The 57,153-nt window shown below is 59.7% G+C and carries 40 protein-coding genes and 1 pseudogene; 19 read left to right on the top strand and 22 right to left on the bottom strand.

Going from position 1 to position 57,153, the window contains the following annotated elements:
- The first annotated feature begins 252 nt into the window (after positions 1-252).
- On the top strand, positions 253-873 hold the full coding sequence (locus FHL16_RS29000; RefSeq protein WP_077750020.1) for an isochorismatase family cysteine hydrolase: 621 nt from the start codon (positions 253-255) through the stop codon (positions 871-873).
- 6 nt (positions 874-879) lie between these two features.
- On the opposite strand, the gene FHL16_RS28995 is transcribed toward FHL16_RS29000, so the two are convergent.
- The 3 genes from FHL16_RS28995 to FHL16_RS28985 all read right to left on the bottom strand — a co-directional run bounded on the left by FHL16_RS28995 (position 880) and on the right by FHL16_RS28985 (position 2,737).
- Positions 880-1,599, bottom strand: a complete 720-nt coding sequence (locus tag FHL16_RS28995; RefSeq protein ID WP_077750019.1) for an anti-sigma factor — start codon at positions 1,597-1,599, stop codon at positions 880-882.
- Entirely contained in the window at positions 1,596-2,123 is a 528-nt protein-coding gene (locus tag FHL16_RS28990; protein ID WP_010458612.1) for a sigma-70 family RNA polymerase sigma factor, read from the bottom strand. Before FHL16_RS28990 ends, FHL16_RS28995 begins: the two co-directional genes overlap by 4 nt.
- A gap of 92 nt (positions 2,124-2,215) precedes the next feature.
- Complete coding sequence (locus tag FHL16_RS28985) at positions 2,216-2,737, bottom strand: DUF3455 domain-containing protein (protein WP_010458614.1); 522 nt, start codon at positions 2,735-2,737, stop codon at positions 2,216-2,218.
- Positions 2,738-2,896: 159 nt separating this feature from the next.
- On the opposite strand from FHL16_RS28985, the gene FHL16_RS28980 reads away from it, so the two are divergent.
- Positions 2,897-3,520, top strand: a complete 624-nt coding sequence (locus FHL16_RS28980) for a glutathione S-transferase (RefSeq protein ID WP_010458616.1) — start codon at positions 2,897-2,899, stop codon at positions 3,518-3,520.
- Between the two features lie 130 nt (positions 3,521-3,650).
- Here the strand turns inward: FHL16_RS28980 and FHL16_RS28975 are convergent, their stop codons facing one another.
- Positions 3,651-4,091 (bottom strand): CBS domain-containing protein, encoded by a 441-nt coding sequence (locus FHL16_RS28975; RefSeq protein ID WP_007944798.1) that lies wholly within the window; start codon positions 4,089-4,091, stop codon positions 3,651-3,653.
- Positions 4,092-4,424: 333 nt separating this feature from the next.
- Between FHL16_RS28975 and FHL16_RS28970 the strand changes: the two genes are divergently transcribed.
- Positions 4,425-6,785, top strand: coding sequence for a DNA polymerase II (locus tag FHL16_RS28970; protein ID WP_177346261.1), 2,361 nt, complete (start codon positions 4,425-4,427; stop codon positions 6,783-6,785).
- Here the strand turns inward: FHL16_RS28970 and FHL16_RS28965 are convergent.
- The 3 genes from FHL16_RS28965 to FHL16_RS28955 all read right to left on the bottom strand — a co-directional run bounded on the left by FHL16_RS28965 (position 6,750) and on the right by FHL16_RS28955 (position 9,333).
- Entirely contained in the window at positions 6,750-7,220 is a 471-nt protein-coding gene (locus FHL16_RS28965) for a DUF1810 domain-containing protein (RefSeq protein ID WP_010458619.1), read from the bottom strand. The two genes, FHL16_RS28970 and FHL16_RS28965, sit on opposite strands and share 36 nt — an antisense overlap.
- Positions 7,221-7,250: 30 nt before the next feature.
- Positions 7,251-8,072 (bottom strand): aldo/keto reductase, encoded by an 822-nt coding sequence (locus tag FHL16_RS28960; protein WP_077750016.1) that lies wholly within the window; start codon positions 8,070-8,072, stop codon positions 7,251-7,253.
- Between the two features lie 112 nt (positions 8,073-8,184).
- On the bottom strand, positions 8,185-9,333 hold the full coding sequence (locus tag FHL16_RS28955; protein ID WP_077750015.1) for an aldose epimerase family protein: 1,149 nt from the start codon (positions 9,331-9,333) through the stop codon (positions 8,185-8,187).
- 250 nt (positions 9,334-9,583) lie between these two features.
- Between FHL16_RS28955 and FHL16_RS28950 the strand changes: the two genes are divergently transcribed.
- Complete coding sequence (locus FHL16_RS28950) at positions 9,584-10,333, top strand: hypothetical protein (protein ID WP_077750013.1); 750 nt, start codon at positions 9,584-9,586, stop codon at positions 10,331-10,333.
- Between the two features lie 255 nt (positions 10,334-10,588).
- The gene (locus FHL16_RS28945) at positions 10,589-11,374 is read left to right on the top strand and encodes a sulfite exporter TauE/SafE family protein (protein ID WP_010458623.1); all 786 of its coding nucleotides are present in this window, start codon (positions 10,589-10,591) and stop codon (positions 11,372-11,374) included.
- 181 nt (positions 11,375-11,555) lie between these two features.
- Here FHL16_RS28945 and FHL16_RS28940 read toward each other — a convergent pair whose 3' ends face one another.
- The 3 genes from FHL16_RS28940 to FHL16_RS28930 are packed head-to-tail and all read right to left on the bottom strand — an operon-like array spanning position 11,556 to position 15,969.
- The gene (locus FHL16_RS28940) at positions 11,556-12,884 is read right to left on the bottom strand and encodes a TolC family outer membrane protein (RefSeq protein ID WP_077750012.1); all 1,329 of its coding nucleotides are present in this window, start codon (positions 12,882-12,884) and stop codon (positions 11,556-11,558) included.
- 1 nt (position 12,885) lies between these two features.
- The gene (locus tag FHL16_RS28935) at positions 12,886-14,226 is read right to left on the bottom strand and encodes an HlyD family type I secretion periplasmic adaptor subunit (protein WP_077750010.1); all 1,341 of its coding nucleotides are present in this window, start codon (positions 14,224-14,226) and stop codon (positions 12,886-12,888) included.
- A 6-nt stretch (positions 14,227-14,232) separates the two neighbouring features.
- Positions 14,233-15,969 (bottom strand): type I secretion system permease/ATPase, encoded by a 1,737-nt coding sequence (locus FHL16_RS28930; protein ID WP_010458626.1) that lies wholly within the window; start codon positions 15,967-15,969, stop codon positions 14,233-14,235.
- A 694-nt stretch (positions 15,970-16,663) separates the two neighbouring features.
- Between FHL16_RS28930 and FHL16_RS28925 the strand changes: the two genes are divergently transcribed.
- From FHL16_RS28925 to FHL16_RS28890, 7 genes and pseudogenes are all read left to right on the top strand, one after another.
- On the top strand, positions 16,664-27,649 hold the full coding sequence (locus tag FHL16_RS28925) for a peroxidase family protein (RefSeq protein WP_077750007.1): 10,986 nt from the start codon (positions 16,664-16,666) through the stop codon (positions 27,647-27,649).
- 214 nt (positions 27,650-27,863) lie between these two features.
- The gene (locus FHL16_RS34150; RefSeq protein ID WP_158080554.1) at positions 27,864-28,268 is read left to right on the top strand and encodes a hypothetical protein; all 405 of its coding nucleotides are present in this window, start codon (positions 27,864-27,866) and stop codon (positions 28,266-28,268) included.
- Positions 28,269-28,354: 86 nt separating this feature from the next.
- Positions 28,355-28,514 (top strand): annotated as a pseudogene (locus tag FHL16_RS34580) (two-component sensor histidine kinase); the annotation flags it as partial.
- 182 nt (positions 28,515-28,696) lie between these two features.
- On the top strand, positions 28,697-31,504 hold the full coding sequence (locus FHL16_RS28905) for a multicopper oxidase domain-containing protein (protein ID WP_077750004.1): 2,808 nt from the start codon (positions 28,697-28,699) through the stop codon (positions 31,502-31,504).
- Positions 31,505-31,521: 17 nt separating this feature from the next.
- Positions 31,522-32,532, top strand: a complete 1,011-nt coding sequence (locus tag FHL16_RS28900; RefSeq protein ID WP_138739092.1) for an SCO family protein — start codon at positions 31,522-31,524, stop codon at positions 32,530-32,532.
- 93 nt (positions 32,533-32,625) lie between these two features.
- Positions 32,626-34,122 (top strand): ATP-binding protein, encoded by a 1,497-nt coding sequence (locus FHL16_RS28895; protein WP_077750001.1) that lies wholly within the window; start codon positions 32,626-32,628, stop codon positions 34,120-34,122.
- A gap of 191 nt (positions 34,123-34,313) precedes the next feature.
- Positions 34,314-34,877, top strand: coding sequence for a DUF4174 domain-containing protein (locus FHL16_RS28890; RefSeq protein WP_077750000.1), 564 nt, complete (start codon positions 34,314-34,316; stop codon positions 34,875-34,877).
- Between the two features lie 177 nt (positions 34,878-35,054).
- Here the strand turns inward: FHL16_RS28890 and FHL16_RS28885 are convergent, their stop codons facing one another.
- The 3 genes from FHL16_RS28885 to FHL16_RS28875 all read right to left on the bottom strand — a co-directional run bounded on the left by FHL16_RS28885 (position 35,055) and on the right by FHL16_RS28875 (position 41,582).
- The gene (locus FHL16_RS28885) at positions 35,055-37,283 is read right to left on the bottom strand and encodes an autotransporter outer membrane beta-barrel domain-containing protein (RefSeq protein ID WP_077749999.1); all 2,229 of its coding nucleotides are present in this window, start codon (positions 37,281-37,283) and stop codon (positions 35,055-35,057) included.
- 96 nt (positions 37,284-37,379) lie between these two features.
- Positions 37,380-40,955 carry an ATP-binding protein gene (locus FHL16_RS28880; RefSeq protein WP_077749998.1) on the bottom strand — a complete coding sequence of 1,192 codons (3,576 nt, stop codon included), beginning with the start codon at positions 40,953-40,955 and terminating at the stop codon, positions 37,380-37,382.
- A gap of 3 nt (positions 40,956-40,958) precedes the next feature.
- Complete coding sequence (locus tag FHL16_RS28875) at positions 40,959-41,582, bottom strand: response regulator transcription factor (RefSeq protein ID WP_077749996.1); 624 nt, start codon at positions 41,580-41,582, stop codon at positions 40,959-40,961.
- 414 nt (positions 41,583-41,996) lie between these two features.
- On the opposite strand from FHL16_RS28875, the gene FHL16_RS28870 reads away from it, so the two are divergent.
- Entirely contained in the window at positions 41,997-42,374 is a 378-nt protein-coding gene (locus FHL16_RS28870; protein WP_077749995.1) for a DUF6124 family protein, read from the top strand.
- 78 nt (positions 42,375-42,452) lie between these two features.
- On the opposite strand, the gene ampC is transcribed toward FHL16_RS28870, so the two are convergent.
- Entirely contained in the window at positions 42,453-43,619 is a 1,167-nt protein-coding gene (ampC, locus tag FHL16_RS28865) for a class C beta-lactamase (RefSeq protein WP_077749994.1), read from the bottom strand.
- A 160-nt stretch (positions 43,620-43,779) separates the two neighbouring features.
- On the opposite strand from ampC, the gene FHL16_RS28860 reads away from it, so the two are divergent.
- The gene (locus tag FHL16_RS28860) at positions 43,780-44,658 is read left to right on the top strand and encodes a LysR family transcriptional regulator (RefSeq protein ID WP_010458644.1); all 879 of its coding nucleotides are present in this window, start codon (positions 43,780-43,782) and stop codon (positions 44,656-44,658) included.
- 130 nt (positions 44,659-44,788) lie between these two features.
- On the opposite strand, the gene gudD is transcribed toward FHL16_RS28860, so the two are convergent.
- Entirely contained in the window at positions 44,789-46,132 is a 1,344-nt protein-coding gene (gene gudD / locus FHL16_RS28855; RefSeq protein ID WP_010458646.1) for a glucarate dehydratase, read from the bottom strand.
- Between the two features lie 24 nt (positions 46,133-46,156).
- Complete coding sequence (locus FHL16_RS28850; protein ID WP_077749993.1) at positions 46,157-47,503, bottom strand: MFS transporter; 1,347 nt, start codon at positions 47,501-47,503, stop codon at positions 46,157-46,159.
- A gap of 281 nt (positions 47,504-47,784) precedes the next feature.
- Between FHL16_RS28850 and FHL16_RS28845 the strand changes: the two genes are divergently transcribed.
- Positions 47,785-48,498: a FadR/GntR family transcriptional regulator gene (locus FHL16_RS28845; RefSeq protein ID WP_077749992.1), complete on the top strand. Its 714-nt coding sequence runs from the start codon at positions 47,785-47,787 to the stop codon at positions 48,496-48,498.
- 92 nt (positions 48,499-48,590) lie between these two features.
- Positions 48,591-48,821: a hypothetical protein gene (locus tag FHL16_RS28840; RefSeq protein WP_010458652.1), complete on the top strand. Its 231-nt coding sequence runs from the start codon at positions 48,591-48,593 to the stop codon at positions 48,819-48,821.
- A gap of 31 nt (positions 48,822-48,852) precedes the next feature.
- Here the strand turns inward: FHL16_RS28840 and FHL16_RS28835 are convergent, their stop codons facing one another.
- Together FHL16_RS28835 and FHL16_RS28830 are read right to left on the bottom strand one after the other, a co-directional pair.
- The gene (locus FHL16_RS28835) at positions 48,853-50,286 is read right to left on the bottom strand and encodes a hypothetical protein (protein WP_138739091.1); all 1,434 of its coding nucleotides are present in this window, start codon (positions 50,284-50,286) and stop codon (positions 48,853-48,855) included.
- 86 nt (positions 50,287-50,372) lie between these two features.
- Positions 50,373-51,278, bottom strand: coding sequence for a DMT family transporter (locus FHL16_RS28830; protein WP_077749989.1), 906 nt, complete (start codon positions 51,276-51,278; stop codon positions 50,373-50,375).
- A gap of 96 nt (positions 51,279-51,374) precedes the next feature.
- On the opposite strand from FHL16_RS28830, the gene FHL16_RS28825 reads away from it, so the two are divergent.
- Positions 51,375-52,238 (top strand): LysR substrate-binding domain-containing protein, encoded by an 864-nt coding sequence (locus FHL16_RS28825; RefSeq protein WP_077749988.1) that lies wholly within the window; start codon positions 51,375-51,377, stop codon positions 52,236-52,238.
- Positions 52,239-52,271: 33 nt separating this feature from the next.
- Here FHL16_RS28825 and trhP read toward each other — a convergent pair whose 3' ends face one another.
- The gene (trhP, locus tag FHL16_RS28820) at positions 52,272-53,594 is read right to left on the bottom strand and encodes a prephenate-dependent tRNA uridine(34) hydroxylase TrhP (protein WP_010458660.1); all 1,323 of its coding nucleotides are present in this window, start codon (positions 53,592-53,594) and stop codon (positions 52,272-52,274) included.
- A gap of 164 nt (positions 53,595-53,758) precedes the next feature.
- On the opposite strand from trhP, the gene FHL16_RS28815 reads away from it, so the two are divergent.
- Positions 53,759-54,820: an AI-2E family transporter gene (locus FHL16_RS28815; protein ID WP_077749986.1), complete on the top strand. Its 1,062-nt coding sequence runs from the start codon at positions 53,759-53,761 to the stop codon at positions 54,818-54,820.
- Here the strand turns inward: FHL16_RS28815 and FHL16_RS28810 are convergent.
- From FHL16_RS28810 to FHL16_RS28800, 3 genes are all read right to left on the bottom strand, one after another.
- Complete coding sequence (locus FHL16_RS28810; RefSeq protein WP_010458664.1) at positions 54,817-54,999, bottom strand: hypothetical protein; 183 nt, start codon at positions 54,997-54,999, stop codon at positions 54,817-54,819. The genes FHL16_RS28815 and FHL16_RS28810 overlap by 4 nt on opposite strands.
- A gap of 100 nt (positions 55,000-55,099) precedes the next feature.
- Positions 55,100-55,294, bottom strand: coding sequence for a hypothetical protein (locus FHL16_RS28805; protein WP_003179723.1), 195 nt, complete (start codon positions 55,292-55,294; stop codon positions 55,100-55,102).
- A gap of 235 nt (positions 55,295-55,529) precedes the next feature.
- Positions 55,530-55,895 carry a hypothetical protein gene (locus FHL16_RS28800; protein WP_010458670.1) on the bottom strand — a complete coding sequence of 122 codons (366 nt, stop codon included), beginning with the start codon at positions 55,893-55,895 and terminating at the stop codon, positions 55,530-55,532.
- Positions 55,896-56,140: 245 nt separating this feature from the next.
- On the opposite strand from FHL16_RS28800, the gene FHL16_RS28795 reads away from it, so the two are divergent.
- The gene (locus FHL16_RS28795) at positions 56,141-56,959 is read left to right on the top strand and encodes a shikimate 5-dehydrogenase (protein ID WP_010458672.1); all 819 of its coding nucleotides are present in this window, start codon (positions 56,141-56,143) and stop codon (positions 56,957-56,959) included.
- Positions 56,960-57,153: the final 194 nt, after the last annotated feature.

Here is a 57,153-nt window from a genome sequence, read left to right as displayed (position 1 = left end):
GATGCTGAGAAGGATTTGGCGTTTCATGATGGTGTGCTCCGGGGTGTAGTTGTTTGGTATGGAGGCGATGTTACGCCGCGGATTTTTTATGAGAACTTCATTGAGGTGATGGTGAACATCGACGGCATTGATAGGTGACACGTTCCCCCTCACGCGGGCGTGATGGTTCAGTCGTCGGATGGCGGCGGCGGGGTCGATCGGCGCTTCTACACTGGATAGCTGGCGCGTGCCTTTACCTTCGAGGAGTCGATCATGAGTGCCAGTTCCCATGCTCCCGAGCACACCGGCCTGCTGCTGGTGGATCCTTACAACGACTTCCTCAGCGAAGGCGGCAAACTGCATGGCCGCGCTCAACCGGTGGCTGACAGCGTCGGTACGCTGGCCAACCTGAAAACCGTGGTGGCGGCTGTTCGCAAGGCCGGCATCCAGGTTTTCTATGTTCCGCATCACCGCGCCGAGCCCGATGAACTGGCGCGCTGGAAACACCCCAGTCCCTATCAACAAGGCGCCAGCCGTGCGCAAGTATTTGCCGCCGGAACCTGGGGCGGGGAATGGCACCCGGATTTCCAGCCACAGGCCGGTGACGTGATCGTCAAGGAACACTGGGGCGGCAGTGGTTTTGCCAACACCGATCTGGACTATCTGCTCAAACAGCACGGGATCAACAAGGTTGTGGTGGTGGGGATGCTCGCCAATACGTGCATCGAAAGCACCGCCAGGTTCGCCGCCGAACTGGGCTATCACGTCACGCTGGTGCGCGACGCCACGGCCGCGTTCAGTGCCGAGGCCATGCACGCCGCGCATGAGATCAATGGACCGACGTATGCCCACTCGATTGTCACGACGGCGGAGTTGATCGCGGCGCTCGGTTGATCGCGCTCAGATGACTTTCACTGCCCGACCGATGAATTGAATCGGCCCGGTCGGCTTGCCGATCGGTGAGCCCTGCGGATTTTCCAGGGTCAGCTCGAACAGTTGATTGGGTTGCAGTGGCGGCAATTTGTCGAGCGGAATCGATAGGGTCTGTCCCGGTTTGACCAAGCCCAGAGACACCGGTCCTTGCCAGTCATCGGCCTTGGTCCAGAACTCGAGCGCCTTGTCGGCCGGGACCTCAATGACACCCAGCGGAATCAGCTGGATTTCCCTCGGGTTGCTGGCCTGGATCACCCAGCCAGGTGCCTTGTCCTGAGGACCGACCAACACCACCAGGTAGGTAGGCTTGACGGTGGTTTGCGTCAGCATCAATGCGCCGAGCAGCAACGTGGCCGCCAGCCCTGCACCGGCGAGCCCGCGCCAGAGCGGCAACAGATTCCACCAGGATAAAGACTGAGCCGCGATGAGCGACGGTGGCCGTGTCACCTTGTTCACGCTGCGCTCGATACGCTGCCAAAGGTAGGGTGACGGCGGGTGAGGTTCTGCCAGATCGGTCAGGCCGAGCAGGCGACGCTCCCAGGCGTCCACGGCGGCCCGCAAATCAGGTTCGTCGCGCAGGCGCTGTCGGACCTGGGTGCGAAGCTCTGCGGACAGGGTGCCCAACACATATTCGCTGGCCAGTTCGTCGAGTTCTTCCGGGGTTTCATTCGTCGGTTTGCTGATCATCCCATGCACTCCCGCAGTGCCGTCAGGCTCCGCTTGATCCAGGCTTTGACGGTGCCCAGCGGGGTGCCGAGTTTGTGTGAGATTTCAGTATGAGAATATCCGTCGACGTAGGCATGCAGGATACAGGCGCGCCTTGCAGGCTCCAGTTGTTCCAGGCACTGATGAATGCGCCCGGAATGAGCCTGGGCATCGAAGGTTGCCGTGTCGTCCACCCCATCGAAATCACCTTGAATCTCGCGGCTGTTGTCACGGATGAAATTCAGGGCCAGATGTCGCGTCAAACTGAATATCCAGCCCCGCGCCGATCCTCGCGCCGGGTCGAACTGCGCGGCGCCATTCCATATCTTGATGAAGGCATCGTGGACGATGTCTTCCGCCAGCGCAGTGTCACGCACCAGGCGTTTGGCAACGCCCAGCAGGCGCGGACTCTCCTGCACATACAAATCACGCAGGGCCTGACGCTCACCGCGAGCGCAGGCGGCGATATGGGCTTCGTAATCGAAAAGAGTTTCGGGTAAGGACACTGAGTTCAGCCGTCAATAATGGGCAGCAGCCCCGGGCCATCGGACCGGGGCCAATGCTGAGCAGCGTAGACCAATTTCCCGCAGGCCTGGTTTCAGTTGGCCGCCCAAAAAATGTAATCCGCCTGGTACTTCACTATTTCTTGCTTGCCCTTGTTGGCCGCCGAGCATTCAGCGCTCGGAGCCACGCCACCTTTGAGGGCGACGCGCTGGATGTAGCTGACGCCGGTCATTGCGCCTTTTCCTTCGGCCGGGTTGGCCTTGACCAATTGATAGGGCAGGTTGCCCGGACTCGAAGGCGCGACAGCCAGTTGAGTGCCGGTGACTTTCGAGCCGTCTTTCGCCTGCCAGGTGGCGGGCGGTCCGAAATAGGTGCCGACCTGTTTGCCGCTGCGATCATTGAGTACCGCTTTGGGGCCGACAAAGAACCATTCGGTCTGGCCGGCGGCATTGACCTTGTCACGGCATTCGTAAGTGATCTCGCCGACACCGGTGGTTTCCAGGGCGACCTTGTGCCCGTCCGGGACCTTGATACTGTCGGGCAGACCTGACTGGGCGTAGGCCATTGGGCCCGCGACGAACAAACCGGCAAGGCAAATCAGCTGTTTGGCATTCATGAATAGCGCTCCGTAAATGAGTAATCTGCTCGGCAGCCTCAGGGGCTGCTACTGGTACTACCCATCGGAAAGCGATTTGGATGCAGTGGCATAAAAAGAAATTTTCCAGCATGGTCAGTATCAGATGCTACAAAGAGACACTCTTGAAGGGGGGTGCTTATGTACCAGCTCTACGGACACCAGAATTCCGGCGCCGCCGCGATAGAGGCCGCCCTCGAACTCTGTGAAATCCCTTATCGTTTTATCGACGTCGAGTCGTCTGCGGAGGCTGCCAAAGCCCTGGAGAAACTCAACCCGCTCAAGCAGATTCCCACCTTGCAATTGCCCGACGGCAGCGTCCTCACCGAAAGCGCGGCGATCCTGATACATCTGGGGCTCGCGTTTCCCGAGTCAAACCTGCTGTCGAACACGCCCGCCGAGCGTGATCAAGCGATCCGGGGCCTGGTGTACATCGTCAGCAATTGCTATGCGGCCATCGGCATCATCGATTACCCCGAGCGCTGGCTGATCGAGCCGAATCAATCGGCCATGGAAAACCTCATGGCCGGCGCCCGTCGACGGTTGCACTGGAGTTGGGAGGTGTTTGCCGATCAGTTCTCGGGCGAGTTGTACCTGGACGACGAGACGCCTGGGGCGCTGGATGTGCTGGCGGCGGTGGTGACGCGATGGGCGGGCAGTCGTGAGCATCTGCGCAATGCCCGACCCGGTTTTTATGCGTGGCTGACGCGAATCGACCGCCACCCGACGCTGGCACCGGTTTTCGCCCGGCATTGGCCAACCTGAAAAATCACGTAAATCAAATGTAGGAGCGAGCCTGCTCGCGATGGCGGTGGATCAGTCAATACAAGTGTCGACTGACACACCGCCTTCGCGAGCAGGCTCGCTCCCACAGGGAAACTGCGTAATTTCAGAGTCACTCGCCGCGAATGTACTGCTCCAACTGGCGAATCAATTCAGCCTGTTCGGCGATGGCTTCCTTGACCAGGTCGCCGATCGACAGCAAGCCGATCAACTTGCCGTTTTCCACCACAGGCAGGTGGCGCAGGCGTCTGTCGGACATGATGCCCAGGCAGGTATCAACGGTTTGATGGGTGTCCACGGTGATCACCGGCGACACCATGATGTCGCGAACCGGCGTGCCCACCGAAGAACGGCCATGCAGCACCAGTTTGCGCGCGTAGTCCCGCTCGCTGATGATCCCCAGCACTTCGTCATTCTCCACCACCAACAAGGCGCCGACGTTTTTTTCGGCCATCTTCATCAGGGCTTCGAGCACCATGTGATCGGGTTTGATCTGGTGCACTTCCTGATTTTTCTGATCTTTCAACTTGAGCAGTTGGGCGACGGTTTTCATGATGGCTTCTCAGGTGTTGTCGTTGTTATTGAAGAATCGTAGACCCAGGCGCCGAGGGCAAGGCGGAAAGCGGCAGAAAACGCGCAAAAAACGTCATTCGACGGATTTTCTTCGGTTAACCGGAAGTTTTTCGCTGATCCATGGGCTGAACTCAGCCCCCTGTGGGAGTGAGCCTGCTCGCGATAGCGCAGGGTCGGCCAATACAAGCGGTGACGGATGCACCGCCATCGCGAGCAGGCTCGCTCCCAAAGGGGTTGCATTCAGCTCAGAGAGGGCTATCCCCCGCGATGACGCGTAGAATTGCCGCTTGAATCAAATCTTGAGGTTGCAGTGGTGGATTTACAGCAGGGCTTCGTCCTGACCCGGCATTGGCGCGACACCCCGGCCGGTACGCAAGTCGAGTTCTGGCTGGCGACCGACGCCGGTCCCCAACGTATCCGTCTGCCACATCAACCGTCGGTGGCATTTATCCCGGCGGCCCGGCGCGAGCAAGCCGAGGCTGTTTTGCGCGGCGAAAAAAATGTCGAGCTCAAGCCATTGGCCCTTCAGGATTTCGAGCACCGCCCGGTGCTCGGCCTGTATTGCCAGCAACATGGTCAGTTGATGCGCCTGGAAACCGCGCTGCGCAAAGCCGGCGTCGAGATGTTCGAAGCTGACGTGCGCCCGCCGGAACGCTACATGATGGAGCGTTTCATCACCGCGCCGGTCCTTTTTGGTGGCACGCCAGGGTCCGAAGGCCTGCTGCTCGACGCGCAGATGAAACCCGCTCCCGACTACCGGCCCAACCTCAGGCTGGTGTCCCTGGACATCGAAACCACGGCTCAGGGCGAGTTGTATTCCATTGCCCTGGAAGGCTGCGGCGAGCGCCAGGTCTACATGCTTGGTCCGCCCAATGGCGATGACAGCGCGGTGGATTTCCAACTCGACTACTGCGACTCCCGAACCGTCCTGCTGAAAAAGCTCAACGAATGGTTCGCCCGCCATGACCCCGACGCGATCATTGGCTGGAACGTCGTGCAGTTCGACCTGCGCGTGCTGCACCAGCACGCCCGTCAGCTGGGTGTACCGCTGAAACTGGGGCGCGGCGGCGAAGAAATGCAATGGCGCGAGCACGGCAGCCGCAACCATTACTTCGCCTCCGCCGCCGGCCGGTTGATCATCGACGGCATCGAATCCCTGCGCTCGGCGACCTGGAGCTTCCCCTCGTTCAGCCTGGAAAACGTCGCGCAAACCCTGCTCGGCGAGGGCAAGGCGATCAGTACGCCGTACCAGCGCATGGACGAAATCAACCGCATGTTCGCCGAGGACAAGCCGGCACTCGCCACGTACAACCTCAAGGACTGCGAGCTGGTGACGCGGATTTTCGCCAAGACCGAGCTGCTGACCTTCCTCCTGGAACGGGCCAGCGTTACTGGTTTGCCGGCGGACCGCAGTGGCGGTTCGGTGGCGGCGTTCACCCACCTGTACATGCCGCTGATGCACCGACAGGGTTTCGTGGCGCCGAATCTGGGCAACAAGCCCGCGCAGGCCAGCCCCGGCGGTTTTGTCATGGATTCGCAGCCGGGCTTGTACGAGTCGGTGCTGGTACTCGACTACAAAAGCCTCTATCCGTCGATTATCCGCACTTTCCTGATTGATCCGGTCGGGCTGATCGAAGGCTTGCAGCATCCCGAAGACAGCGAGTCCGTGCCGGGTTTTCGCGGTGCGCGTTTTTCCAGGACCCGGCATTGCCTGCCGGCGATCGTCGCGCGGGTAGCCGAAGGCCGCGAGACCGCCAAGCGCGAGCACAACGCGCCGTTGTCGCAAGCGCTGAAGATCATCATGAACGCCTTCTATGGAGTGCTCGGTTCCAGCGGCTGTCGCTTCTTCGATACGCGTCTGGCGTCGTCCATCACCTTGCGCGGCCATGAGATCATGCTGCGCACCCGGCAGCTGATCGAAGCCCAGGGGCACACGGTGATTTACGGCGACACCGACTCGACGTTCGTCTGGCTGCGTCGTGCCCACGGCCAGGAAGAGGCCGCGCAGATCGGCCGCGCGCTGGTGGACCACGTCAACCAGTGGTGGCGCGAGCATGTGCAACAGGAATACGGGCTGGAAAGCGCTCTGGAATTGCAGTTCGAGACCCACTACAAACGCTTTCTGATGCCGACGATTCGCGGCGCCGAGGAGGGCAGCAAGAAGCGTTACGCCGGGCTGGTCACCCGCGCCGATGGCACTGACGAAATGGTCTACAAGGGCCTGGAAACCGTGCGCACCGACTGGTCGCCGCTGGCCCGGCAATTCCAGCAGGAACTGTACTCACGGATTTTCCATCGCCAGCCCTATCAGGATTACGTGCGCGACTACGTGCGCAAGACCCTGGCCGGCGAGTTCGACGACCGCCTGATCTACCGCAAGCGCCTGCGCCGTACTCTGGATGACTATGAACGCAACGTGCCGCCCCACGTCCGTGCGGCGCGGATCGCCGATGACTACAACGACCAGCAGGGCCGCCCCCGGCAATACCAGAACGGCGGCTGGATCAGCTACGTGATCAGCGTCGCCGGGCCCGAACCGCTGGAGATTCGCAGCGCGCCCATCGACTACGACCATTACGTCACCCGGCAATTGCAACCGGTGGCGGATGCGATTCTGCCCTTCGTGGACGACGACTTTTCAACCTTGATTGGTGGGCAACTGGGCTTGTTTTGAGTCCAGCAGCTGCAGCGTCCAGTCATCCCGTATGCCGTGAAAGTATTGATCCAGTGCCTTATGGAACACGCTGCCCTTGGGGGCGATTTGGGCGAACAGGGTCATCGACGAGTGAAACTTGAGGTTGTCGGGGTGTCCAAAAATCTCGGCGATCGAGCGTTGTTTGATGTCCAGGACCAATTGAGTGCAGGTTCGCAGTCGAGCGCCCAGCGTTGGATGCTCAAGATAGGCCACGGCTTCCTCGCGGGAGCGGATCGCGTAATGTCGAGACATCTGGCTACCGCCCAATCCGGCGAACTGCGGAAAAACAAACCACATCCAGTGCCGGCGCTTGCGGCCGGCTTTCAACTCTTCCCGGACCCACTCGAACACGGGGTCTTGTGCTTGCACAAAGCGTGGCAAATTGAAGTCGTCGAGCTGATCAGTGCTTCTCATGCAGAAGCCCTCTGACAGTACCGCGATGGCTTAGACCATGGCCAACCGGTGCTTGCGTTGTGGCGCGTGAAACGCGTGGTCCAGCGCCTTCAAGTCCTCGTCGTCGAGCCGCAGTTGTGCGGCCTGCGCATTCAGTTGCACATGTTCAGGAGCGACCGCTTTGGGGATGGCGATCACGCCTGTCTGTCGCAGAATCCATGCCAGTGCTATCTGAGCCGGCGTCGCGGCGTGACGGGCGGCAATCTGCCTGAGCGCCGGATGGGTCAGCATCGTTCCTCCCTGACCGATGGGACAGTATGCCATCAACGGCTGCTGATGCTGTTGACACCAGGGCAGAAGATCAAATTCGATGCCGCGCTCTTCCAGGTTGTACAGCACCTGGTTGGTAGCGCAGGCCGGTGAGTTCAATTCCTCCAGGTCGTCAACGTCGAAATTGGACACGCCCCAACGGCCGATTTTGCCGTCTTCTCGCAGTCGTTCGAAGGCTGCGACGGTTTCCTCGAGCGGATACTGGCCGCGCCAATGCAGCAGGTACAAATCGATGTAATCGGTGTTCAAGCGCCGCAGGCTGCGTTCGCAGGCCTGGGGGATGCCTTTGCGGCTGGCGTTGTGCGGGTAGACCTTGCTGACCAGGAAGACCTTGTCGCGCAGGCCTGTTATGGCTTCACCCACCACTTCCTCCGCGCCGCCTTCAGCGTACATCTCGGCGGTGTCGATCAGGGTCATGCCCAGCTCGATGCCCAGGCGCAGCGCGGCAACTTCCTTGTTGTGTTGCGAGGGATCTTCGCCCATGCGCCAGGTGCCTTGACCGATGACCGGTACGTCGACGCCGGCCAGTTCGAGGGTCCGCATGAAAACCTCCTTTTTCGAATCGATAGATACTCTCCAGTTGGCAGCAGAATACCCCGGTGGTTCCGTGGACGTGTAGCAGCTGCTCGGCAGCTGCTTGATTGTGGGGGGATGTTTAGTGGGCCGAAAACTTCAGCACAGTGCTCTGGGTATAGGTCTTGCCCGGGTCAAGTCGGGTGGACGGGAAGTTCGGCTGGTTCGGTGAGTCCGGGTAGTGCTGGGTCTCGAGGGTAAACGCGCCCCAATGCGGATAAACCTTGCCGCCCTTGCCCTTGACCGAGCCATCGAGGAAGTTGCTGGTGTAGAACTGCACGCCGGGTTCAGTGGTGTAGAGCTGCAAGCGGCGCCCGGAGAGTGGGTCGCTGACATCGGCCGCCAGCTTGCCCACATCACCCTTGGCGTCCAGGGCCCAGTTGAAGTCAAATCCGCCCTGTTTCGGCTCGGCGAATTTCAGTTGCGGGTGATCGGCCTTGATGTTTTTGCCGATGGCGGTGGGTTGTGTGAAGTCCATCGGCGTACCCGCGACCGGGGCCAGTTCGCCGGTCGGAATCAGTTTGGCGGTGACCGGCGTGTAATGGGTCGAATGCAGGGTGACGAGCTGTTTCAGAACATCCCCGTTGCCCGCGCCGGCGAGGTTGAAATAGCTGTGATTGGTCAGGTTCAGTACGGTCGGTTTATCAGTGCTGGCCTTGTAGTCGATGCGCAGTTCATTGTTCTCGGTGAGGCTGTAAGTGACCTCGGTCTTGAGGTTGCCGGGGAAGCCCATTTCGCCGTCCGCCGACAGATAGGTCAGGGTAACGCCCACCGAATCCTTGCCTTTGCTCGGCTGAGCTTTCCACACGTGCTTGTCAAACCCTTGCGGGCCGCCGTGCAGCGAGTTGGAGCCGTCGTTGAGCGGCACCTGATAGCGTTTGCCGTCCAGTTCGAACGCGCCGTTGGCCAGGCGATTGCCGAAACGCCCGATGGTCGCGCCAAAGTAAGCGGTGCCGCTCTGATAGCCCTGAACGTCGTCAAAACCCAGCACCACGTCGTCGAGCTTGCCGTTTTTGTCCGGCACCTTCAGCGACTGCAAAATGCCGCCGTAGGTAATGATCGTGGCTTGCAGGCCATGGCTGTTGCGCAAGACGTATTGCTCGACGGGTGTGCCGTCGTTGGTCTTGCCGAAGGCTTTGTGTTCGCTGGACAGGCCAGCCGCTTGAGTGGGGAGAGTGGCGATCATCAGGGACAGTCCGAGGCCGGAGAGCAGGTGTCGGGAGTGCAGCATGGTTGACCTTCCTTTTTGTTGTTTTTGGAATGTAGTCATACTAATAACCGATTTTGATCGTCGATCAAGGAAGGATTTATAGCTGATATGTGAAGCGTTGCAATTAAAAGTATGACTAATGTGTCGGTGTTCGTTATGGAGGCCAGGGTTTACGGACCATCGGCACTGCACTTTTTCAGCTTTGGCGGCTCTATCCTTGGCCAGCCTGCGGCGATCCCCTCCGTCGGCCAATGCCCAAGTTCAGGCACCCATGGCTCGAGTTTTACTCTTCTTCGCTTCACTTCTACGGCGCCGATGCCTGCTGCTGGCCAGCCTGTCGATGCTCTTCGCCAGCGGTTGCAGCCAGCAACAGGGCAGCGACATCGTCAGCCAGTTCCGCGAAGGCACGCCTCAGGAATTCCTCCAGACCAGCGTCGACCGCATGGCGACCCTGGCGATGCGCGACAACCTCGACAGCCTCTACTTGCTGATGAGCAAGCTCTACCTGCGTAACCCGGACGAGTTGAAAAAATCCGGCTTCCTCGACGCCCGCACCGCCGGTAAACAAGTGCGCCTGGCCATCGAACAACAGCAGCCGCTGCCGACCCTCGGTGGCAAGAAGGACCTCGCGGCGCTGAGCTACGCCATGAGCCCTGAGTTTCTCGGCGACCGGGTCGGCGCCTTCATCTACGCCATCGGCAGCATGCTGGTCACCGCTCACGGCAACCGTCTCGAGTTCTATATGACCGATGCGATCAACCCGACCTTCGTCAATAACGCCGCCCGCAACATCGAGAAAGCCACCTGGATCCTGAGCCAGCGGCAAAACAAAAACGGCGAGCCCTTGCTGTTCTCCAACGAAATTTCGGAGGAGGGCAGCAACCTGAGTTTTGCCGTGGAGTTCGGCAAGATCGTCGCGCGGCTGGATCTGCTGACGCAGATGCTGGACGAGCGTTATCGGCGGATCGGCCTGAACTACGCGCAGAGCTTGCTGTTTTTGAATTTCCTGCCCGTGCAGTAAATCAACCCCTCCGCACTCACTGACACAGCAGATCCCCCTGAGGCGCGAGCCTGCTCGCGATAGCGTTGGCACATTCAATATCACGTGAATGAAACATCGCCATCGCGAGCAGGCTCGCTCCCACAGGGGGGGTTGAGTAAATAGGAAAAGTAGTAAGTTGTGGAATAACGATAGTTCGCATCGATATAACTGGTTATAAGAAAAATCGCTATGCTGCGGTCCAGTTTTTCCATGCGTTTTATTGCGGGCGTGTTAATGGATTTCGTTAACTTCGGGTTGGTGGTGGCAGGGTTGGTCGTCGGCTTTATCGTCGGCATGACCGGGGTCGGCGGTGGGTCTTTGATGACCCCGATTCTGCTGTGGTTCGGTATCAATCCGGCCACGGCGGTGGGCACCGACTTGCTGTACGCGGCCATTACCAAATCCAGCGGTGTGCTGGTTCATCGCAAGAACAACAATATCGACTGGGCGATCACCGGTTGGCTGACCCTCGGCAGCGTGCCGGCAGTAGCGCTGACGTTGTGGTTCCTGAGCAGTTTGCAGACTTCTCCCGACGCGATGAATGCCGTTATCAAACAAGCCCTCGGCTTCGTTCTGTTTGCCACGGCCCTGGCGATTTTCTTCAAAAAACGCCTGCTCGACTTCGCCCACAAACGGGCTGGCGGCCATTACAACCCCAGCGGTTCGCGCCTGAATGTGTTGACGGTCATCACCGGTCTGGTCCTGGGCACCATGGTCGCGCTGACCTCGATCGGTGCCGGCGCCCTCGGCACCGTAGCGCTGTTCATCCTCTATCCGTTGCTGCCGACACGCCGCCTCGTCGGCACGGAAATCGCCCACGCCGTGCCGTTGACCCTGGTCGCCGGCCTGGGCCATGCCAGCATGGGCAACATGGATTGGCAGGTGCTGGGTTACTTGCTGGTGGGTTCGCTGCCGGGGATTTACCTGGGCAGCCACTTGACCGGTCGTATCTCCGACGAAGTGCTGCGTCCTTGCCTGGCCACGATGCTGGTGTTGATCGGCTACAAACTGGCGTTTTAGCGTGTACCCCAGATAAAAATGTAAATTGTCTAGTCTTGAAGCAGGGCTACGCCTGTTTCACCCGAACGCCCGATGCACCGCATCGGGCGTTTTGTATTTTAAGGACAGGTGTGGGCACTCTTGGTTGTCGATAAAGATCGCTGCCGCACCCTCTGCTCAAAAAGTGCTGCGCAGGTGAACGTCAGTTGGTGACCAACAGTTCCGGGCCGAGGTAGTCGTTGATGTGGTCAATATCGTCGTCGCCCAGACTGCCCACCGAAGAGGCCAGGCGCAGGCGCGACATCAAGTAGCGCAGCTTGGCCTCGAACAGATCGTGGCGCGCATCGAAGAGCAGCTCTTCGGCATTGAGAACGTCCGAGTTGGTGCTGGTGCCGCCTTCTTTGAAGCCTTTGCGTGTCGAAGTCAGTGAGCGTTCGTTGGACTCCACTGCTCTCTCCAGCGCGCGAATACGTTGGGCGCCACTCTCTACGCCGCGATACTCACGGGTGGTACCGGAGATGACTTCCTGGCGCGTAGCGTCGAGTTCGTCCAGGGCCTTATAGCTATTGGCACTCGCCTGGCGCGTCAACGCGCTAGTGCCACCACCGTTGTACAACGGGAAGTTTGCCTCCAGCCCGATTGAGGCGTAGCGGTTGCGTTGATTCAGCTCGGAGATTGATTGGCTATCGCCCGCGGTGTAGCCGGCAACGAAATCAAGTGTCGGCCAGTGGCCAGCCCTGGCGCGCTTCACTTCTTCTTCAGCGAGGTCGCTGCTATGACGGCGCGCATGGATCAGCGGGCTGTCAGTCTGAGCCTTGATTAACCAGTCCTGCAGGTTGCTCGGTAGCAGCGGTGGCGTATTGAAGGTCGGACGCAAGGTGGTCAGGGATTCGGGGGATTCTCCGATGTATTCCTCAAGCTTGCGGCGCGCGTTGACCAGGTTGTCCTGCGCTTCGATCAGCTCAACCGCGGCGAGGTCGCGGCGAGCGATCGACTCGTCGATGTCGGTGACGGTACCGGCCCCCAACTCCATGCGTCGTTTAGCCGAAGCGAGTTGCTCGTCAAAGGCGCTTAACTTGGCTTTGGCAAGGATGATGGTTTCGCTGGCCAGGAGCACGTCGAAATAGCTTTCGGCCAGGCGCACTGCGGCGTCCTGACTCTTGGCATCGAACACCGCGACGCTGTAGTCGGCACGCTGTTTACCCTGGCGGAACTCGGCCATTTTCTGTTTGTTGAACAGCGGCTGGCGCAAGCGCACGTTAGCGCCCTTGGAGTCGTAGTCGAGATCCCTTTCGATGCCGCTCTGGCGCTGGGTGCCATTGACCTTGTTGTCGTAGGCCGAGGCACTGATCTGCGGTAGCAGGCCGGCTTGGCCAATGGCGCGGTTTTCCAGGCCGGCCTCTTTTTCATGTACGGCGGCGCGATAGACGGGGCCTTGGTACTGCAACAGATCCCAGGCTTGCTTGAGGTCCATGGCGCCAACCGGGAAGGACAGCGCAAGCAGGCAAAAGATCAGGCAATGACGGTCCATTTCATTGTTCCTTGAACGAGCTGTCGACACGCTCGAGCATTGGTTTGAGAAGATAGCTCATCAAGTTGCGCTCGCCGGTCTTGATGGTGACGCTGGCGGGCATACCGGGACGAATGTGATTGCTGCCAAGCTGGCTCATGCCATCGGGAGTGACTTCTACCTGTGCCAGATAGAACGGTTGCTTGCTTTCCTCGTCGAGCAGGCGGTCGGCGGAGACTGTCTTCACACGGCCAGGGATGTTGGGCGTCTGGGCATGGTTGAAGGCCGGAAACGCAATGTCCACGGCCAGGCCGGGGACCATCTTGTCGATCGCCTGTACCGGAATCATCGCGTCAACCTGCAGCGGTTCATTGTCCGGAACGATTTCCATGATTTTGAAGCCGGGCTGAATGATCCCGCCGATGGTCGCAATGCTCAGTGAATGGACGATGCCATCGATCGGCGAGCGAATCACCGTGTGGGTCACTTCATAGTCCAGCGCACGCAAGCGGTCGGCCAGGGTGGTATTTTCCTTGGCGGTGTCGGTGAGCTGCGATTCGACTTCCTTCTGGTAATCGTGCTGGCGCTGAAGGATGCGCAGCTTGATTTCGGTGGTCTGGCTGCGTATGCGGGCGATGTTGTTGAGGTTTTCGGCCTGGCCGGCGGAGAGGTCGGAATTGCTGCGTTCCAGCTCAAGCAGGCGGTTGCGTGGCACATAGCCTTCGGCCGCCAGCACGCGGGTACCTTTTAGTTCCTGGTTGAGGAAGTCGATCTGCGAGGCGCGGGCGCCATAGACCTGCTGCAGGCCCTTGAGCTGCACCGCCGACGCCGCGAGGTTTTCCTGAAGGATGCTGATTTCGCCAGCGAGGCCGGCGCGTCGGGTGTCCAGCAGGCGTTGTTGCAGATTCATGGCGGCCACCAGGCGGTGGTCATTCCCGAAGCGCTTGAGCAGTTCAGGGTCGTAGTTCACCACGTCGCGGCCGTCGCGTTCCGCTTCCAGACGGTTTTCCACCGTCTTGCTGACGATGTACTGGGCGCTGACCGCACCCTGTTCGGAGGCGGCGCGCAGCGAGTCGAGGCGGACCAGCTCCTGGCCTTTTTTCACTGCATCACCTTCGCGAACAAGAATGGCCTCCACAGTGCCGCCGGTCAGATGCTGCACGGCTTTACGATTGCTGGTGACTTTGACCGTGCCAGTCGCGACCACGCCGGCATCCAGTGGCGCCAGCCAGGACCACAGGAGGAAGCCGCCGAAGCCGGCGAGCATCAGCAACATGCCCCAGCGCACGGGTTTACCGACGTCCAGATCCACCACGTTCCTGGGATCGGCGAGAATCATCTCGGTGTGTTGGCTCATTTGCATGATCGGTCACTCCCGTGATTTGACGGAGGCCAGCGGAGTCGATGCGCCTGCAGGCATCACACTGGCCTTGCGCAGCGCTGCAAATACTTCGTCGCGAGTACCGAGCATCTGCACACCGCCGTCGCGCAGCATCAGCACCTTATCGACGGCGCAGAGCACATTGGGACGGTGGGAAATCAGAATGACGGTGGCGCCGCGGTTTTTCAGTTGAGCCAGCGCCTCGACCAAGCCCTTTTCACCGACGTCGTCGAGGTTGGCGTTCGGCTCGTCCAGCACAATCAGATTGGGTTCTCCATACAGCGCGCGAGCCAAGGCGATGCGTTGCTTCTGGCCTCCGGACAGCGGGCTGCCGTCGGTGCCCAGACGGGTCTCATAACCCTGCGCCAAACGCAGGATCATCTCGTGCACTCCAGTCGTCCTGGCGGCGCGTATGACCGCATCGCTGTCCACTTCGCCAAAGCGCGCAATGTTGTCGGCGATGGTGCCCTCGAACAGCTCCACGTCCTGTGGCAGGTAACCGAGCCAGGGGCCAAGTTCGCCCTTGTTCCAGGTGAAGATGTCCGCGCCGTCCAGGCGCACCTTGCCGGCCTGCGCCGGCCAGACGCCAACCAACAGACGAGCGAGGGTGGATTTGCCCGAGGCGGATGGACCGATAATGCCAAGGCTTTCGCCGGGGGAAAGGTTGAAGCTCACTCCGCGCAGAATCGTGTTGCTGGTGCCGGGCGCACCGGCATACACATTCTCCACCGCCAGCATGCCCAGCGGCCGCTGCAGCGACATGCTCGGTGGCCGGCGAGGATAGTCGTTCAGCATCTCGTTCAACCGGGCCCAGGCCGAACGGCAGCCAAGCAATTGCTTCCACGACGCGATGACTTGTTCAACCGGGGCCAGCGCGCGGCCGGTGAGGATCGAGCAAGCAATCATCATCCCCGGGGTGATCTTGCCTTCGATCGCCAGCAACGCGCCGGCGCCGAGGATCAGCGATTGCAAAGTGATGCGCACGAAGCGCCCGGTACTGCTGATCAGGGCAGCACGGTCGGAAGCCAGGGTCTGCATTTCCAGAATGTGCAAATGGCTTTGGTACCAGCGCTTGCCGATCGAAGGCAGCATGCCCATGGCCTCGATAACCTCGGCGTTGCGCAGGTTGTTGTTGGCGTAGCTGGCGGAGGTGAGGGCAGCCTGATTGGCTTCGGCCAGTGGCTTTTGCGTTGCCTTCTCGGTGAGATAAGCCAGGCCCACCAGAATCAGCGAGCCGATCAGCGTGACCAGTCCGAGCAGCGGGTGGATCAAATAGGCGACCAGCAGGTAGATGGGGGTCCAAGGCGCATCAAAGAATGCGAACAGACCATTGCCGGTGAGAAATTGACGCACCTGTGCGAGATCTTGCAGGGCCTGGGCCGGATTGCCTCCGGCGCGACTCAGGTTGCGCTCGAATGCTGCGGTGAAAATGCGTCGATTGAGGTCCATGTCGAGGCAGTTGCCGACTCGGATCAGCACACGGGTGCGGAACATTTCCAGCGTGGCCATTAGCAAGAACAGGCCTATCACCAGGAAGGTCAGCATCGTCAATGTTGTGACGTTACGACTGACCAAGGCTCGATCGTAGACCTGCAGCATATAAATAGCTGGCGTCAACATCATGACGTTGATGACGCCGCTGAATCCGGCCAACGAGTAAAAACTGCGGCGAAGTCGAAAGAGCGCGTCGGCCAGTTCGGATCGGGTACTTGAGAGCTTGTGCATTTGATAGACCCTCACCGAAAAGCCGGGTGTGCTTGCGGCAAAAAGCAGCAAGGAAAATGTGTGAAAAACCATAGATGTAGTTGCGAATGCTTCTCGCGGACACAAGCCATAGCGTTCCTGGAAAAGTTCCGTAAATTTTTATGTTCACATGCAGCAGCGTAGGTGGCGTTTGTCTCTCTAGCGATACAGTTTGAAATAACATTTCGCTCTAGTAGTTCTTCTGAATATCTATATATCGTTTGATAACAGTAAGTTGGCATGTCCAATGACGATGATATTTTTTTTACGTCGTAATATTGACAGCGCATTGCTATAGAACTTTAGTCATGTTCAAGGGCGCCCGTCTGAATCTTGCCATCGCTTCGAAAGTGCAGGGCACGGTGGTCCTGAAGGAGCACGGCATGTCGATCATTTTGTTCTGTTGCACCGTGACGGAGCTGTTCAGGAAGTTCGCTTCGACTTCCCGATTCCATGGCCCACCAGTGGCTCGGAATCGCTCTGCCTAAACGCTCAGCGAGCAATTTCATCCAGCGAATTCCAGGCGCGCATTCACTGGCGCAGGGGACGGCTTTGCCTGCCCCACGCCTGCTCTCGCCAAACACTGAACCAACGAACTGCGCAAGCCAGCACGTGACTTGGCGCGGGAGGATTTATTCGTCCCGAGCCTTTCCCATATAGATCGAGGGCAATCGAAATGGCCAATTTCAACAAGTCGGACCTGGAGTTCATTCTCAAGCAAATCTTCATCGCAGAAGCGCATGCCGACGGCGCCAGCCTTAGTGATTTGCTACCCAACAGTCAGGTGCCATACGGCCTGCGAACCGTCGATGGCAGCTACAACAACCTGGTCGCCGGACAAAGCGAATTTGGCGCTGCGGACAATTCCTTCCTGCGCCTGCTTGACGCTTCGTATCGTGCGTCGTACGTCGGGACAGGGACGGTGGTCGATCCGCAGCCACGGATTATCAGTAACCTGATCAACGACCAGACCGCCAACAACCCGGCCGCTGTCGCTGCGAACGGTGGTGCTGACCCAGTGATCAGCCCCGGTCTGGACGGCGTGTTCGGCACGGCCGACGACAAGGAAGTATTCTTCATCCCCAACGAGTCGCCGGACGCCGGCCTGACCGCCGGCTTCAACTCGTGGATGACCTTCTTCGGCCAGTTCTTCGACCACGGCCTTGATCTGCTCAGCAAGAGCAGTACCGACGTTGTGTTTATTCCGCTGCAGCCGGACGATCCGTTGTTTGTGCCGGGCAGCCCGACCAACTTCATGGTGCTGCCACGTGCAGTGCGTACGGCCGGCGCGGACGGAATTGTCGGCACTTCCGATGATGGTCAGCCCAACACCACCTCACCGTTCGTAGACCAGAGCCAAACATACAGCTCGCACCCGTCGCACCAGGTGTTCCTGCGTGAGTACGTCCTCAACGCGGCCGGTGACCCTATTGCAACGGGGCGCTTGATTACCAACCGCGATCTCGGCGCTGATGGCAAATTCGGCACGGCCGATGATGGCGACGGCGAAAGCGGCGGCATGGCGACCTGGGCAGTGGTAAAAGCCCAGGCCCGTGACATTCTCGGCATCAACCTGACCGACCTCGATGTGCACAACGTGCCGTTGCTCGCGACTGATGCCTATGGCAGCTTCATCCGGGGGCCGAACGGTATGCCGCAGGTGGTGATGCGCACCAGTAACGGTACCGACGGTATTGCCGGGACGGCTGATGACGTCACGCAACTGGTCGAAGGCAACCGGGATGCGCCGATCAGTCTGGCCAACGCCGTAAGCACCGGACATGGTTTCCTCGACGACATCGCCCACAATGCCGCGCCGGTCGTCGTCGGTGGGGTTCTGCAAGCGGATGCCGACGCCGATGTCGGCAATGCGCAGCCCGTGGGTGCGGGCGGCAACAACCTGACCTATGACAACGAACTGCTCGACGCCCACTACATTGCCGGCGACGGCCGGGCGAACGAAAACATTGGCCTGACCGCCGTGCACCATGTGTTCCACTCCGAGCACAACCGCCTGGTCCAGCAATCCAAGCAAACCATCCTGGCCGCCGGCGATCTGGCGTTTCTCAATGAGTGGCTGGTGGACGACGTCGCCGCAATGCCTACGACACTCGCCGAAATATCAGCCTTGGTGTGGGACGGCGAACGCCTGTTCCAGGCCGCCAAGTTCGGCACCGAGATGCAGTACCAGCACCTCGTCTTCGAAGAGTTCGCGCGGACCATTCAGCCGCAGGTTGACGCATTCCTTGCCCCCAACGGGTATGACACCTCGATCAACCCGGCCATCCTCGCCGAGTTCGCCCATGTGGTGTATCGCTTCGGTCACTCGATGTTGACCGAGACCGTCGATCGTTTCGACCCCGAATTTAATCCGCTGCTCACTGACCCGAACAACCCGGATTCGCAAATGGGTCTGATCGCGGCCTTCCTCAATCCGCTGGCGTTCGCCGGCAGCGGGGCCACTGCGGACGAAGCGGCAGGGGCGATCATTCGCGGTGTGACCCGCCAGCTCGGCAACGAGATCGACGAGTTCGTCACCGAAGCGTTGCGCAATAATCTGCTCGGTCTGCCCCTCGATTTGCCGGCCTTGAATCTGGCGCGTGGTCGCGACACGGGTATCCCGACCTTGAATGAGGCGCGGCGTGAGTTCTACTCATCAACCGGCGACAGCCAACTCAAGCCGTACATCAGTTGGGCAGACTTCGCGGACAACCTCAAACACCCCGAGTCGTTGGTCAACTTCATCGCAGCCTATGGCACGCATGAAACGATTACGGCGGCGACCACGCTGGCAGACAAACGCGCTGCAGCCCTGGCGCTGGTATTCGGTGGCGATGATGCGCCGGCTGACCGCCTGGACTTCCTCAACAGTACCGGCGCCTATGGCAACGTAACGCTGGCCGGCAAGGATGGGCTGCTGGGTACTGCCGACGACGTGACGGGTGTAACGATCACGGGCGTCGACGATATCGACTTCTGGGTCGGTGGCCTCGCCGAGCAGAAGATGCCGTTCGGCGGTATGCTCGGTTCGTCGTTCAACTTCGTGTTTGAGACCCAGATGGAGGCGTTGCAGGACGGCGACCGCTTCTACTATCTGTCACGTACCGCGGGCCTGAACTTCGGCACCGAGTTGGAAAACAACTCCTTTGCCAAGCTGATCATGCTCAACACCGATGTCACACACCTGTCGAACACCGTGTTCCTGACGCCTACTTACACCCTGGAAGTGAATCAGGCCAATCAGTTCACTGGCCTTGGCGCGGGCAGCGCCGATCCAACTGGCGGCCTCATGATCAACGGTGTGGAAATCGTGCCGCTGGTGATCCGCGATAACCCCGACACCGTGGGGGCGGACAGTAATTATCTGCAATATACCGGCGAAGACCATGTCGTCCTGGGTGGCACCGCTGGCAATGACATCATCGTCTCCGGTGAGGGCGATGACACCCTTTACGGCGACGGTGGCAACGACCGCCTCGAAGGCGGCGCCGGCAACGATGCGGTACTGGGCGGCGCGGGCGATGACATCATCACCGACTCGTTCGGTGACAACCGTCTGGAAGGTAATGCCGGTAACGATGTGATCGTCGCCGGTAGCATGCTGGTTGGCGGCAACCTGATCCTGGGGGGCGATGGCCAGGACTTCATCATCACCACCGAAGACATCAGCACCACCTTCGGCGGTCAGGGTGACGATTTCATCCTCGGGGCCAAGACCAACCTGCCAGCTACGGGCAACGAAGGTGATGACTGGATCGAGAGCGGTACCCAGGACGGTGCGCCAGGCGATAACGCCTCGCCGTTGCTCAATGATGACGTGATCGGCAACGATATCTTTGTCGGTGGTGGTGGCTTCGACGAAATGATCGGCGAGGGTGGCGATGACATCTTTGTCGGCAGCGATGCCCAGGACAATATGGACGGCATGTCCGGTTTCGACTGGGTGACCTACAAAAATGACAGGGTCGGTGTGACCGTTGACCTGACCATGGCCACGCTGGCGCAACCACACGGCAACGCGCCAAACCAGAACAACGGGCCGTTCAATCCGGTCGGTGCCTCACCGACCTCGATCCTCGACCGTTTTGCCGAGGTCGAAGGCTTGTCCGGTTCGCAATTTGGCGATGTGCTCAAGGGCGATAATGTTGATGCGGTCACGATTGCCGACCACGGCGGGACCACGGGCAGTGCGCTGACCAATGTGGCGTTGATTCGCGGACTGGAGCAATTCCTGGCCGATGCCGGCTTGCCGACCACTGGTTTTGCCACGGGCAATATCATCCTCGGTGGCAATGGCAGTGACCTGATCGAGGGGCGTGGTGGCGATGACCTGATCGATGGCGACAAATGGATCAACGTCAGAATTGCGGTGTATGGCCCCAACGACGTCAACCATACCGGCCCTGAAATCGCCACCTTCGACAGCATGGTCGACATGATTCCGTTCATGATCGACGGCACCTATAACCCAGGTCAGCTCAAGGCCGTGCGGGAAATCCTGCCGGGCACTTCGACAGGCGGGGCGGCTTTCGACACTGCCGTTTTCTCCGGCCTTCAGTCTGAGTATGTGGTGACGCGTGACACCCGAGGCACGGCCAATGTGGCGGACGATGTCTGGACAGTGACCGATACCGAAGCGGGTCGCGACGGCACCGATACCTTGCTGCATATCGAACGCCTGCAATTCGCCGATACCCAGCAAGTGCTGGTGCCGGATCTGAACGCACAACCGTTGGGCAGACCGACCGTCGCGGATGGAAACGGCGGCGCGATCACAGTGGGCGACACATTGACGGTGAGCATGGCCGGAGTGCGCGATTCCGACAACATCACGGTGGGTAACCCGCAGGGTTTCGTCAACAATGCCTCGGTGTCCTACTATTGGCAGTTCGAAGCCGACCCCGGCACCGGCGTGTTCGAAGACATCATCCAGCTGCCAGCGGGTGACCTGGCGTTCCAAAGTGCCGACGGCACCACGTTCAAGGTCTCGCCGGATCTTGCCGGGCTGGCACTGCGGGTCAAAGCGATCTACCAGGATGGTCACGGCACGACTGAAGTGGTGTTCTCGCAACCGACTGATGTGGTGGCTCCCGGCGAGCCGGTTGTGCCGACGGCGCAGACACCGGTAGTCAATGCCACCGCGGGGGGCGAGGGCCTTAACATGGTCCGCTCCGACCTCAACTTCATCCTTGATCAGATCAAGATTGCCGAGGCTGATGCGGCCGGTCAGGACATCCTCTCGCTGATCCCGAATATCCGCGCGCCGTTGGGCCTGCGTGCGGTCGACGGCTCGAACAACAACCTGATGAACCTCAACGGCATCAACAACACCGAGTTTGGTGCCGCGGATAACACCTTCCCGCGCTTGACCGATCCGGTCTTCAATCCGGCGGAAGGTGCTCCTGCCGGCTTCTTCGGCCCCGGCTCGCCGGCCATTCCGGGATCGTCGTATCAGCAGAACAGCGGCTTTGTGTTTGACTCGCAGCCGCGCACGATCAGTAATCTGATCGTCGACCAGACCTCGAACAACCCGGCGGCCTATGCCACTGCTTACGACCCGGGTGCGGACGGTGTGCTCAACTTCGGCGCAGAGGGGAACGACGACGTGCTCAAGGATGGCACTCGAATAGTCGCCAGCCCCGGCATGGATGGTCAGTTCGGTACTGCCGACGACCATGATGTGTACCTGTTCGAGAACACCGCGTCGGACGCAGGGTTGTCCGCGCCGTTCAACGCCTGGATGACCTTCTTCGGGCAGTTCTTCGATCACGGTCTGGACCTGGTGACCAAAGGCGGTTCGGGCACGATCTTCATCCCGCTGCAACCGGATGATCCGCTGTATGTGCCCGGTGGCAACACCAACTTCATGGTGCTGACCCGCGCGACCAACCTGCCCGGGGCGGATGGCGTTCTCGGCACGGCCGACGACATCCATGAGCACACCAACACCACGTCGCCATTCGTGGATCAAAACCAGACCTACAGCTCGCACCCATCACACCAGGTTTTCCTGCGCGGTTATGAGCTGACCGACAACGGCCCCATCGCGACCGGCAGATTGATCACTAACCGTGACCTGGGGGCGGATGGCAAGTTTGGTACCGCAGACGACACCGAAATCGGTGGTATGGCGACCTGGAAAGTGGTCAAGGCGCAGGCCAACGACATTCTGGGTATCCGCCTTACCGACGCCGACGTCGACAACTCCCCGCTGTTGGCGACCGACGCTTATGGCAATTTCATCAAGGGGCCGAACGGCTTCCCGATGGTCGTGATGAAGGGCGCTGACGGTCTTGGTGGCACGGCTGATGACGTCCTTGTCGAAGGCAATCCGCTTGACCCCATTAGCCTGACCAACGCTGTGCGTACCGGTCACCAGTTCCTCGCCGACATTGCCCACAATGCAGCGCCGGTGTTCAGCGGTGGCGTGCTCGTGCCTGACGCGGATTCGGATACTGGCAACGCAGTGCCGTTCAATCCGCAGACCGGGGCCAACCTGGCCTACGACAACGAGTTGCTCGATGCGCATTACATCGCTGGCGACGGCCGGGTCAACGAGAACATCGGCCTGACCGCGGTGCATGCGATCTTCCACTCCGAGCACAATCGGCTGGTCGCGCAGACCAAGGACACCGTGCTTGATTCGGGTGACGTAGCCTTCCTCAACGAGTGGCTGCTCACTCCGGTGAGCGCTTTGCCCGCCAACCAGGCTGAGATCGATGCGCTTGTGTGGAATGGCGAGCGCTTGTTCCAGGCTGCCAAGTTCGGCACCGAGATGCAGTACCAGCACCTGGTGTTCGAGGAGTTTGCGCGGACCATCCAGCCCAACGTTGACCTGTTCTTTGCACCGACCCAGGTCTATGACGTTGACCTCGATGCCTCGATCGTCGCCGAGTTCGCCCATACCGTGTACCGGTTTGGCCACTCGATGCTGACCGAGACCGTCGATCGCTTCGACGTCGACTTCAACGTGATCGGCGATCCGAACAGCGCTGATCCTGATCAGCAACTCGGCCTGATCGCGGCGTTCCTCAACCCGTTGGCGTATGCCGCCAGTGGCGTGACGCCCGAAGATGCGACCAGTGCGATCGTGCGTGGGATGACTCGGCAAGCCGGTAACGAAATCGACGAGTTCGTCACCGAGGCGCTGCGCAACAACCTGCTCGGCCTGCCGCTCGACCTGCCGGCGATCAACATTGCCCGTGGCCGCGACGTGGGGATTCCTTCGCTCAATGCGGTCCGCCGCGACATCTACAGCCAAACCGGTGATACCCAACTCAAGCCTTACATCAGCTGGGTCGACCTGGTGCAGCACCTCAAGCATCCAGAGTCGTTGATCAACTTCATCGCGGCCTATGGCACGCATAGCACGATCACGGAGGCGACCACACTGGAAGCCAAACGCGCTGCAGCCATGGCGCTGGTATTCGGTGGTGATGATGCGCCGGCTGACCGCTTGGACTTCCTCAACGGAACCGGTACCTGGGCCAACGTCACGCTGGCCGGCAAAGATGGGGTGATGGGAACTGCCGACGATCTGAAGGGAGTGACGATCACGGGCGTAGATGCCATCGATCTCTGGATCGGCGGCCTGGCCGAAGAGAAAACCCCGTTCGGCGGCATGCTCGGCTCGACCTTCAACTTCGTGTTCGAGAACCAGCTGGAAAAACTGCAGGACGGCGACCGCTTCTACTATCTGGAGCGTACGGCTGGCCTGTCGATGAATGCCGAACTGGAAAGCAATTCGTTCGCCAAGCTGATCATGGCCAACACCTCGGCTACGCACTTGCCGGGCCTGGTGTTCTCGGACCCTGGTTTCTATCTGGAAAGGGACCAGAGCAAGCAGTACAACGATGGCCTGGGCAACGCTGATCCGCTTGGCGAGAACGGCGAGCAGGTCGTGTTCCGCGACAACCCGCTGACCGCAGGACCGGACACCAACTACATCAAGTACACGGGTGATCAGCACATCGTGCTGGGCGGCACCAACAATGCCGACATCCTCATCGCCAGTGAAGGCGATGACACGGTCTGGGGTGACGGCGGCAACGATGTCATCGAAGGCGGTGACGGCAACGACCAACTGCGCGGTGGCGCCGGCGACGACATCATCACCGACCGCGGCGGCGACGATAACATCCAGGGGGGTGACGGCAACGACGTGCTGCACGGTGGCAATGGCGTCAACCTGATCATCGGCGGGTTCGGCAATGACTTCATCGTGACCGGCGAGGACGCCTCCGAGGCTATTGGTGGCCACGGCAACGACTTCATTCTGGGCAGCAAAGCCAACGAACAGGACATGGGTAACGAAGGCGACGACTGGATCGAGAAGGGCACGTCGGACGGTGCACCTGGCGACAACTTCGACCCGCTCGGCAACGACCCGATAATCGGCCACGATGTGTTCATCGGCGCTAGCGAAAACGACAAGTTCAACGGCGAGGGCGGCGACGACATCATGGTCGGCAGTCTCGGCCTGGGTGACCGCTATATCGGTGGCTCCGGCTATGACTGGGCAACCTTCAAGGGGCTCGCCCAGGGCGTGACCATCGACTTCACCGATCGCTTTTTCGATGTTCCGCCGGTGCCGGGTTCGGGGGCTTCGGCGCTGGTGCGGTTCGACATCATGGAAGGTTTGTCGGGTTCATCGCACGGTGACTACCTGCGCGGTGATAACGAAGATGCCACAACACTGCCTGGCGCCGGTGCAACTGGCAGTGTGCTGACCAATATCAACCTGATCGACGGCCTGGTTGATCTTCTGCCCGCCGGAGCAACGTTCTTCGACGGCGGCAACATCATCCTCGGCGGCAGCGGCAGCGACCTGATCGAAGGTCGCGGTGGTGACGACATCATCGATGGTGACAAGTGGCTGAACGTGCGTATAAGCGTGCGGGAAAATGTCGATGGCACAGGCGAGGAAATCGCCACGTTCGACAGCATGGAGCCACTGGTGCCGTTTATGCTGAACGGTACTTACAACCCGGGCCAGTTGGTCATCGTGCGGGAGATTCTGACCGGCAATGACAGCTACGACACTGCATTGTTCTCCGGTAATTTGGGGGAATACGGCATCGAGATCGATGGCGACACTGTCATCGTGACCGACTCGGTGGCGGGGCGTGATGGCGTCGATCGCCTGACAGGCATCGAGCGTCTGCAGTTCGCTGACGTGGCGCAATCGTCCGGAGTGGGCACCGCTCAAAACAACGACCCATCGGGTCATCTGGCAATCCTCGATGCTGCAACCGGTGTGCGTGACGAAACGCCTGTTGCCGGCCAGTTGCTGCGAGTCAGTGATCGGGCGGTACACGACGCGGACAACCAAAGCGGGACCAACCCGACCGGTGCGGTGACTGGCGGGGTGGCTTACTACTGGCAGGTCGAAACCATTGCCGGCACGGGCGTTTATGATGACATCACCTCCCTCGCTGCGGGCGAGGCAACGCGGGCGATCGGCACCACCTACCGGGTGACGGACGATGTGGCAGGTCTGAACATCCGCGTCCGGGCGGTGTACCAGGATGCCAAGGGCACGCTGGAGATCGTCGATTCGTCCGGGAACAGCACACCGACCGAAGGGCCGACCGTTACCGGGCTTGCCGTGCAGAACCAGCTGTTGACCGCTGACCCGTCGAGCATCATCGACCTCGATGGCCTGAGCAATCCGCAGTTCACCTATCAGTGGCAGGCGAACGACGGGCTTGGCTTCGTCAACATCGCCGGCGCTACCGGTAGCACGTTCGCGCTTGGCCAGGCTCAGGTCGATCAGGAAGTGCGCGTGGTCATCGGTTACGTAGATGCGTTCGGTGTGGCCGAAAGCGTTTCGTCCAACATCCTGGGGCCGGTGGAAAACGTCAACGATGCTCCGACTGCAGGGCCAACCTTAACCGGGCTTGCAGTGCAGAACCAGGTGTTGACCGCTGACCCGGCGAGCATCATCGACGTCGATGGCTTGAGCAATCCGCAGTTCACCTACCAATGGCAGGCGAACAACGGGTCTGGCTTCGTCGACATCAACGGCGCTACCGGTAGCACGTTCGCGCTTGGCCAGGCTCAGGTCGGACAGGCAGTGCGTGTGGTCATCGGTTACGTGGATGACTTCGGTGCGGCCGAAAGCGTTTCATCCAACACCCTGGGGCCGGTGGCCAACGCCAATGATGCACCGACAGGCGCATTGCTGATCAGCGATACGACACCGAATCAAGGGCAGGTGCTAACCGCGCTGACGGGCGAGATTGTCGATGCGGATGGGCTGGGCACCTTCAGCTTCCAGTGGCAGCAAGGTGTCGGTGTGTCCTTCACTGACATCAACGGTGCGACTGCTGCGACCTTCACCCCGGGTGCGGCGCAAGGCAATCTGCAACTGCGAGTGATCGTGCGCTACACCGATGGCTTCGGCACGCTGGAGTCGGTGACCTCTGCGGCGACGGCGGCAGTAACGGTACTGAGTGGCGTGGTCCTGCAGGGCAATGCGTTTGCGAACACCCTCACCGGCACTGCGGGTAACGATGTGCTGATTGGCCTGGGCGGGAGCGATACGCTGAATGGCCTGGCCGGTATCGACCAGTTGTTTGGCGGCACGGGCAACGACATCCTCAACGGCGGAGACGACAACGACGTCCTCAATGGCGAGGACGGCACCGACACCCTCAACGGTGGACTCGGCGCGGATACCATGAACGGCGGTGCCGGCAACGACACGTTTGTGGTCGACAACGTCGGTGACCTTGTCACCGAGGCGCTGGGTGGTGGTACCGATCTGGTGCGGACCAGTCTGACGAGCTACCAGCTCGGTGCCAACGTCGAGAACCTGACCTATACGGGAACCGCAAACTTCACCGGTACCGGTAACGCGCTAGCCAACATCATCACCGGCGGGGTGGGTAGCGACATCCTCAATGGCGGTGCAGGTGCTGACCGGTTGGTGGGGGGCGCCGGCAACGATACCTATGTCGTCGACGCAGCCTTGGACGTGGTGGTCGAGGTGTTAGGTGGCGGTACGGACACCGTGCAGACCTCGCTGGCCAGCTACACGCTTGGCGCTAATGTCGAGAATCTGACCTACACCGGAGTCGGCAACTTCGTCGGCAACGGCAACGGGTTGAACAACGTCATCACCGCCGGAGCGGGTAATGACACCCTCAATGGTAACGACGGCAACGACCAACTGTTCGGTGGCATTGGCACCGATACCCTGAACGGCGGCAATGGCGATGACAGCCTCGACGGCGGTGATGGGGCGGATGTCTTGAATGGTGGATCAGGCAACGACACGCTGCTCGGTGGTGACGCTAACGACATATTGTTGGGTGGAACCGGCATTGACTTTATCGATGGCGGAATTGGCAACGATACGGTCACTGGCGGTGCCGGTAACGACATGATGGTTGCCAGCAGTGGCAACGATATCTTCATGTTCGCAGCGGGCTTCGGGGCCGATCAGATCATCGGCTTCGATGCCGACGCGGTGGGAGGCCAGGACCGGCTCGATATTTCCGCGTTCGGCGTCACTGCTGCGACCTTTGCCGGCATCGTTATCATCACCGATATCGGTGCGGATACCTTGATCAGCTCCGCAGGGCCTGAATCCATCCGCCTGGTCGGTGTGGCCGATGCAACAACCGTCACTGCCGCAGACTTCATTCTGGCCACTTGAGGTTCTGATCAGCAATGTCGCAGGGAGCGTGGACATCGGAGGGGAGGGCAATGGATGCCCTCCGTTTTTTAAAACTCTGGCCGTTTGTTCGGCCGAAAATGCGTGAACCACTCTGGCACGCCGGTATGTCGGTTCGTGGGAAACGCTCGATCAACATTTGACCAGGGAATGGAAATAGGGGAGCCCGACCTTGAACATTTCAACGACCTGCGCCATGAGCAGCCTGTTGGTTTCGCTCACCGCTTCTGCTACCGGGATCATTCCGGTCTTCGAGCTGGACTTCACCCGATCCGCAACAGAAACGCTGCAAAAAATGGGCATCAACGACGCTTGTATTATTGCCGCTTCACATCCCGCTGAATTTACCTACTGCCGAGAAGGGTCTTCAACGCTCTGGAAGTATCAGGCGTTGGATCTAGAGCAACAGGCGGCGATCCAAATTGGCCAAACGCGGTCTTCGATGGATCATCAGCGAATTACTGTCGCGCAATTCAATAGCACTGCCTGCGAAGAAGATCACCTTGAGCCAGTGGTAAACCCGGCGATTGGTCTTGGATTTGTCCTCGGCTTGTTCACCCTGTTTCTGTTGATCGGTTTTCGACGCGCCCGCCACCTGTAATCCAAACGTGATGAATGCTTCCCACGGACTCTTGACTGCTGAACAAGCTGATAAGACGCCTGGCTGTTCCTGTCGCAAAAATCCTGGAGCAACGCAGCCTGGCGTTCCGGCCTTTTTTCACCACCAGGCAAGGTGGCCTGGTGCAGGTCAAGCGGATGATGGAGCGGTGCGGCGGGGTGTTCAGTGGGGAAAGTCGCGAGGGCGACGGCACGGTGTGTCCGCCTGTTGTTCAAGCGAATTCCCTGAATATGGGGAAGAACTTTACCCAGTAGCGGGTGCCATGCCCCAGTCGCTTTTTGGGCATGGCAAATTGATGTTGATAAGCCATTGTTCTGCTGGGTATTGATGCTTTGTATAGAACATTACGAATCTGGCGAACTCCTTGCACTCCTCCCATTACCCCCTTCACGATTTAGAGGCGGCTGGTGATGGACAGAAAAGCGCGGCACCCCTGCAAATGGTTTGGTCTCCTGACGCCCCTGAGCGTCCTTCTGACAATGACGCTCGGCACAACAAACCTGCGCGCCAGCCCGATCGACGACGAACGACAGCCCGAACCCTCCGACCCTTCAGCGTACTACGACGAACCGACTGACAAAGTAGGCGCCTTGAACGCCATTTTGACCATGCCCCCGGCTAACCTCGATTCCTTCGACTTGCCGGGTGGCGTCAAAGGCAGCAAAGACACCACGCGCAAGGAAAACATCCTGCCGCCAGCGCTGCAGACCAGTTTCAATTACCCCACCAACGGAAAACCCAGTCCGCTGTATGGTGCTCTGCCGTTCACTCAACCACTGGCGCTGTTCGAAGAATTCGGTGTGGAAAAACTCGACCCCACCACCCCGGCGGCACTGTTGCCGTTTCCACCCGCCGCCATTGGCCCGCTGCCACAACAAGATCCCACCAGCGTCGCACGCAGCGCTCCGCCGAGTGCGGCGCTCGACGCGTTCTTGCGTCAACCAGGCCTGACTCCGTTCCCCAGCCAGTATTCCAACGTGGTCGACCGCAACCCTTGGCAGAAGCAGATTGAATTTTTCCTCAACCGCCGTATCGGCTCGTCGGCTGAAGGCCGTCCGCCAGGAAAAGGCTGGTCGCACCAGCGCTGGAACGAGTTTTACCCGCAGGTGGCCTACAAGACCGTGCAAGCCGGCGCACGGGTGAATACCGGTTTGCGTGACAGTCGCCAGATGCACCGCTATGCCGTGGGTGAGTTCGGTCCCAGTGGTCTCTATTACAACGTGGCTGGCGTGCCAGCGACAGCTGGCACCTCCAAAGGATTTGAACCGCGTTTTCACCCGAAAATGCCGGTGCAGAAACACAACTCGGTCTGGACCTTCGACGGCACCTTGCCGCCAAAATTGCTCATGGTGCGGTACGGGCAACCCGTGTTGATGCGTCATTACAACGGCTTGCCGATCGACCCGTCGGCGAACATGGGTTTTGGTCTGCACACCATCACCACCCACGAACACAACGGTCACGTACCGGCGGAAAGCGACGGTTACACCAATGCGTTTTTCTTCCCTGGGCAATTCTACGACTATCGCTGGCCGATCCAGTTGGCCGGTTACGACAGCATCAACACCAAGGCTGAAGACCCGCGTGCAGCGTTTCCGTGCTCGCCGGGCGAAACCCTGTGGACTAACGACCTCGCCCCCGGCCGCAAAACCTGCGACAACGGGATGATCAAAATCCGCGGTGACTGGCGCGAAACCATGAGCACCCACTGGTTCCACGACCACATGCTCGATTTCACCGCGCAGAACGTCTACAAGGGCAACGCGGCGATGATGAACTACTACAGCGCCCTGGACCGCGCCAATGAATCGGTGAATGACGGCGTCAACCTGCGCCTCCCCAGCGGCAGCGCCTTGCCCTGGGGTAACCGCGACTACGACGTCAACCTGATGTTTGCCGACAAGGCGTGGGATAAGAACGGTCAACTGTGGTTCAACCCCTTCAACACTGCCGGCTTCCTCGGTGACCAGGTGCTGGTCAACTGGAAGTGGAAACCAACCTTGGACGTCCGTGCCCGCAGCTATCGGTTCCGTATGCTCAACGGCTCCGTGTCGCGCTACTTCAAGATGGCGCTGGTGCGCGAGATCAAGGGCACCAGCGGCGAGTTCCAAGGGCCTGTCGGGTCGGGCGTGTCGTATGCCCGGGTGCCGTTCCACCTGATCGCCAACGACGGCAATATCATGGAACACGCCGTGCCGTTCGACGGCACCATGGACCTGGATGCCGACGGTGACAAACAGAACCACAACGCGATCCTGCCAACCCTGGGCATCGCCGAGCGTTTCGACATCATCGTTAACTTCTCGAAAAACGGGATCAAACCAGGCGACAAGCTGTTCTTCGTCAACCTGCTGGTGCACCAAGACGGCAAGGGTCCGGAAGAACCCGTCGCCCTGGCTGACGTGCTGTCCGAGAAGTACCGGGCGATCATCAAGCAAACCAGCAAGGGGCCAAAGTGGGAGGACGGTGATCCGGCGGTAGGCAAGGTGTTGCAACTCAACGTCAAGGCTTACACCGGTCAGGACCTGGCCATGGACCCGGCCGCTTATGAGCCGGCCAAACCGGGCAAGGCTGAAGGCCTGTTTATGATCTCGCTGAAAATCCATCGCGACAATGCGGCCGACAAGGCGCTGCTGGCTCAGGCTCGTCACCGCACCTTTACCTTCGGCCGTTCTGATGGCACCGATGAAGCACCCTGGACGGTCAAGACCGACGGCGGTTTCGGGTTTCGCATGGACCCACGTCGGCTGAACACCTCGACCAAACTGGCCAGCGGTCCGACCGATGCCGGCGCCACGGGCTTCGGCACGCTGGAAGTGTGGCACATCAAGGGTAATGACACGGGCTGGGGCCACCCGGTGCACGTGCACTTCGAGGAAGGGATCATCCTCAGCCGTGGCGGCAAGCCACCACCGGAATGGGAAAAATGGGCACGCAAGGACGTGTATCGCGTCGGTTCGGAAAAGGATGGTACGGACAATGTCGAGATTGCGATCCAATTTCGCGAATTCGCCGGCACCTACATGGAGCACTGCCACAACACTCAGCATGAGGACAACTCAATGCTGTTGCGTTGGGACGTTGAAAAACCCGGGCAAGTGCAGTTGATGCCGACTCCGTTGCCGAGCTGGGATGGCGTGCGCTACGTGAACTCCGCTGCGCTGCCAACCTTCCGCACCGGCGACGGCTACGGTACCAAAGCAGCGGTCACACCATGATCCGCAGGGGAGCCGACATGACATCAACTACGCCGCGCTCCCGCGCCCTGGGCATGCACCTGATTTTGCTGCTGGTCACCGGCGTGCTGGCCGCTTGGCTGCTGCTCGCTCATGAAGGTGCACCGTCGCCGACGGAATCGGCGACACCCTGGGGCGGCGATTACTTCCCCAACACCTTGCTGACCGATCAGGACGGTCGGCAGGTGCGTTTTTTCGAGGACCTGATCAAGGGCAAAGTGGTGGTGATCAACTTCATCTTCACCACGTGCAGCGACTCCTGTCCGCTGGAAACCGCGCGCCTGCGCCAAATGCAACAGTTGCTCGGGGACCGGGTCGGGAAGGATATCTTTTTCTACTCGATCAGCATCGACCCGCTGAGCGATACCCCCGAGGTGCTTAAAACCTACGCCCAGCGCTTCAAGGTGGGACCGGGCTGGCAGTTTCTCACCGGCGAATTCGAGGCCGTTACCGACCTGCGAAAAAAACTCGGGCTGTTTATCGAAGGCGTCGACAACGGACGCAGCAAGGATCACAACCTGAGCCTGATCGTTGGCAACCAGAGCACCGGTCGCTGGATGAAAGCCTCGCCGTTCGAGAACCCGTGGATCCTCGCCGATCAGTTGGCCAATACCTTGCAGAACTGGAAGCAGGCCAGTGCCGAAGGGAGCTACGCCAATGCGCCCGAGATTCGTCCGCCGAGCAACGGAGAAGAATTGTTTCGCACCCGTTGCGCGTCGTGTCACAGCCTCGGGCCGCAAGACGGGCAGGGCATCGGCATGCGCAGCATCGGCCCGGACCTTATCGGCGTGACCCGTCAGCGAGACCCCGTCTGGCTCAATCGCTGGATCCGCGAACCGGACCGCATGCTTGCCGAAAAGGACCCGATTGCGCTGGAACTGTTTGAGCGCTTTGACAAGATTCCAATGCCCAACCTGCGCCTGGATGAAGACGCAGCGCAGTCCATCATGGATTTTTTGCAGGAAGAAACTGACCGTCAACAATCGTTGCAGGCGGCGCAGCTGCAATAGCAGCTGAATACAATCATTGAGCCGTCGGGCTCGATCAATGCCACCAGCACTGATCCAATGAAGAGGCTTCAACCCGGTACTCAGGAGCCACCCATGCAGATACTCCAACGCCAAAAAGTACCTGCGTTGCCGCACAGGGCGGCAGGAGAAGGCACGGGCTTGCGTGGCCAGTTCAATCTGCTGCGCTGGTTTTCCCTGGGCAGTTTTTTCATCATCGCCGCCGTGGCGCTGGGGCTGGGTTATATATCTACGCGCTTCGTCGTCGAGGAAAGCATCGAGCGCGACTCCATGCTGACTGCGCAATTCATTCAGGCCATTGGTGATGCCGAAATCCGCCACGCCTCGATTACCCCGAACAGAACCATGGGCGAAATGCTCGATCCTCGAGGTGACAATGCCTATTCCGACGTCGATCCTGGCTCTCGTGCGGCTGCCCGCACAGAGTTTCTTGATCATGTCGCACACTTGCCGGACACGCTGTTGGCGGTGGTGTACGCTCTGGATCGCACGGTGGTCTGGTCGACCAACCCGGAGTTGGTCGGCGTGCGCATTGAAAATGATAAGGAGCTGGACGAATCCTTTGAGATGAAGGAAACCGTGTCCACCAGCTACCACCAGATCGATGAAGAACGTCCCGAACAGATGCTGCTGCGCGAACCCAAGTACTTGTTCATCGAGAACTACATCCCGATGTTCAATGCCGACAAAAGCAAAGTGATCGCCATGGTGGAGATCTACAAAGAACCTGCGGACCTGGTGGCGCGCATCCAGCGTGGTTTCAAGTCGATCTGGCTGGCGACCCTGCTTGGTGGTGTCATCATTTACCTCGCGCTATTCTGGATTGTCTGGCGTGCGTCCGAGCTGCTCGAGAGCCAGCAGAAACAGTTGATCGCCAACGAAACCTTCGTGGCGCTGGGTGAAATGTCCTCGGCCGTGGCCCACAGTTTGCGCAATCCGCTGGCGAACATTCGCTCGAGCGCCGAACTGGCCCAGGAAATCGCCAGCCAGAATACGCAAAAGAACATCGGCGACATCATCAATCAGGTCGATCGCATGTCGCGTTGGGTTCGTGAATTGCTGATGTCGTTGCGGCCGATGAATGACGACTATGAGGCGGTGGATCTGGTATTGATCATTGATGACACCCTGGGTGCCTTCGACGCGCTGATCAAACGCTCCGGCGTTGAAGTCCGTTTCACACCCAAGGTCTGCCCGCCAGTGGTTAGTCAGCAGGTGTTGCTGACGCAAATTCTCAATAGCCTGATTGCCAACGCCCTGGAAGCCATGCCCAGGGGCGGCGTGCTGAGTATCGAGATTGAATCGCCGCAGACCGGCCATGTGTGCATGATCCTGAGCGATACCGGCAAGGGCATGACCAAGCAACAGCAACAAATGGTCTTCAAGCCTTTTTTTACCACCAAACAAGGCGGGTTGGGCGTAGGCCTGGCCCTGGTCAAAAGGATAATGGAACGCTTAGAGGGCTCGGTCGAGCTGACCAGCCAGGAGCAGGCAGGAACCCGCGTTTGTCTCAACTTTAAAGTGGCAACGGGGGGAGAGTACGGAGCACAGCATACCGCTGGTCGAGGATGATGGAGCGCTCATGGCGGGTTCTCACGGCGGATCAGGTGTATCGTCATAAGGGATGAGATTAGCTCAGCCTGTTGCGCAATGACCGCCCTGACCTAAGCTTTGGTCAAGGCGGAACACAATTGCGGTGCGTCACCCGGAACGATCACCGCGATGCGCAATCATTAGAGCGTGGATATCAAAAGGAGATGCGCATGCTCATCAGGTCTTTGACCCTGACTACCTTGCTGGCTTTCGCCGGCCCCTTGCTCGCCGCCGAAGACGGCTCACCGCTGGACAATGACAAAGGCAGATCCCGGCCACTGATTGTGATTGCTTCGAGTACCGTTGACCCGGTCTGGGTGAGCCTGAAAAAGGCGATGGACGATCCGGCCAACAAGGATGGCGTCAAGCAACGCAATATCAAGGTGTACACCGTGCTGAACATGTTCGGTCAGCTCGACGGCAAGGATCTCGGCCAGCAGGACACCATGGCGCTGATCCGCTCGCTGAAACTCGGCGCGGGGGCGTTTCCCAAAGTCATCCTGGTGGGCAAGGATGGCGAGAAGAAGTTCGAGAGTTCGGGGGATGAATCAAAGTCGGTCGACTTGAAGAAGATTTTCGACACCATCGACGCCTTGCCAGCCGCCGAAAAAGAAGCCGCACCGCCGACAGTCGCAACGCCCGTCGTCGCCGAACCGGCCGCCAAAGGCGCCAAGGGTGCAAAACCGGGAAAACCGGCGAAACCGGCCAAGCCTCCTGAAATGCCTGACGATTGAATCCCTATTGACCTCGGGTGAGCAGACTCCGATTCTTGTAAACGTCGCCACCCACTGTGGGCGCGAGCGTGCTCGCGAAAGCGGTCTGACAGGCAACCTTGATGTTGGATGTGCCAGCTCCTTCGCGGGTAAGCCCGCTCCCACAGGGATGCCCTTTTGGCACAAGGGTTGGGGGCGTTACCAGTTGTAGCGATAGCCGACCGTCAGCGCCCAAGGCTGTTCGATATCGTTGCCTTTGGTGTAGCCCGCTTCGGCGAAGAAGTTGTGTTTTTCAACCGCCGTCACAGTGACGCCACCCGCTACCTCGGCTCGTGAACCCGGCAAGCGGCTGTCGAGTTTTGCCTCGTTGACGTTCACTGTGCTGTCACCTGCATGTTCGGTGATCCAGGCGGCCTTGACGTAAGGTTTCACCGCAACGCCATTGCCTGGCTGCAGATTTCGCCCGAACGCCCCGCCAACACGGCTTTGCAGCGAAACCATCGAATCCTGTTTAACGCTCAGGCCATTGCTCGCCGTGTAGCTGCCGCCACTGATGCGCGCTACCTGCAGCCCCGCTTGGGGTTCAACGAACCAGCCCTGGCTTAGGTCGATAGTCTTGCCGAGTTGAACGTCAGCACTCACGGCGTGGTTCTTGTAGCGCGCCTTGACCTTGTCGCCGAGGTTGCTGGTGATGTCGACGTCATTGTTCAGGTGGCTGTATTTCAGCGCGTCATCGACATACATCCCGCTGCGGTCCAGATAGGCGGCATAACCCCCCAGCGTCGCGCTGTCGATCGTGCCATTGCTGGCCTCGCCAAAGTGTTGCCGCGCCTGACCCTTGCCGAGCAAGCCGCCCACATACAGCGTACCGTCGGCAAAGGACAGGGCCGTGTCGGCGCCGATTTCCAGGCCGTTGACCTGTTGCTGGAACGCGCGACTGGCACCTGTGTCCAGGCGTTGTTCAGTGCCATAGCCACGGATCCACAGACCTCCCTGATCCTTACCCGAACGAAGATCGCCCAAATGCTGGGTCGTCGCATTCATCTGCGCGCCGATCAGCGCAGCGGAGGCGGCGTGGCTGGCGACCGCCGCGTTGGCGCCTTTGCTGAGAACTTTTGCCTGAGGAACAGGGTGAGTCTGGATCGGTTGCGGCGTTTGCGGTGGCGGGGCGATGACTGGCTTGTCTGGCTGTTCAGTGACGGGTGGGGTCACCGGGTTCACTGGATCGACCGTATCGATCGGATCTACGGGATCTGCCGGATCTACCGGATCTACGGGATCTGCCGGATCTATGGGATCTACCGGATCAACCGGATCCAGGTCAGGTGTGTTTTCGCCTGGTTTGGCCAGGAACCAATCGTCGTCGTGCTGTTGCAGGGTGTAGCGGTAGGCGCCGGCATCGACGGTCCCGCCATGGAGTTTAAAATCACCGCTGCCACCGTTGCCATCCACCAGCATCAGTTGCTGCTGCTCGCCGCTCGGCGCGTTCCCGGAGTCGGCAACCACCAGGGTGTGGCTGTCGCTGATCGGCCCTTGCACCTTGATCAGGTCGCCTTGCAGTGAGGCCAGGTCCGTGTTCATCAGGAAGCTGCCATTGCCGGTCAACGGGCCTTTAATCGTCAGCGTGTGAAAACCGTTGATGGCCGGATCGGCGAACGTGACTTGACCGGCGATATGGTTCGCGCCGCCCAGCACTGCATCACCCTTGAGTCGCAGAACACCACCCGAATTGATCGTTGTGTCACTGGCTTCGGCCAGGTCGCCGAGCACCATGAGGCCACCCTGATTGACGGTGGTGAAGTGGATATGCGGGCCAGCCCCACTATCCATCATCCCGCCCTGATTGACCACGGTGTTGATGACCGAGGCGTTCTCGCTGAGGGAAAGTTCGCCACCGTCATTGACCGTCGTGCGGTCGGCATTGCCGTTTTCGTAAACGGTCATCTGACTGTTGTTGACGAAAGTGTTCTTGGCGGTGGCATCGGTATACACCCACATAGTGCCGCCTTTGAGCTGGGTATCACTGACCACCGCGTTCTGCGCCACCTCCAGGTTGCCGTCGTTGACGATGGTGCGCAGGGCTGTGGCTGAACCGACGACGACCATGGTGCCGTTTTCAACGACGGTGCTGAATGCCGCCGCAGAGTCATAGACACTCAGCCTTCCACTGCCATCGACTGTGGTGCCGTTCGCGCGCCCGCCGTCCAGAAGTTGGATGAACCCATTGCTCACGGTGCTATCGGTCAGAGTGCCGCCCGTACCGACGTAAATCGTCGAGCCATCGTTCACCGCTACATTGGCCTGAGGCGTTGTCAGGCAGTTGAGCGAGTCGCAGCTGGCAGCAAAGGCGCCGGCAGGCGCGCAGCCCAGCATCAACAATGCCCCGGACAGGGAGACACGAGAAAACGGTACACCAAAAGTAAACATAACGATCCGCCGACTGCATGGAAATGAGCCGCGGATTCTCCGGGTGTGGGCGAGGCGGATAACGCAGGCACTTCCTATCTTTTTGTAGGACGCGTCCTACAAAAGTCGACCGTTGAGGTGCTCTTGAAGGCTGTTTTGCAGGCGTTGCATCTGCTCGGCAAAGGCCTGATGCAGGCGACTCAGGGCGTCTAGCGGAATCGACTGGCCACACGCCTGCTCCAGTTCCTCGCAAGCGCTGATCAGCGGCGCCGCGTGGATGATCCGCGCGCTGCCGAGGATCTTGTGACTGCGCCGCCCCATGGCGCTGTAATCGCCAGCGGCATACAGCGCCTGCATGGCGTCGAAGTCTTCCTGATTAGTGCGCAGCACCGTGGCCAGCAACTGGCGAGTCATGGCCGCATCACCCGCCGTAATATCGCTGACCTTCGAGATATCGAAGCAGGGGGCCGCCGCCTGTTGCACTTGTTCGACCTGGCGAAGATAGCGCTCAAGCGCCGAGCGGGTGACGGGTTTGAACAGGCAGTCGTTCATGCCGGCATCCAGGCAGCGCTGGATTTCCTGAGGCTGAGCATTGGCCGTCAGTCCGACCACATGGGTTGCAGTTCGTCCTTCCCGGGCCTCGACCGACCTGAGTTGGCGGGTCATCTGGTCGCCGCTCATTTGTGGCATGTTGCAGTCGGTGATCACGTAGTCGAAGATTTCCCGGTCCCACACCCGCAATCCCTCGAGCCCGTTCTCGGCGCACGTCACGCGCATGCCCAGCGACTCCAGTTGACGTTGCAGCACCACGCGGTTGAACTCGTGATCTTCGACGATCAGGATATCGCGCGCTGGCAGCGGTGCCAGGTGTTCAGTGCTGTCCAAAGGCGCCGGGGCGTCGTCAGGCGCCAGGTCCGCGTCGAGTTCCAGGGTAAAACACGAGCCTTGTCCCGGCGCGCTGACGCAGCTCAGTCGCCCGCCCATCAACTGCGTCAATTGCTGACAGATCGCCAGGCCCAGCCCCGTACCGATCTGCAACTCGCTGTCGCTGGATGCGAACTGGGTATAGGGCTGGAACAGCCGCTCGCGCTGTTTATCATCCATGCCGACACCGGTGTCTTGAACACTCAGGCGCACGTGGGCGAGGTCGCCTTGCGGTTCAATCAACAGCTGTACCATTACCGAACCTTGCGGAGTGAATTTGATCGCGTTGCTGATCAGGTTGGACGCAATCTGCCGGAACCGCAGCGAGTCCAGCTCCACTGCGGTATCGAGCCCTTGGTTGATGAATTCCAGCGCGACGTTTTTCTGCTGCGCAAGGCTGGCGAAACTCTGAATCACCGTGCTGACCAATCGCTCGGGATGGCAGGTGCCGCTGCGCAGCTCGAACTTGCCGGATTCGATTTTCGACAGATCAAGAATTTCGCCGATCAGCTCCATCATGCCGCTCGCGGACTTTTGTGCGATGTCGATCAGCTGCGCGTCGGAGCGATGGTCGCGCATCAGTTCGAGCACGCCGATCAAGGCGCTCATCGGCGTGCGGATCTCATGGCTCATCACCGCGAGGAAGTGACTCTTGCCCCGGTTGGCTGCTTCTGCCAGGTCCTTGGCCTGATGCAGTGCGTGCTGCAAATGCTGCTGTTCGGTAAGGTCGATCCAGCCGCCGATCACCCCGGTCATGGTGCCGTCGGAATCGCGGTAGGGCAGGGCCCAGTGGTAAATGTGGTACGTCTTGCCGTTGACGGTCATGGTGAAGTTGTCGAAGGACGGCTCGCCGCTGTCGAGCGTCGCGCGATGAATGCGCTTGTAGCTCCAGGCGTCGTCGGGGGCAAGAATGTTTGCTTCGATCAGGCCTTTGCCCTGCACCTGCTCCAGTTCGATTTCCATCACTTGCAGGTAGGCGCGGTTGCAGGTCAGCAGCAAGCCTTGGCGGTCGCGCACGTAAATCGGATGCGGCGTGCCGTCCACCAGCACTTTCATGAACTCCAGTTGGTCATTCAGGGCTTTTTGCGCTTTCTGACGTTCGGCGATTTGCCGGCGTAAGCCGCGGTTCCATGCCAGGATCGCCAGCACTACCACCAGTAGCCCCAGCACCGCTTTATAGAACCAGCTTTTGTAAGCGCTCCAGCCGCCCTGGCTCTCCTGCGGGTTCTGCCAGCGGTTGGCCAGGTCGCTGAACTTCTCGGGACGGATATCGAGCAGGGCCTTGTTGAGGATCGAGACCAGTTCGGCATTCTGATGCCCGGTGGCAAAGCCGATCAGCGCGGGTTGGGAGCCGATCACCGAGTCGATTTGCAGTCGGCCACGGAAAAAACGGTCGATCAGGTACGTCGCGCCCAGTTGCGGCTGGATGACGCCCTCGACCCGGCCTTCAGCGAGCAATTCATACGTCTCGATGGGCGCGTCCACTGAGACCTGTTGAATGTCCGGCCACTCGCGTTCCAGCCAGTTGGCGGCGGCCGAGCCTTTGACGAGCGCGACTGGCCGGCCTTTCATGCCCGTCAGGCCCGAATGCTCGGGTTGCGTGCGTGTCACCAGCACAAAGGGGTTGATCACGTAGGGGCGGGAGAACATCAGGCCGGGTTCGCGGCGTTCACTGTAGGTCAGCGCGGCAATGATGCTGACCGGGTCCCGTTGTGCCCGGCTGGTCATGGCATCGACGGAAGTGATTTTGCTCGGACGGAACACCAGCCCCGTTCGGTCATTGATCAGTTCCAGCAAGTCCGCCGCCATACCGCGGAGTTGACCTTCCGCGTCGAAAAAGCTGAAGGGCGAATACAAGTCATTGGCCAGCACGTCGATCTGCGGGTGATCCTTGATCCATTGCTGTTCCACCGGCGTCAATTGCAGACGGCTGTAACCCAGCCTTGGATTGGCGCCGATGCCCCAGCGCCGGGCCATCACGCCGCGTTCCTGGGGGGAAATGTTTGCCAGGGCACTGTTGAGCAGCGTGCGCAACGGCGTGTTCCCGCGCTGTACCGCAAAGCTGAAGCCCAGGCCTTCGGAGTCGCGCTGGATCGTCTGCTTAAGGCTTTGCTGATAGCTGCGCTCCACCAGGTACTGCGCGGAAATGGCGTCGGTGAGCAGCACCATTCCTTCGCCATAGGCAACCCGGCCCAAACCTTCATCGGTCGAGTGCACCGACTCGACCTGCAACTGCGGGAACAATGAGGCAACCCGTTCCCGCTGAATCCAGTCGGGATCGAACAATACGGTAGTGCCGGCCGGGGGGTGGTCTGCGGGCCAGTGCGTACCGAACTTGCTGATCAACACCGCCTGGTCGTAGGCGTAAGGTGCACTCAGCAGCAGATCGGCACGGACGGCTTCGAGGTGATTGATTCGCGGCACCAGATCGACTTCGCCCTGTTGCAGCGCGGCCAGCGCCTGTTCCTGGCTGGCATAGCGATTAACCTGCAAACGTACACCGAGCCCACGGGCCAGCACGTCGAGGTAATCGGCGGAGAGGCCTTCGTAATCCTTTTGATTGGCGGTGATATCCAGCGGCGGCCGGTCGGGCAGATACACGCCAACCCGCAGCACGGCATTTTGATGGAGCCACTGGCGTTGCGCGGCCGTGAGTGTGAGCGCGACGCTGCTGTCCGCGGCGCGGCTGAGCAATGAAAGCGGTTCTGCGCACGCGCTATAGGACAGGAGCATCAGCACGCCCAGCAGCACTCGGCGGATCGCGGTCATGAGTCAGACCAGATCATTGCGTTTGGCAAATTCGATCAGCTCCAGCAGCGTCGAGACGTTGAGCTTTTCCATCAGGCGGGTTTTATAGGTGCTGACCGTCTTGTTGCTGAGCAGCATGTCGTCGGCGATTTCCTTGTTGCTCTTGCCCAGTGCCAGACCGTGCAGCACTTTGAGTTCACGGCGGGTAACGGCGCTCAGGAGCTGCGCATCGTTGTGGGCGAAATCGCTTTTGCGCACCGAATCGAACGTGCTGACCGGAAACCACGTCTTGCCGCTGGCCACGGCTTTGAGCGCGGCGACGATTTCTGCCGGATCATCGATTTTCGACAAAAAGCCCGATGCGCCGGCCCGCAGGCACTGCGCCGCGTAGGCCTGGCTTCTCAGCCCGGTGTGCACCAGCACATGGGCCTGGCTGCCGCCGATGCGCAGCCGGTCAATGACCGCCATGCCGTCGAGTCGCGGGATGTCGAGGTCCAGCACAATGGCATCCGGCTTCAGCTCGAATGCCTTGCTGAGGGCGTCTACACCGTTGTCGCACTCACCGACAATCTCATGGCCCTCACGGGCCAGAATCATCCCGATTGCCATGCGCACCACAGCGTGATCATCGACCAACAGTACTTTCATGGGTCAGCCCTTAATGCTCTGATTCAGCATAGTCCTGTCGCAGATAAGCGGTATGGAGGGCTGATGCGTGGTGGTGGGGTGAGAAAAAAGAGGGCGATGCTACTTGGTTTGGGTGGGGTATGTAATCTTTAACGAGGGCGCCATTGTGCAGCACCACAGGTTTTGCATTGGTCGACAATCGGGTTCAAATCGATCCTCCACAGCGGCTATAAAAACCGCGTGTACCGCTGGGGGCCTGATTTCATTGGTCTCGGAAATTTCCTGCAAGTCCTATCGGACTTCATGAACTGGTTTCTGTCAGAGCGCGCCGTTAGCCTTCGTCAGCCACCGCAACCATTGCGGTCGGACGTGGGAGTCCGCAACACAGAGGGATCCAGGGACGAAATAACCAATGGCCAGAAAGGAGCCTCGTCTATGAAGAAGTTCGGCAAAAATGATCCGCAACGCCCAACCGATGCCACTCACCTGAAGCTTGTCCGGGCGGGCGACACGACCGAGCACGACACCCGCATTCGAGTGCGCAAGCCCAGACGTTCCGTCCCGATCAACCAGATCTTGTCTGTTGCCCCGGGCGTCGACACCCTCACGCTCTTGCATCAGGCCAACGAAACCCTTGCGTCGCTGAATGCGGTGCTTGTGAATTTTGCCGTCAAGCTGGATGGCTCGAACAGGGTGATGCTGGGGGCGATTCAGCAGTTGGCGGGGATTGCAGAGTTGTTGGTGGCTCAGGCTCGGGACAATCTTGATCCGAGGAACGATGCGCCTGACGCTCCAGCGCCGACTCGGCACTGAGCCGACGTAATAACGACAATGGGCGACCCCAAAGAGGTCGCCCATTTTTATTGCCAGCATTGACCCCTGTGGTGAGGATTACTCGGTAAGGGCACTCACTATGTTGTGAGCGATCTTGATTCGCTCGGCGTTCGGGTAATTCTTGTTCGCCAGAATCACGATACCGATGTCTTCCGAAGGCACGAACGCGACATACGCGCCGAAACCACCCGTCGACCCGGTCTTGTTGAACCATGCCGCGTCTTGCGCAGGTTGTGGCGGGTTCAGCCACTGGACTTTGTGCGCCTCCATCGCCATCTCCGTCGAGTTGCCACTCAGTAACGTTTCGAGGCTGGCCGGATAGTGGTAGTGCTCCCAGCCCAAGCCCTGCGTCATCTCGCCCACGGTGTAGTAACCGCTGTGAGTGAGGGCGATCGCTTGTTGCAATGGCTTCTCCAGCGTCGCCGGTTTCAGGTTCGCTTCAACATAACGAAGCAAATCCGCCGCGCTGGTTTTCACCCCATACGCCTCCGAATCCAGCGCTCCCGGGCTCACCCGCACCGGTTTGCCATCCTTGCCGTAACCCTGGGCGTAAAGCCCCATCTGATCCTGCGGCACCTTGAGATAGGTGTGCTTGAGGCCGAGTTTGGGCAGCAGGTTTTTTTCCATCAGCTCATCGAACGGCTGGCCCATGCTTTTGGCCGCCAGATAACCGGACAGCCCAAGGCTGGGGTTCGAATACTGGCGGTGGGTGCCTGCGGCATAAACGGGCTTCCACTGTTTGAAGTAGGCGAGCATTTTGTCTGGATGATCGGCCTCGTCAGGAAACTGCAGCGGCAACCCGCCAGCGGTGTAAGTGGCGAGTTGCAACACGCTGATGGTGTCGAATGCACTGCCGCGCAGATCAGGCCACACCTGGCTGGCCCGGTCAGACAAAGACAGTTTGCCGCTCGCCTGGGCGTAAGCCGTCAACGCGGTGGCAAAGGTTTTACTCACGGAGCCGATTTCGAACAGCGTGTCTTTGCTGACGGGTTTACCGTCCTCTTTCGACGCCATGCCGTAATTAAAGTAATGCTGCTGACCCTTTAAGGTGATCGCAACCGCGACGCCAGGGATATTCTGTTGTTGCATGACCGGCCCGATGGCGGCTTTCACCAAGGCGTCGAGCTGATCGTCGGATTTTGTTGCGGCCATACAGTGACTTGCGCCGAGGAACAGGGCGAAAGCGCTGAGGGACGCCAGTCTTGGCAGTTGAAATTTGAACATGATTGGAATCACTCTCCATGAGTTGCCATTACTTTAACCGCTACACTCCGTCCGGATCCAACACCGGACGGCTGATGGGCGCGCCAAATCTAGGCAGTCGGGCGAAAATCGACAAACGACGATATTTCGGGTTAGCCATTAGAAAAATTTGGGAGTGGGCATGATTCGTCCTCATCTGCCGCTGAACGCATTGCGGGCCTTCGAGGCTTCCGCACGCCATTTGAGCTTTACTCGGGCAGCGGTGGAGTTGTTTGTCACGCCGGCGGCGGTCAGCCATCAAGTCAAAAGCCTTGAAGCCCAGCTTAACGTAACGCTGTTCAAACGCTTACCCCGCGGCCTGATGCTGACCAGTGAAGGCGAAACCTTGCTGCCTGTGTTGCGCGAGTCCTTTGACCGGATTGCCGAAACCCTTGAACGTTTCGAGGGCGGGCATTTTCGTGAAGTGTTGACCGTGGGTGCCGTGGGGACCTTTGCGGTGGGTTGGCTGTTGCCGCGACTGGCGGACTTCCAGTCGAAACATCCATTCATAGATTTGCGCCTGTCGACTAACAACAATCGGGTGGACGTGGCTGCCGAGGGCCTGGATTACGCCATCCGGTTTGGCGCCGGCGCATGGCACGGGATCGAGGCGTCAAAGCTGATCGAGGCGCCGTTGTCGGTGCTCTGCGTCCCGGAAATAGCCGGGCAGTTGCAAGAACCTGCGGACTTGCTCAAGCAGACGCTGTTGCGTTCCTATCGCACGGACGAGTGGCCCGAGTGGTTTCTGGCCGCCGGGTTACCGGCCAATACGCCGGCGCCTAGGAGCATCGTCTTCGACTCCTCGCTGGCCATGATGGAGGCGGCGCTACAAGGCGCCGGCATTGCCTTGGCGCCGCCGCTGATGTTCGCCCGGCAACTGGCGGCGGGGGCGATCGAGCAACCATTCGACATCGGTATCACCACCGGCAGCTATTGGCTGACCCGCTTGCAGTCGCGCCCTGAAACGTCGGCGATGACGATGTTCAAGGAGTGGCTGCTGCAAGCGGCCAGGACACACTGACGAATACCATTTCCCCTGCAGGCGTGAGCCCGCTCGCGATGGCGGTGTAACAGTCAACGATGAGGTTGAATGTTATGGCCTCATCGCGAGCAGGCTCACTCCTACAGGGGATTTTTGGTGCTGCGAGGGTTTAGCGCACCAGGCACGGCCGCTTGTTATCGAACTTCCACCCCGGAATCAGAAATTGCATCGCCACGCTGTCATCCCGGGCGCCCAGTCCCATGCCTTTGTACAACTCATGAGCCTTGGCCAGTTGATCCAGATCCAGCTCAACCCCTAACCCGGGCTTCTTCGGCACCTGCACGCACCCCCCGACGATTTGCAGCGCAGCCTTGGTCAGGCGCTGACCGTCCTGCCAGATCCAGTGGGTGTCGATGGCCGTGATTTCACCCGGCGCAGCCGCGGCGACATGGGTGAACATGGCCAGGGAAATGTCGAAGTGGTTATTGGAGTGCGAACCCCAGGTCAGGCCCCATTCGTGGCACATCTGCGCCACGCGAACCGAACCCTGCATCGTCCAGAAATGCGGGTCGGCCAGCGGAATATCCACCGATTGCAACTGGATGGCGTGGCCCATTTCCCGCCAGTCGGTGGCGATCATGTTGGTCGCGGTTTTCAGGCCCGTGGCACGGCGGAACTCAGCCATGACTTCTCGCCCCGAATACCCGTTTTCCGCCCCGCATGGGTCTTCGGCATAAGCGAGTACGTGATGCTGGTCGCGGCACAGTCGAATGGCTTCCTTGAGTGACCACGCACCATTCGGGTCGAGGGTAATGCGCGCATCGGGAAAGCGTTCGGCCAGCGCGGTGACGGCTTCGATTTCCGCGTCGCCGCTGAGCACGCCACCCTTGAGTTTGAAGTCCTTGAAGCCGTAACGGGCGTGCGCGGCCTCGGCCAGGCGCACCACGGCATCGGCGGTCATGGCTTTGTCGTGGCGCACGCGAAACCAGTCATTGTCGGCCTCCGGTTCGCTGCGATAGGGCAGGTCGGTTTCATTGCGGTCACCGACATAAAACAGATAACCGAGCATCTTCACTTCGTCACGTTGCTGGCCTTCACCGAGCAGGGCCGCAACCGGCACGTCCAGATGCTGGCCGAGCAAGTCGAGGAGGGCGGCTTCCAGGCCCGTGACCGCGTGAATGGTGATGCGCAGGTCAAACGTCTGCAAACCGCGACCGCCAGCATCACGGTCAGCAAAGGTCTGGCGCACCTGATTGAGGATCTTCTGATACGTGCCAATCGGACTGCCGACCACCAGCGAACGTGCATCTTCCAGCGTCTGGCGAATGCGCTCGCCCCCCGGCACTTCGCCGACCCCGGTGTGCCCGGCGTTGTCCTTGAGAATCACGATATTGCGGGTGAAAAACGGGCCGTGGGCGCCGCTCAGATTGAGCAACATGCCGTCATGACCGGCCACCGGCACCACTTGCATGCTGGTGATGATCGGGGCTTTGGCGGTGTCTTGTGGGTTCATTGTCTTGTCCTTCAACACAGAGATTCAGGCGTGATTGGGCGCTGGTTTGCCCAAGGCAACGGCGGGTGCGGTTTTCGGTGTGTTGCGCGCGGCGAAGACGATGATCGCGGCGATGATCGATGTCGCGGCCAGGCCATACAGCCCGCCCTGAATCGACCCGGTATGTTCTTCCAGCAGACCGAACGTGGTCGGTGCCACGAAGCCGCCAAGGTTGCCCACCGAGTTGATCAGCGCGATGACGCCCGCCGCGATTCGCGCATCCAGATAAGCCTGAGGAATCGGCCAGAACAGCGACGAGGCCGACTTGAAGCCCAGCGCCGCGAAGCAGATCGCCACGAAGGCAAAGATCGGCCCGCCCGTGGTGGACATGAACATTCCGGCAGCCGCGATCAGCAGGGCAGCGGCGACCCAGGCCTGCTGGTGTTTCCATTTCGCCGACAGCGAAGCGAAGGCGTACATGCCGACGATCGACAGCAACCACGGGATCGAGTTGAAGAGCCCGACCTGAATGTCGCTGAGGTCGCCCATCTTTTTGATGATGCTCGGCAGCCAGAAGGTCGCGGCATAAATGGTCAATTGGATGAAGAAGTAGATCAGGCAGAACAGGATGATCTGGCGATCTTTGAGCAACGTGCCCAACGACGGCTTGATCGGTGTCGCTGCTTCCCGGGCCAGTTGTTCGTCATCGATGGCCTTGACCAGCGCATCTTGCTCGGCACGGGTCAGCCATTTGGCGTCGTGGGGTTTGGAGTCCAGCCAGAACCACACAAATACGCATAGCCCGACTGAAAACATCCCCTCGATGAAATACATCCACTGCCAGCCATGCATCCCGAATCCGCTGATCTGCAACAGCAAACCGGACAGCGGGCCGGAGATCAGCGAGGCAATGGCCGAACCGCTGAGGAAAATGGCAATCGCTTTGCCACGCTCGACGCCAGGCAACCAGCGCGTGAAGTAATAGATCACCCCGGGAAAGAACCCGGCTTCAGCCACGCCCAGCAGGAACCGCAGGATGTAGAAGTGGGTTTCGTTCTGGATGAAGGCCATGCCGGCGGCGACCAGGCCCCAGGTCAGCATGATGCGGGTCAGCCAGATGCGGGCACCGACTTTTTGCAGAAGCATGTTGGAGGGGACTTCGAACAGCGCATAGCCGATGAAGAACAGGCCGGCGCCGAGGCCGTAGGCGGCAGCTCCGATGCCCAGGTCCTGCTCCATGTGGGCGCGGACGAAGCCGATGTTCACGCGGTCTATGTAATTGACGATGAACATGATGACGAAGAGCGGTAGGACATGGCGTTTCACTTTCGAGATGGCGGACTTCAGGACCGAATCGGCGCCCTCGTGCATCCCGTATATGGAGGTATTCACTTGGTTTTCTCCCACTGATTATTTTTATGCGGGGTGTGGCTGGATGTTGCTGTGTTGATAGACATCATACAACTACATTTTTTTGTCCTGCAAGCAGTCTGACCTAATAAAATGGCGTTTATTTTCGCTGAATTAACTTTTTTGCTGGTGGATGGCACCTTAAATAACGGTCGTTTTTAGCTGATTGTTGAGTGTTGTCATACAAGTTGGTCATGGTTTTCTTGGGATTCCAGCTGAGCGCAGTGCTACGATTCCGTTAGCCCTGCTTCCGGATGATCGCCATGCAAGAAGACCTCGACGCGCCTGCCCGCAAGCGCACCCACAACCTGGCCCATGACCTGGTGGCCAAACTGAGCCAGAGCATCTTGCTCGGGCAGATGTTGCCGGGAGACAAGCTGCCGTCGGAGAACACGATTGTTCAGGAGCACGGGGTCAGCCGCACGGTGGTGCGTGAGGCGATCTCGAAGTTGCAGGCCTCAGGCCTGGTGGAAACCCGTCACGGCATCGGCACCTTCGTGCTGGAGCGCGCGCCGGAGCAGGGGCTGCGATTGAATGTCGATACCGCGCTGGGAGTGCGCAGCATTCTGGAGTTGCGCATGGGCCTGGAAACCCAGGCCGCCGCGCTGGCGGCGAGCCGTCGCACCGATCAGCAGTTGATGCAGATGCGCGAAGCGCTCGACGACTATCAGAGCCTGCTCGCCAACAACGACAGCTGCGTCGAGGCCGACAAGCGCTTCCACCTGCTGATCGCCGAAGCCACCGGCAATGTGTGCTTCACCGAAATCATGCAGCACCTGGGCAACGCCATGATTCCCCGGACCCGGGTCAATGCCGCCGAACGTGGCGCGGCGGATTTGAGTAAGTTGGGGCAATTGGCGAACCTCGAGCACGAGGCAATTCTCAACGCGATCAAACGCCAGGATCCGGACGCTGCGCGGGCCGCCATGTGGCTGCACCTGACCAACAGCCGCGACCGGTTTTTGGCCGGTGCCTGACGACCGCTTGTCTACTCGATAGCACGCCATCCCCGCGCCCGCTTCCAACGAGTACGGCCCAGATTTGCTGGACCTCATCAGTGAGGTGCGTCATGGCAAACGACTCAATGCTCCAGGGTGGAACACCCAATACCGACCCCACCAGACCCATGCCCGGCACTGACGAGCCGACGCTGGATGACGATGCTCCGCCTGGCAGGGACCCTTCACTGGACCCGGCGGCCGCAGACGCCGATCGACCTGAAGACTGGAAGGATCCGGCTGCTGACGAGGACGTACCGCCGGCGGATGAGCCAACCCCTTTGTCCGATGACAGGCGATAAAAAGAACCCGGCCACTGTGCCGGGTTTTTCTTTACTGTTCGACCTTGACCAGCCTGACTCGACTCTCGGTGCCCCCTAACTTGGACGAGGACACAAAGAAGTAGGCGTAGTCTTCAAGGTAGAAAATCTTGCTGTCACGTTTGAGCTTCTGGCCAAGGTCAAACTGACAGCGCAGTTCTTTGGCGGGGCCTTTCAGTTCGCTGTTGACCTGGGCTGCGTCGAGCACACGCTGCACGGTGCATTGCACACTTTCCCGTTTCATTGTTTCGCCGTCGAGGGTGCTTCGTTCCCGTTTGCTGGCACGCATTTCCAGTGACGCACCCACCGGCATGCGTTGCCAATCGCCGGTGAAACTCAATTGCTGAGTGTCGGTGACGGTGGATAACGGTGGTCTGTTTCGCTTGCTCTCTGTCAGCGAGTATTGTTCTGCCAGTGGCAACAAGCCCCTGAAACTGACGATGTACCGGCCGACGGGAGCCTGTTCCCGGCGCTCGCGCAATTGTCCGCTCTGAGCGTCGGTGTCGAACACCAGCGCATTTTCCGTGCTTGAGTTTGAAAAATAAAAGTGCGTGTTATTGATCTTCGACACCGTGCGCTTGAGTGTCCGGGTGGGCGGCGCAAGCTTTAAATCGGTGATGGCCTTCAATACCGAAGCGGACACAGGTTCTATCTGGTAGCTCAGCGGAAGTTTGGCGCGGGCGACATACGCAGGCAGTGTCGAGCGCTGCGAGGGTGCGGTGCACGCAGCGCTCAGCAAGGTCTGGGTGTCCGCGCTGCCTTGGGCGAAGGCCTGCGACGGGTTGTTCAGTACCCCGCCCATGGACACCCGATCATTCGGGCCAAGCTGGAATGAGCTCAACACTCGATAGGTCTTGCGTGCGCAATCGACTTCGTAGCGCTCGCGAGTCTGTCCGAACAGTTGCAGGTTGGGCTTGTCGGTGAGCAGCACGGGTTCGTCGAATCCGCCCCAGAACCGCCTGACGTTGCCCTCGATTTTCAGGCTGTTGACGTCGATCATCACCCAGCGAGCGGCTTCAGTGCGATGGACAATGCGCCAGTCTGACGCTGCGGTGCGCGAACAGGCTTCGCTGAAGTGCGGCTTGCTGGCCAGTTCGGTTGCCAGTTCCTTGGGAATCAGTACGGTCAGCGGTGTGTGTTGGTGGCTGCCATCCGTCGTCGCGATGGGGAAGTTGTCGAGGAACAGTAGTTTGACATCGGGCACCTTGCAGTCCGCTTGCAGCTGTACAACGCTCGGTAAACCATCGCGAGTGTAAGCCGGTGTGTGGACTTGAAAGCTGAGGGTATCGCCGTTACGCATCACCGAGTTTTCCAGTGGCGTTTTCTTGAACACTTCTTGCACCGTCAGTACCGGCTGCCGGTAGGGAGGTGTGGCGGGAGTCGCGGGTGGCGGGCTGGCGCAACCGGACAATATCCCTAGCACACAGGCAGCAGCGAAACGGTTCATAAGCATTTCCAGGCGATAGCGTCACGTTCATGTGAACAGAGGACGTCGGCATCGCCAGGCGATTCTTTAATTCGCATGGCGTGCAGTCATGGCCGGGCGGGCGGCGCCGCGATGACGGCGGAACGCCGCTCCAGATTCAACGCCAGCACGCTGATCAGCACCACCATCGCACCTATCCCGACCATCAACGTTGGCTGCTCGCCCAAGGCAAACGCTGCAATCGCCATGGCGGTGGGCGGAATCAGATACAGCGTCATGGTCGCGCGACTCAAATCGATGTGGGCCAGTACAAATGCCCAGGCCAGGTAGGCGAGGGCGCTGGGAAACACGCCCAAGGCAACCACGGTCATTTGCACCTGCATCGGCGCGCTGGCGACTTTGCCGGCCAGCCCCGGCAGGTAAATCAGCAACAGCGCCGTGCCCGACCAGACCGTGTAGCAGACCAGCGTCAACCCGTTGTAGCGAGCGCAATGATGCTTTTGCAAGGCGAAGTAGAAACTCCACGACACCGCCGCCAGCAAGATCAGCAACCCGTGCGCATCCATGCTGCCCAGCCCTCGATCACCGGCCACCACAATCACCACGCCGATCAATCCCAACAAGACACACCCCCAGCGCCAGGCGCTGACCCGGTCCTTGAACACGAAACGCGCCAGCAAGGTACTGAACAACGGGGTCGATTGCGCCAGCACACTGGAGGCGCCGGCGCTGACATTTTGCTGGCCGATATTCAAGGCGACGTGGTGAAGGCTCACGGCAAAAAAACCAAGGACGAACAGTAACGGCAGATCGCCAAGCTTCGGCAGACTGATGCCTTTGAAGGCGGCGACGACCGCCAGGAACACCGATGCGATCAGAAAGCGCAGCAGCGCCAAGTGGCCGGGGTCGTACGCCTGCAAGCCGATGTGGATGCCGGTCGGTGAGAAGCCCCAGCAGGCGACGACAAACGCCATGGCCAGGAGAATTTTCAGGGTGTGCGTGGAGGGCTTCATGGTCGATTCCCGGTGGGTTGATGCACCGAGTATCAGAAGTCTGATCATTCGCAACAACTGACTTATACTGCAACAACTGTTCACTTTGGGTGATGTATGGAATTGGCGCAAATTCGCATGTTCAAGACCGTTGCCGAGGTCGGCAGCATCGCCCGGGCGGCGGAGCTGTTGCATTGCGTGCCGTCGAACATCACGGCACGCATCAAGTCGCTGGAAGCCGAGTTGGGGGTGGCGCTGTTTCTACGCGAGGGCCGAGGCTTGCGTATCAGCCCGGCGGGCCAGACGTTTCTGTCATACGCCTCGAAAATTCTGGCGCTGACTGTTGAAGCCAAACGGGCGGTGGACCCTTCGGCCGAACCGTCCGGCCCGCTACGCATCGGCGCCATCGAATCCTCGGCCACCGGTCGCCTGCCGCGTCTGCTGGCCAAGTTTCACAAGCGATATCCTGGCGTCGCGTTGGAACTGACCACCGGAACCTGGAGCCAACTGCTCGATGACACCCTCAATCATCGGCTCGACGGCGCGATCGTCGCGGTGGATGTCGAGCGCTCGCTGCTCAAGCGCACGCCGATGTACCGCGAAGAGCTGCTGCTTATAGCCTCGACATCCCTGGGGCCGGTGCGCGATATCGCCGACTTGCAGGACAAGACCGTATTCATGTGGCCGCAAGGCTGTCCTTACCGGGCGGCGCTGGAGCACTGGTTGTTGCGGCAGGGGCAGGCGCTGCCGATTGTCAGTTTGGCCAGTTATGGCGCGATAGTCGGGTGTGTCAGCGCCGGGGCCGGCGTCGCGCTGGTGCCCAAAGGGGTGTTTGACCAGTACGCCAAAGGGGCGGGGTGCGCGGGGTTTGAGTTCCCTGAGCTGACGGCGATCGACAACCTGTTTTACTGGCATGAAAACGCCGGGGTTCACCCGGCGCGGGAAGCGTTTGTGGCGATGTTGCGTGAGGAGTTTGCGTAGGCGCGGGCGCAGACGGCGATCTTTGGTACGGATCTACACGCCCACATCCCGCATCAACAACCCGAACTTCAAATCCACCGCATCCGGAATCGGCACATACACCGTATGCCCATCCCCCGGCGCCACTTCGATCGCTTCACCTTTGATGTTCTGCAACTGATGCAGATCGAAGTGGAAATTACCCTGGGGTGTCATCAGCTCCATGTGATCGCCCAGGCTGAACCGGTTCTTGACCTTTACCTGCGCCAGGCGATCACGGCGCTCGCCGGTCAACTCGCCGACAAACTGCTGGCGCTCTGAAACCGAGCTGCCGTGCTGATAGTTCTGGTATTCGTCATGCACATGCCGGCGCAGGAAGCCTTCGGTGTAGCCGCGCTGGGCCAGGGACTCCAGATCCGTCATCAGGCTGCGATCAAATTCGCGGCCGGCCACGGCATCATCAATCGCCCGGCGATAGACCTGCGTGGTGCGTGCGCAATAGAAGTGCGATTTGGTCCGGCCTTCGATCTTCAGCGAGTGCACGCCCATCTGCGTCAGCCGCCCGACATGTTGCACGGCGCGCAGGTCCTTGGCGTTCATGATGTAGGTGCCGTGCTCGTCCTCGAAGGCCGGCATCAGTTCGTCCGGGCGATTGGCTTCCTGCAACAGGAACACCTGATCGGTCGGCGCGCCGATGCCCAGGGTCGGCTCGGGCTGGAATTGCTGAACGATTTCACCGAGCTGATTTTCCGTGGCTTGCGTCGCCGAATACTTCCAGCGACAGGCGTTAGTGCAACTGCCCTGATTGGCGTCGCGCTTGTTCATGTAGCCCGATAACAGGCAGCGGCCGGAATAGGCCATGCACAGCGCGCCATGGACAAAGACCTCCAGCTCCATCGCCGGGACGTGCTGGCGGATTTCGGCGATTTCTTCCAACGACAGTTCCCGGGACAGGATGATCCGGCTCAAGCCCTGTTGCTGCCAGAACTCGACACTGGCCCAGTTCACCGTGTTGGCTTGTACCGACAGGTGAATCGGCATCTGCGGGAAGTGTCGGCGTACCAGCATGATCAGGCCCGGGTCGGACATGATCAGCGCGTCCGGGGCCATGGCAATCACGGGGGCCAGGTCGTTGAGGAAGGTCTTGAGCTTGGCGTTGTGCGGCGCAATGTTCACCACCACATAGAAGCGCTTGCCTTGGGCCTGTGCCTCTTTGATGCCGAGCGCGAGATTGGCGTGGTCAAATTCGTTGTTGCGCACCCGCAGGCTGTAACGCGGCTGGCCGGCGTAGACCGCATCGGCACCGTAGGCGAAGGCATATCGCATGTTTTTCAAGGTGCCGGCGGGAGCGAGCAGTTCTGGGGCAAGGAGCGTCATGGCAGTGTCGATCGCAAAAGTCCGCGAGGGTAATCGCCTTGCCCGCGAGGTTCATTGATCTGGATCTATGCTTGATGAACAAACGGATGGCACTCGCGCGAACCGTGGCGGACTAAGCATCAGCACGGCTCTTCAATACGAGAGCGCACTGACATGGATCGGACATGAACGAACAGACGGTACACAACAAATCGCTGGTGATCTTGCTCGGGGTGGTCACCGCCGCCTTTATCTGGATTTTGCTGCCGTTCTACGGCGCGGTGTTCTGGGCGGTGATCCTCGGGATTCTGTTCGCGCCGCTGCAACGCCGGATACAACTGAAGTTCAGCTGGCCGCGCAACCTGACGTCGTTGCTCACCCTGAGCATCTGCCTGGTAATCGCGATCCTGCCGGTGATTATCCTCAGCATCTTGCTGGTTCAGGAAGGGGCTGCGCTGTACAAGAGCATCGAAAGCGGCGAGCTGGACATCGCGGGGTATGTGACGCATTTCAAACACAGCCTGCCGCCGTACTTCCAGCATTTGCTGGATCGGGCCGGGCTCGGCGAGCTGGACGGGCTGCGGGAGAAAATCATCAAGAGTGCGGTGACGGGCAATGAGTTTGTCGCCACGCAAGTCTTCAGTTTCGGTCAGGGCACGTTCGATTTTGTGGTGGGTTTTTTCATCATGCTCTACCTGCTGTTCTTCTTCCTGCGAGACGGTGCGGAACTGGCGCGTAAAGTTCGCTCCGCCGTCCCGTTGCAGGAGCACCAGAAACGCCGTTTGCAGCTGAAGTTCAACCGTGTGGTGCGGGCGACCGTAAAGGGCAACCTGCTGGTGGCGATTACGCAGGGCGCATTGGGCGGTTTGATTTTCTGGTTTCTGGACATCCCGAGCGCGTTGCTCTGGGCGGTATTGATGGCGTTTCTATCGCTGTTGCCAGCCGTGGGGGCCGGGATTGTCTGGGCACCGGTGGCGGCGTTCTTCCTGTTCACAGGGGCGATCTGGCAAGGGGTGGTGCTGGGGTTGTTCGGGGTTTTTGTGATCGGCCTGGTGGATAACGTGCTGCGCCCGATCCTGGTGGGCAAGGACACGAAGATGCCGGACTATCTGATCCTCATCTCGACCCTTGGCGGTCTGGCCATTTTCGGCCTGAACGGCTTTGTCATCGGGCCGCTGATTGCAGCGCTGTTCATGTCGAGCTGGGCGATCTTCATCGAAACCAAACCAAGGGTGCAGCTGCCTTAAGCGCTGAGCTGCCCCTGGCCGATTTGTTGCGACAGTGCCTTGGCGGCCGGCAGCGAAGTGAGCGGTCCGCTGATCGGTTCGCCGTCCTGCACCAGATACCAACAGGCGAGCAATCCTAGCTCTCTGAGCGGTGCGGGAACGGCGCTGCCAATTACGGACATGATCTGAACCTGGGACATAAATACCTCCATCAATCGATGGAGCTACCTTACGGACCTGCCTCGCGAACGGACAATCAACACTTTCGATAGTCGTCATTGACGCCAGTGAGTGTTGAGTTCAGTCGACCACCAGGTCAAGCATATGGACCACTTCCTGCTCGTTGAGCAGGCCTTTGCGCACCAGGTTTTCGGCCAGCAGCGAAAGAAACTTGGCACTGCGATGGCCTTCCAGGTGCTTGAGTTCGGTCAAAGCGTTGTACACCTTGCTGGAAGTGCACAAGCCGACAATGCGGTGCGGGTTTTGCGTGGGCATGAGGTCGTCCTTGTTTTTATCAACCTGTTGTTTACGCACAGATCCAAGCTTGCGGACCTGACATGACATAAATATGACCGTTTTTCCCAAGTCGGGGGAAGGGCGGTCGAGTCAATCTTGCCAACTTGAACCGTCCACACTGTCTCCACAGCGACATTGGCGCGATTTTTCCAGACCTTCGCCGACGAACGGTCACAAAAAAGCCCCGCTGATTAGGCGGGGCCTGATGAGTCTGTTACCAGCGGCCATAACCGTGGGGATGGCCGTAGTAACCGCGCGGCGGACCGTAATAACCACGGGGCGGGCCGTAGTAAACCGGCGGTGGTGCGTAGTAGACCGGTTGCTGCACGTAGACCGGCGCAGGCTGGTAATAAACCGGTGGTGGCTGTTGTATGTAAACCGGCTGAGGCTGGGCGTAGACCGGTTGCTGTACATACACCGGTCGGTTGCTGTTGATGATGGCCGAGCCGACGATTGCCGAACCAACGATCGCGCCAAATACCGCTGGACCCTGCCAACCGTGACCGCCGCCAGCCTCTGCCTGCCCTGTGATAGCAAGAGCACCGAGCAGCAAGGCAACTGTGGGGATTTTACGGATCATGATAATTCCTCGGTTCTTCGACCCGGCGCTTGCGTCTGCAATAGACCCAAGGATCGTCGCGGGGATACCTCTAAGACAGCGTTTTTTTGAAAATCAGCACAGCCGTTGGGTAAATTTTGTGTAAGGTCTGTACCGGCTTCTTTACGGCCGCTGCCACCCTGCGCGGGCACGCCGTTATGATCGATCAGAATTCGATGGAATGGCTCATCCCGTCCATCTGAAAGTGCTTATGAAGGAGATATTTCATGCAGATGAACCCCAACCGAGACACCCAGCTGTGCATGTCGCTTTCCGGGCGTCCCGGCAATTTCGGCCTGCGGTTTCACAATCATCTGTATGAACAGTTGGGCCTGAATTTTTACTACAAGGCGTTCAGCAGTCAGGATCTGCCGGGTGCCGTTGGCGGCATTCGTGCGCTGGGTATTCGTGGCTGCGGCGTGTCGATGCCGTTCAAGGAGGCCTGCATTGCGCTGGTCGATGAGCTGGACGCGTCCGCAGCGGCCATTCAATCGATCAATACCATCGTCAACACCCATGGCCATCTCAAAGCCTACAACACCGATTACATCGCCATCGCCCAGCTGCTTGAAACCCATCAGGTGCCGAAGGAATCGACCTTTGCCCTGCGCGGCAGCGGCGGCATGGCCAAAGCCGTGGCCAGTGCCTTGCGTGATGGCGGCTATCAAAACGGCGTGATCGTGGCCCGTAACGAACAGGCCGGGCGGGCGTTGGCTGAATCACTGGGCTATCAGTGGCAGGCGGAACTGGGCTCTCAGCGTCCGCAGATGTTGATCAACGTCACGCCGATCGGCATGAGCGGCGGTCCCGAGGCCGATCAACTGGCGTTCGACGCTGAAACCATCGCGGCTGCCGAAACTGTCTTCGATGTGGTGGCGATTCCCTCGGAAACACCGCTGATCGTGCGCGGTCGCGCCGAGGGCAAACGCGTCATTACCGGGTTGGAAGTGATCGCGATCCAGGCGCTGGAGCAGTTTGTCCTGTACACCGGCGTGCGGCCGACGGATGAGCAGTTCAAGAAAGCGGTGGAGTTTGCTCGCGGTTGATCCTTCAGATTATTGGTTGGCTGTATCGGCCTCATCGCGAGCAGGCTCGCTCCCACAGTGGATTGGCGTCGTACACATTTTTTGTGTCCGACAGAAAACCCTGTGGGAGCGAGCCTGCTCGCGATGGGCGCAACTCGGTCTCTCAAGTGCATCTGCCGCCTATACTCCCCGCCAGCAAAGACTTGCCGCCCCAA

The sequence above is a fragment of the Pseudomonas sp. FSL W5-0299 genome (assembly GCF_005930655.1).
Taxonomy (GTDB): Bacteria; Pseudomonadota; Gammaproteobacteria; order Pseudomonadales; family Pseudomonadaceae; genus Aquipseudomonas; species Aquipseudomonas mandelii.
Note: the sequence above shows the minus strand (reverse complement) of the source record. Positions and strands in the feature narration are given on the sequence as shown.

Bases quoted from the DNA above. Each gene is read 5' to 3' on its own strand.
- FHL16_RS29000 (WP_077750020.1), top strand. From the start codon at position 253: ATGAGTGCCAGTTCCCATGCTCCCGAGCACACCGGCCTGCTGCTGGTG.
- FHL16_RS28995 (WP_077750019.1), bottom strand. From the start codon at position 1,599: ATGATCAGCAAACCGACGAATGAAACCCCGGAAGAACTCGACGAACTG.
- FHL16_RS28985 (WP_010458614.1), bottom strand. From the start codon at position 2,737: ATGAATGCCAAACAGCTGATTTGCCTTGCCGGTTTGTTCGTCGCGGGC.
- FHL16_RS28980 (WP_010458616.1), top strand. From the start codon at position 2,897: ATGTACCAGCTCTACGGACACCAGAATTCCGGCGCCGCCGCGATAGAG.
- FHL16_RS28975 (WP_007944798.1), bottom strand. From the start codon at position 4,091: ATGAAAACCGTCGCCCAACTGCTCAAGTTGAAAGATCAGAAAAATCAG.
- FHL16_RS28965 (WP_010458619.1), bottom strand. From the start codon at position 7,220: ATGAGAAGCACTGATCAGCTCGACGACTTCAATTTGCCACGCTTTGTG.
- FHL16_RS28960 (WP_077750016.1), bottom strand. From the start codon at position 8,072: ATGCGGACCCTCGAACTGGCCGGCGTCGACGTACCGGTCATCGGTCAA.
- FHL16_RS28955 (WP_077750015.1), bottom strand. From the start codon at position 9,333: ATGCTGCACTCCCGACACCTGCTCTCCGGCCTCGGACTGTCCCTGATG.
- FHL16_RS28950 (WP_077750013.1), top strand. From the start codon at position 9,584: ATGGCTCGAGTTTTACTCTTCTTCGCTTCACTTCTACGGCGCCGATGC.
- FHL16_RS28945 (WP_010458623.1), top strand. From the start codon at position 10,589: ATGGATTTCGTTAACTTCGGGTTGGTGGTGGCAGGGTTGGTCGTCGGC.
- FHL16_RS28940 (WP_077750012.1), bottom strand. From the start codon at position 12,884: ATGGACCGTCATTGCCTGATCTTTTGCCTGCTTGCGCTGTCCTTCCCG.
- FHL16_RS28935 (WP_077750010.1), bottom strand. From the start codon at position 14,226: ATGCAAATGAGCCAACACACCGAGATGATTCTCGCCGATCCCAGGAAC.
- FHL16_RS28930 (WP_010458626.1), bottom strand. From the start codon at position 15,969: ATGCACAAGCTCTCAAGTACCCGATCCGAACTGGCCGACGCGCTCTTT.
- FHL16_RS28925 (WP_077750007.1), top strand. From the start codon at position 16,664: ATGGCCAATTTCAACAAGTCGGACCTGGAGTTCATTCTCAAGCAAATC.
- FHL16_RS34150 (WP_158080554.1), top strand. From the start codon at position 27,864: ATGAGCAGCCTGTTGGTTTCGCTCACCGCTTCTGCTACCGGGATCATT.
- FHL16_RS28905 (WP_077750004.1), top strand. From the start codon at position 28,697: ATGGACAGAAAAGCGCGGCACCCCTGCAAATGGTTTGGTCTCCTGACG.
- FHL16_RS28900 (WP_138739092.1), top strand. From the start codon at position 31,522: ATGACATCAACTACGCCGCGCTCCCGCGCCCTGGGCATGCACCTGATT.
- FHL16_RS28895 (WP_077750001.1), top strand. From the start codon at position 32,626: ATGCAGATACTCCAACGCCAAAAAGTACCTGCGTTGCCGCACAGGGCG.
- FHL16_RS28890 (WP_077750000.1), top strand. From the start codon at position 34,314: ATGCTCATCAGGTCTTTGACCCTGACTACCTTGCTGGCTTTCGCCGGC.
- FHL16_RS28885 (WP_077749999.1), bottom strand. From the start codon at position 37,283: ATGTTTACTTTTGGTGTACCGTTTTCTCGTGTCTCCCTGTCCGGGGCA.
- FHL16_RS28880 (WP_077749998.1), bottom strand. From the start codon at position 40,955: ATGACCGCGATCCGCCGAGTGCTGCTGGGCGTGCTGATGCTCCTGTCC.
- FHL16_RS28875 (WP_077749996.1), bottom strand. From the start codon at position 41,582: ATGAAAGTACTGTTGGTCGATGATCACGCTGTGGTGCGCATGGCAATC.
- FHL16_RS28870 (WP_077749995.1), top strand. From the start codon at position 41,997: ATGAAGAAGTTCGGCAAAAATGATCCGCAACGCCCAACCGATGCCACT.
- ampC (WP_077749994.1), bottom strand. From the start codon at position 43,619: ATGTTCAAATTTCAACTGCCAAGACTGGCGTCCCTCAGCGCTTTCGCC.
- FHL16_RS28860 (WP_010458644.1), top strand. From the start codon at position 43,780: ATGATTCGTCCTCATCTGCCGCTGAACGCATTGCGGGCCTTCGAGGCT.
- gudD (WP_010458646.1), bottom strand. From the start codon at position 46,132: ATGAACCCACAAGACACCGCCAAAGCCCCGATCATCACCAGCATGCAA.
- FHL16_RS28845 (WP_077749992.1), top strand. From the start codon at position 47,785: ATGCAAGAAGACCTCGACGCGCCTGCCCGCAAGCGCACCCACAACCTG.
- FHL16_RS28840 (WP_010458652.1), top strand. From the start codon at position 48,591: ATGGCAAACGACTCAATGCTCCAGGGTGGAACACCCAATACCGACCCC.
- FHL16_RS28835 (WP_138739091.1), bottom strand. From the start codon at position 50,286: ATGAACCGTTTCGCTGCTGCCTGTGTGCTAGGGATATTGTCCGGTTGC.
- FHL16_RS28830 (WP_077749989.1), bottom strand. From the start codon at position 51,278: ATGAAGCCCTCCACGCACACCCTGAAAATTCTCCTGGCCATGGCGTTT.
- FHL16_RS28825 (WP_077749988.1), top strand. From the start codon at position 51,375: ATGGAATTGGCGCAAATTCGCATGTTCAAGACCGTTGCCGAGGTCGGC.
- trhP (WP_010458660.1), bottom strand. From the start codon at position 53,594: ATGACGCTCCTTGCCCCAGAACTGCTCGCTCCCGCCGGCACCTTGAAA.
- FHL16_RS28815 (WP_077749986.1), top strand. From the start codon at position 53,759: ATGAACGAACAGACGGTACACAACAAATCGCTGGTGATCTTGCTCGGG.
- FHL16_RS28810 (WP_010458664.1), bottom strand. From the start codon at position 54,999: ATGTCCCAGGTTCAGATCATGTCCGTAATTGGCAGCGCCGTTCCCGCA.
- FHL16_RS28805 (WP_003179723.1), bottom strand. From the start codon at position 55,294: ATGCCCACGCAAAACCCGCACCGCATTGTCGGCTTGTGCACTTCCAGC.
- FHL16_RS28800 (WP_010458670.1), bottom strand. From the start codon at position 55,895: ATGATCCGTAAAATCCCCACAGTTGCCTTGCTGCTCGGTGCTCTTGCT.
- FHL16_RS28795 (WP_010458672.1), top strand. From the start codon at position 56,141: ATGCAGATGAACCCCAACCGAGACACCCAGCTGTGCATGTCGCTTTCC.